This window comes from Rhizobium lusitanum, from assembly GCF_014189535.1.
Classification (GTDB): Bacteria; Pseudomonadota; Alphaproteobacteria; order Rhizobiales; family Rhizobiaceae; genus Rhizobium; species Rhizobium lusitanum_C.
The window spans coordinates 3,167,108-3,224,778 of record NZ_CP050308.1 but is presented as its reverse complement, the minus strand read 5'-3'; the positions used below and the strand labels follow the sequence as shown (position 1 = coordinate 3,224,778).

The following is a 57,671-nucleotide window of genomic DNA, read 5'->3' as shown; positions in this document are numbered from 1 at the left end:
AGAACAACGAGGCCAATCAGAGCGACCGCGATGGCAACACCGAGCGCCTTGTAGAACGCGCCCAACGTCGGGTTGGTCGAAAATGGCCGGTCGCCGTAACGCAGATTATCGAAAACGTATCGATAGAACCAGCGGGCAGCGATGGGTGCGAGAATCCCGACCGAGAAGATCGTGACGAGGCCGCCTAGAAAGATGGCCTTGAAAGCGCCGCCGTAGGTGCCGACGAAATCGAACCGGACGTTGCGATAGCTGGTCACGCGGGCATTGAAGCGCAGGCCGCGCATGAGGAACCACGGAAAAGCCAGGATCAGCAGCGGCGTAACGATTAGCGCCGCGAGCGGCGCGACGGTTGTGACGATCTGCGTGACGATCAGAAAACCGAAGACGATCAGGCGGCCAATGAAGATCTGCTTGCCCTTGGCGTGATATTCGAACGTATGTCCGAGCAGCGCCGTATTGCCATAGAAATAACGGTTGCGCCGAACCTTCGCCCAGGCCGAATAGACGCCCAAAGTGACGATCGTCAGCAGAACATTGACGATCCAGATACCGAAATATTCCTTGGCGTTGCCACCAAAGGACGCACACTGAAAAGACCGGTTCTCCCCGACCGGATAGCTTTTTTCGACGACTGCCATGCTGGAAACCCCTGCCCCCACTATTGCCGGGTCGCTTGCGCGACGCATCCGGACACGATTGCGCCATCACGACACAGCCGACACTTGCGCCGCCGAGTGTGTCTCGAAGCGTAAATTCGCTTCGGCGTTGTATTTGAGAGCAGGAAATTTAGCGGCAGGCAATGGAAAAAACAGGATGTCGAAATCAACAATGCTGGCTTGGCGCGACGAGGACCGGGACTGCGGCCACAAAGCCACACCCAAAGCCCGCCTCACAAGACTCACGGCACCGAAATCCACACCGCCATCTCGCAACCGCCCGGCTCGCGGAAATGAAACCGCCGGCCACCGGGGAAGTCGAAAGCGGGCCGCGTCACCACGCCGCCGGCGAATTCGACAGCACGCTGTGCCGCTTCGAGATCCGTCGTGCGCACGACCGGCAGCGGCGTGCCGGCAGCCTCCCCCGCATCGCCATCAATCCCGGCGTCGATCCCGGCAGCCTCAATGACATGATAGGTCGGTCCGTAGCTGACGAAGCTCCAATGAAAAGCTTCCTCGAAAAAGCGACGGGTTTTCAACGCATCGGTCGATGGGAATTCGAGATAGTCGATCTGATAGGTTGCGGGCATCGCAACATCCTCCAATTGTTCCTGTTTTGTTCTAGTGCAAAGCATAGGCTCCGGCAAGATGACGGCGCGGGAAATAACCGCAATAAAAAACCGCCGCCCAACTCAACATCGGGCGGCGGCGGATTTCAAGAGAGATCGACGACGATCACTTCATTGTCGGCATGACGAATTCAGCGCCGTCCTTGATGCCGGACGGCCAGCGGGCGGTGATCGTCTTGGTGCGGGTCCAGAACTTGATCGCGTCCGTGCCATGCTGGTTGAGGTCGCCGAAGCTCGATGCCTTCCATCCGCCGAAAGAGTGGTAGGCGAGCGGAACCGGGATCGGAACGTTGATGCCGATCATGCCGATGTTGATGCGCGAGGCGAAATCGCGGGCGGCATCGCCGTCACGGGTGTAGATGGCAACGCCGTTGCCATATTCATGCTTCATCGGCAGCTCGAGCGCGTCTTCATAATTCTTGGCGCGGACGACCGAGAGGACCGGTCCGAAAATCTCGGCCTTGTAGATATCCATGTCCGGCGTGACGTGATCGAACAGGCTGCCGCCGACGAAATAGCCGTCCTCGTAGCCCTGCAGCTTGAAGCCGCGACCGTCGACGAGGAGCTTGGCGCCCTCTTCGACACCGCGATCGATCAGGCCGTTGACACGGTTATAGGCATCCTTGGTGATGACCGGGCCCATGTCGGCCTTGTCATCGGTGTAAGGGCCGATGCGCAGCGACTCGATCTTCGGGATCAGCTTTTCGACCAGGCGGTTCGCTGTGTCTTCGCCGACGGGAACAGCGACGGAGATCGCCATGCAGCGCTCGCCGGCGGAACCATAGCCGGCACCCATCAGGGCGTTGACGGCCTGGTCGAGATCGGCATCCGGCATGATGATCATGTGGTTCTTGGCGCCGCCAAAGCACTGTGCGCGCTTGCCGTTCGCAGCCGCTGTTCCGTAGACGTAGCGGGCGATCGGCGTCGAGCCGACGAAGGAGATGGCGCCGATATCCGGGTCCGTCAGGATGGCGTCGACCGCAGCCTTGTCGCCATTGACAACGTTGAGGATGCCCGCCGGCAGACCAGCTTCGATCATCAGTTCGGCAAGGCGGATCGGCAGGGAAGGATCACGCTCGGAAGGCTTCAGGATGAAGGCGTTGCCGCAGGCGATTGCCGGCGCAAACATCCACATCGGGATCATGCCCGGGAAGTTGAACGGCGTGATGCCGGCGCCAATGCCGACCGGCTGGCGGATGGAATACATATCGATCGCCGGGCCGGCGCCTTCGGTGAACTCGCCCTTCTGCAGATGCGGAATGCCGCAGACGAATTCGCAGACTTCCAGGCCGCGAATAACATCGCCCTTGGCATCGTCGATCGTCTTGCCGTGCTCCTTGGAGAGCATGAGCGCCAGCTCATCCATATGCTTGTTCAGCAGCTCGACGAACTTGAAGAAGACGCGGGCGCGGCGCTGCGGATTGGTAGCACCCCATTTGGGCTGCGCTGCCTTGGCATTTTCGACGGCGGCGCGGATTTCCTCGACGCTGGCGAGCGCTACCGTCGACTGAACTTCGCCGGTTGCCGGATTATAGACGTTGGCTGTGCGTCCGCTGGTGCCGGCGACGTGCTTGCCGCCGATGAAATGACCGATCTCATGCATGGATGTGCCTCCTCGTTTTCTTTGATGGCTTTAGGATCGCACTTCAATTTGCACAAATCAATGAGCTGTTATAAGCAACCGTTGTGCAAAAATTGAAGTCCGAGATGTGCGCATATGGATTGGGATGACGTCCGCATGTTCCTCGCCGTGGCTCGCACGGGGCAGATTCTCGCGGCCTCGAAGCGGCTTGGGGTCAACCATGCGACGCTGTCGCGGCGGGTGACGACGCTGGAGGAGCGGCTGAAAACCCGGCTGCTGGTGCGCCGCACCAATGGCTGCGAGCTGACGGCCCAAGGCGAAATCTTCCTGCATGCGGCCGAGCGCATGGAAACCGAGATGCTGCGCGCCCAGGCGAGTGTCGGCCATCTCGACAGCGCCATTACCGGCACGGTGCGCATCGGCGCGCCCGACGGCTTCGGCGTTTCCTTCCTCGCACCGCGCCTGGGACGGCTGATCGCGCGCTATCCGGAGCTGCGCATCCAGCTCGTGCCCGTCCCCCGCTCGTTCTCGCTGTCGCAGCGCGAGGCTGATATCGCCATCACGCTGGAACGTCCGGAACAGGGGCGGCTGATATCGTCCAAGCTGACCGACTACACGCTCGGTCTCTATGCCTCGAAGGCCTATCTCGACAAGGCCGGCCTGCCCGACAGCATCGAGGCGCTGAAACTGCATCCGCGCATCGGCTATGTCGAAGACCTGCTTTTTACCGCCTCGCTGAACTTCTCCGGCGAGATCATGCGCAGCTGGGACGCCTCCTTCGAAATCTCCACCTCCATCGGCCAGACGGAAGCGGTGCGCTCCGGCGCCGGCATCGGCATCCTGCACGACTATATCGCCCGCCAATATCCGGAACTGACCCGCATCCTGCCCGATATCTCGATCAAGCGCGCCTACTGGACGACCTATCACGAAAGTGCCCGCGATCTGGTGCGGGTTCGCACCGTCGCGGATTTTCTGCAGGAACTGGTGAGCGAAGAGCGGCGGATGTTTTTGTGAGTGTTACACCCGACACAACGCATGCTTCGGCAGCTCCTCGTTCTCATCGGGATTGGGCATAGGAATTTCATCCGGCAACCTGTCGGGATCCGGCTCCTCTATCGGCGGTTTTGGTGCCCAACCTGGATCGGGCATCGGCGGCATCTCGGGTATGGGCTCGCGTGGCACGGACATGCCAGTTCCTTCCGTCTTGTTGCTGATATTGGCTAACGGTCGGGAACAGGCAGGGTTCCATGGGAAGCCGGCAGTATGTCCTCGCCTTTTGAGACTTCCGGTTTCATTTGCGCATACGACCAACTCGTGCATAAGTAGAGAGATGGACTTTCATTTCATCCGAGCAGATTCCGAGGGAGCGCTTGATGTTGAAAGGCGGGGCATTTTTCACGGCGCTTGCCGTTGGTCTCAGCGCATGCACGACTGTCGACTTTTCGCAGCTGGCTCCGGCGACGCTAACTGGCAGCCTGTTCGTGATGTGGGTTGGAGAGGGCAATTCCAGCGGAGATGGCAAGTTCGTCTTCGTTCCCGATCCCGCCGATCCCCTGACGTTCCGCCGAGCTGATCGCTCCCTGCCCGGCGCCAAAATCCAGCCCGGCCTGATGTACACCGACGGTGGTTCCATTCCGAAGATCGCGCAGATCTTCAAGGGACTGTCGCCGTGGGGTTATGCACCGGCCTATATGATCCACGACTGGATGTTCACGGCGCACCATTGCATTGTCGATGGCGAGAATGACAAAAGGTTCGACCAGGTTCGCAACGTGTCATTCGAGGATTCCGCCAAAATACTCGGCGAGGCCATCCAGGGAATGGTGAAAGCGAACAAGGTTCAGCGAAATGATGTGGCCGGGACGGCCATCACCGCGGCGGTCGGCAGTGGCATTGCCAAGAACCTCTGGAACAAACCGGGCGCCTGCTCCGCCTCCAAGGTTAGCCCACAAGATATTGCGGCAGTCGAAAGAGCCATCCCCGGCGCCGCACAGCTCGCGGCCAGAAAGACATTCAGAGTTCCCCCGAGACTCCCGCAATACCCCCTCGCGGCCGTGCGACGATCGTGTCACGGATTACATTCTAGGAACATCTCCCGGTGGGTGCCAAGACGCGTGCGCCCAGATGGGGTCATACTGGACAAGGGCAAACCATGGTCTAATTATCTAGGGAACAGCTTGGGGAGTAAGGATGATGGCTGAGAAAAAGAAAACGAAGCAGGCCGAGAAAGAGCACAAGGAGCAGGACGACTATCTCGAGGAGGCGCTCGAAGAGACCTTTCCCGCGAGCGATCCGATCTCGCCGGGACATGTCGTGAAGAAGCCCGAAGGCAAGAAATAGCTCGCGGCCGATACCGGGGAGCCATGATCTCTTATCCATCATAGGAAGAAATGGTACGGTTGGGGGGTCTCGAACCTCCGACCTCAGGTGCCACAAACCTGCGCTCTAACCAACTGAGCTACAACCGCACATGCTCGCGTCGCCGCGAACGGGGGTGACATACGAGGACTTTGAAATTATTTCAAGTCCTATCTACCCGCAATATGAAAAAGCTGGGCATGATACCCGACTCTTGGGACGTCGCGCCTTCGGGCGAAGGCAAAAAGGGCGCTATGTGCCCTGGAATCAGAAGCGTCCCGTCTTCACAGCTTTCACCTGAAAACGGGACGCCTTGGCCTTGGGAGGCTTTTGGGGAGATTAGGCTACCTTGAACGAGGACATGGCCTTTTCAGCCGCATCCTTGGCCGGCTTTGCCAGCTTTTCAGCAACCTGCTTGGTGGTGTCCTGAATGGACTTGGCCTGCTCGACAGTCACTTCAGCCTGCTTGCGGATGAAGGAGGTCTGCAGTTCGAAGAGTTCGGCGACAGACTTGACGCGAAGCAGGGCTTCCATGTGCGCCAGCGAGCTTTCGGCATTGATGCGCAGCGCGTCGATGGCCTTGAGGCCGATCTCGACAGAGCCAGCTTGAGCCGTCTGCACGGTGGCTTCAACGGTCTTGCCGGCTTCTTCGGCGGCGGTCTTCATCTTGGCGAAGGCTTCCTTGGACTGTGCCGCGCCCTTTTCCGCGAAATCGCGGAAGGATTCGGAGAGCTTGGAAGGGTCGAATGCAGCCGTTGAAAAAACGTCGTCTTTCTTTACAGTAGCCATGATAACGCTCCTAGTGTGGGCCCTCCTCCGAGCGCCCTTCGTGAATGTGAGTGAGCCTTATATAATATAATTTATTGTGCAGTGCAACATATTTGTGCGCCGCACAACGCGTTAACCCTGCCACCCGAAAAACGGGCCATCCGCTGGACCTGAAACCGGGGCAGCGGTATTAATAAAGCGTTAAAGCAAGAGAGGCGGTCACGCCCGCAAAGCAGGTTGGAACATGCCCGCAGTCCAGTATCCATTCATTGACATCGCCGTGCACCCCCGCGTTCGGGAACGTTTTGCGCGCGGCGAAGCCATGGTGATGTTTTCGGCAGGCATGGATCGGGTTCTCTGGGCCAACGGCGCCGGCGCCAATCTCTTCGGCTATGACATCATTTACGACTTCCTCGACCAGGGACCGAAAGCCGGCGACGTCTCCTTCCGCCAGATCGAAGCGACGGCACGCGGGCTTGGCGCCATTGGCGACCAGCGCACCTTCCTGATCCGCATGGCCTCCGGTTTCCAGCGTGCCGTCGTCAACGCCGCCGTCGAAGTCATTCGCGTCCAGGCGGGCGAAGAGGCGATCCTGTTTTCCTCTCCGGTCTCGACCAAGCCGCTGGCCGCAATGGAAAGCGCCCGACGGATGATCGACGGCTTCGATGATCCCGACACGCACATGGCCGTGATCGGCCGCGACGGCGACGTCATCGCCGCGTCCGCCGGCTTCGAGGCCCTTGGCGTGACGCCGCACACCGCGAAAATGTTGACGACCATGGCGGGGGCACTGCCGGAACGGCTGATCAAGCGGCCGATCCCGACCGGCCGTGGCTATCTGCCCGCCGCCGTCGGCAAGCTGTCGGAAATCCCCGCTTTGCATCTGCTCTTCGTCGTCGAAACCGTGCTCGGTCATCTCGATCCAACCGAAAGCCCTGACACATCCGCCGCGCCGGCCGCAATCGCCAAGGTCGAGCCGGAGGCGGAAGAGGCACGCAACGAGCTTGAGATCGCACCGGTCGAGCCGACATCCACTCCCGACACAGCCCCTGCCGCGAACGCCGCGTCTCCCTCTGCCGATGTTCTCGACGCCGTAGCGGATATCGAGGAAGTCGAAGACGCGCCGGAAGACGTCAATGTCGATGAGACGACGCCCGCGGAATCCGATGCCGCAAGCGAGGATCTCGGCCAGTTGGCAACAATGGACGGCGCGACGCTGGAGCAGATCGAAGCAGCTGCGCATGCCGACAAACTGACGGACGAAACCGATGACGTGGTTGCGCCGATTGTCGCCGAAAGCCCAGTGGAGCACGAGGAAGCGAGCGCCGAGCCGGCTGCTCCAGAAAACGATGCAGTCGCGGAGGGCCGGCCGGAGGAATTCGCCTTCAGGCGCAATGGCCGCGCCACCCGCTTCGTCTGGAAGATCGACGCCGAAGGTCGCTTCAGCGAGGTTTCGCGTGAATTCGCCGAAGCAGTCGGGCCGCATGCCGCCCAGGTGACGGGCATTGCCTTCACCGACGTCGCCGCGCATTTCAATCTCGATCCCGACGGCAAGATCGCCGAGCTTCTGGCACGACGCGACACATGGTCCGGCCGAACGATCTACTGGCCGGTGGAAAACACTAGCCTGATGGTGCCGGTCGATCTCGCCGCCTTGCCGACCTATACGCGCAACCGCGACTTCGACGGCTTCAGGGGCTTCGGCGTCGTCCGTCTCTCGGACGCCATCGAAGATCCGATGAAGCTCGGATTGACGCTGGGAGCGGAAGAAGATCAAGCCGCTCCGGCGCCGGACACTACGGAAGAACCTGAGACGGCTCCGGCAATTGCCGAAGAAGCGCTGCAGTCCGTAGCGGAAGAACATGCTGCCGAAGGAGAGGAAACCGCTCCCGAGGCAACAGAGGAATCCGCTCTCGCGAGTGAAGAGCCGCCGGCGCTGACGATTGCCGAGACGCCGAACCGCCGCGAAACCGACAAGATCATCCAGCTCCACGAGCGGCGTTCCTCGATGCCGGGCGGCCTGTCGCTGAGCGAACAGGCAGCCTTCCGCGAGATCGCCCGTCAGCTTGAGCCCTTTGGCAAGCGCACCGATCAACCCGAAGAGGGCGCACAGCCGGAAGAAACCGCCGAAGCCGCTCCAAAGCCGAACGTGGCGGACGAGATCCTGTCCGGTACGACCGACGACAACATCGCCGAAGACCAGCCGCAGGACAAAATCGCGCTAGAGACCGACGCCGTCGTGCAGTCCGAACCGGAGCCTCTGGTTGAAGCCGAAAAGCCGGCGGAAGAAACCGCTCCCGACGCAGAAGCATCCAAGCCGGAAGAGCATCTCGATCCGCTGGGCGTCCTGAACACCGCCATCCCGTCGCGCGTGAAAATGCGCAATGGCCTGTCGGACGAGATCGTCGATCAACTGCCGCTCGCCATTCTCATCCACGCCGGCGACAGGCTGATCCATGGCAATCCGGAATTCCTGCGGTTGACGGGCTATGAGAGCCTCACTGACCTCGACCATGTTGGCGGGCTGGATGCGCTGCTGCAGCGCCATGACCTCGAAGGCAAGACCGAGCAGCCAGGCACGATGATGGTGGTGCGCGCCGACGACACGCTGGTGCCGGTCACCGCGCGGCTGCAATCGATCCGCTGGGAAGACGGCACAGCCTTGATGCTGGCGCTGATGCCGCTCGAAAAGAATGACGTCTCCGCATCGGAGCCTGTGCCCGAAGAGGCGCGGCCGGAGCGCATGATCGAAAAGCTTGGCAAGTTGCAGGTCGAAATCGAGGAGCTGCAGTCGACGCTGGAAACGGCAACGGACGGCGTCGTCATCATCGGTCAGGACGGCGAGATCCGTTCGATGAACCGCTCGGCAAGCGCCCTCTTCAACTTCGACGACCAGGAAACCCGCGGCAAACCTTTCGTTATGCTGTTTGCGCATGAGAGCCAGAAGGCCGTGCTCGATTACCTCAGCGGGCTCTCAGGCCATGGCGTGGCGAGCGTGCTGAATGACGGCCGTGAGGTCATGGGCCGCGAGGCGTCGGGCGGCTTCGTGCCGCTGTTCATGACCATGGGACGGCTGAACTCCTCCAACGGCTATTGCGCCGTCATCCGTGACATCACGCAATGGAAGCGCACCGAGGAAGAGTTGCGCAACGCCAAGCGCGCGGCGGAAACCGCCAATGCCCACAAGACGGACTTCCTTGCCCGCGTCAGCCATGAAATCCGCACGCCGCTCAACGCCATCATCGGCTTTTCCGACATGATGTCCGGCGAGCGCTTCGGGCCGATCGGCCATTCCCGCTATGTCGAATATGCGACCGACATCGGCCGCTCCGGCCGGCATGTGCTCGATATCGTCAACGATCTCCTGGATATCTCCAAGATCGAAGCCGGCGAGATGGACCTGGAATTTGCCTCCGTCGGCCTCAACGAGGCGATCGCCGAAGCCGTGTCGCTGGTGCAGCCGCAGGCCAACAGCCAGCGCGTCATCATTCGCACCGCGCTGTCGCAAGCCGTGCCGAACGTCGTCGCCGACCTGCGCTCGATCAAGCAGATCGCGCTCAATATCCTGTCGAACGCCATCCGCTTCACCCCATCCGGCGGCCAGATCGTGGTTTCCACCTCCTATGAGGGCAATGGCAGCGTGGTCATGCGCATCCGCGATACCGGCGTCGGCATGACCCGCTCGGAGCTGGAACAGGCGATGAAGCCCTTCCGCCAGGTGTCCACCAATTCCCGCAAACGCGGCGATGGCACCGGCCTGGGCCTGCCGCTGACCAAAGCCATGGTCGACGCCAACCGCGCGACCTTCGCGATCAACTCCTCGCCGAACGAGGGGACATTGGTGGAAGTCACCTTCCCGTCGCCGCGCGTGCTGGCGAATTGATTTTTGGTCCGTCAAATTAGCTGACGGCTGCTGCAAATCCGGAGCTTTGTCTCGCCGTTGGCGGGCGAGAAAGCAATTTTACGGGTTTGGGAATTGCCGTCCTATTGGCAGCCACCGACAGCAATTGTCTGTCCAAAGGCGAACACTTCGACCATCTTGGCACGTAAAACGGCTTAAATGGGCTGGAGAAAGACAGTTTTCTTCTTATTTCATTCGGGAGGGAATGGGAACCAGGAGCAAAAGGAGGACTACGCAATGGCAAAGAACACGATATGCGTATGGTACGACAAAGACGCAGAGGCCGCTGCCCACTTCTATGCCAAGACCTTTCCTGACAGCGCAGTCGGCGCCGTCATTCGTGCCCCTGGAACCTATCCTGCGGGCAAGCAGGGAGACGTCCTGGTTGTTGAGTTCACCGTTGCGGGCATTGCTTGCATCGGCCTGAACGGCGGTCCCGCAATCAAGCACAACGAAGCCTTCTCATTTCAAATCGCAACTGACGACCAGGAAGAGACAGACCGCTACTGGAACGCCATTGTCGACAATGGCGGCCGGGAAAAGGATTGTGGCTGGTGCGAGGACAAGTGGGGCATCTCCTGGCAGATCACACCGCGCGTCATGACCGAAGCGCTTGCGGCAGGCGGTGATCAAGCAAAGCGAGCTTTCGATGCGATGCTGACCATGAAGAAAATCGATGTCGGGGTGATCGAAGCCGCGCGGCGCGGGTGAATTGGGTTCTGGCTGCGATAGAGGGCTTTCGAGACAAAATCCGGTTTCTCAATATGCCGAGCCTTCGTCACCCCCCCTCTGTCACTTCGTGACATCTCCCCCACAAGGGGGAGATCATTGGGAGGATGCCGCACCGCCTAACAAAGCAATCATGCTTAGGTCTCTGCAGATGCGATGTTTGCCTGTGGCAAGAAGACGCCACGAGTCACCAATCTCCCCCTTGTGGGGGAGATGTCAGCCTCGCTGACAGAGGGGGGTGCTGCACTCTCAGGCGAGTTCAGCAGTTGAAGCCTATTCGCCGCGAGCCTTCACGGCCTTGCGCTTAGCGAAATTCGGCTTACCGGCTGGCGGACCGGCATCGCTTTTGGCGAAATTCGGCTTGCCCGGCTTCTTCACCCAGGGCTTCTTGTCGGAAGCGCCCTCGCCTGCCTGTGCCCGTTCCGGCTTGCGGTCGGATTTCCATTTCGGCTTGCTGTCGTCGTGCGGGCGCGCAGCCTTGTCGGCGAAGGGCTTTTTACCGTAGCCTCCCTCGCGCTTGGTCTGCGAAAAATCCGGGATGCCGGCGAGCGGCTTGACGCGGATGCCGCGTTCCAGAGCCTTGTCCGGACCGATCGCCGCCAGGAAGCGTTCTGCGCCTTCGGCCGAGAACTCGACGAAGGTTTCTTCCGGCTGCATCTTGATTGCGCCGATATCGCGCTTGGTCAGGTTGCCGTTGCGGCAGAGCATCGGGATCAGCCAGCGCGGCTCGGCATTCTGCTTGCGGCCGACAGAGAGCGACACCCAGACACCATCGGTGAAATCATTGCGGCCAGCGCCGGCGGACGCTTCGTCATACTGCGTGACCGGAAAATCGTCGCGGCGAGGCTTCTTGCGTTCACCCTCGGCTGGTGTGTCCTGCAGGTCTTCCGGCGCGGAATGACCGGCACGGTATTGACGCAGGAATGCGGCGGCGACCTGTTCGGCACCATGGCTCTGCAACAACTGCTGCACCAGGGACTGTTCGTCGTCATGCAACGGCGCGGAGAAGATCGGATCGGCGAGAAGACGTTCGTCGTCGCGCTGGCTGACTTCATCGGCCGACGGCGGCTTTGCCCAGGTGGCGCGGATGCGGGCTGCTTCCAGCAGGCGTTCGGTGCGGCGACGACCGCTGAGCGGCACGATCAGGGCGCTGACGCCCTTGCGGCCGGCGCGGCCGGTGCGGCCGCTACGATGCAGCAGCGTTTCCGGATTGGTCGGTATGTCGGCGTGAATCACCAGATCGAGGCCCGGCAAGTCGATGCCGCGAGCGGCGACGTCGGTGGCGATGCAGACGCGGGCACGACCGTCGCGCATGGCCTGGAGCGCATGCGTGCGCTCGCTCTGGCTGAGCTCGCCGGAGAGGGCAACGACGGAGAAGCCGCGATTGTTGAAGCGTGCCGTCAGATGATTGACCGCTGCGCGCGTCGAGCAGAAGACGATGGCATTCTGCGCTTCGTAGTAGCGCAGGACGTTGATGATGGCATTTTCCCTGTCGCTCGGCACGACCGTCAGCGCGCGATAGTCGATATCGACATGCTGCTTGGCTTCCGTGGCGCTGGCAATGCGGACAGCATCACGCTGGTAGTTCTCGGCAAGCTTGGCGATCGAGCGCGGCACGGTCGCCGAGAACATCATCGTGCGCCGTTCGGCCGACGACGTTTCGAGGATGAATTCGAGGTCTTCCCGGAAACCGAGATCAAGCATCTCGTCGGCCTCGTCCAAGACGACGGCCTTCAGCTTGGAAATATCGAGCGAGTTGCGGCGGATATGGTCGCAAAGGCGGCCCGGCGTTCCCACGACGATATGAGCGCCACGCTCCAGTGCCCGCTTTTCGGTACGCATGTCCATGCCGCCGACGCAGGAGACGATGGTAGCGCCCGTCAGCTCATAGAGCCATTCCAGTTCGCGCTGGACCTGCAGTGCCAGTTCGCGGGTCGGCGCGATCACCAGAGCCAGCGGTGTGCCAGCGCGGCCGAAGCGCTCGGCGCCTTCCAGCAGGGTCGGGGCCAGCGCCAGGCCGAAGGCTACCGTCTTACCGGAGCCGGTCTGGGCCGAAACCAATGCGTCCTTGCCAGCAAGGTCGGGATCGAGCATCGACTTTTGTACCGGCGTCAGCGTTTCGTAACCACGCTTTGCCAAAGCCTGTGCGATCGCCGGAACGATGCCTTCGAATTCGGTCATATCTTGTCTTTCGGAATTCTTCGCGCGCCAGGAGGCACGGATCATCGTGGCCCGCACGTCGCAAGCCTCTTCTTCAAGCGTGCACATACTTGGTCGGCGGGAGAATGTACAGAGCGGGCGTGTATTTGTGCAGCGCGAACGAAAAAAAGGCAGCGAATCGGGCTGCATTTGGCACTATTGCTGCCGAATGATGGCTCAAGTCAATCAAGGTCGCGCTTCAGAGACCTTGCAGCCCCAACTTGGATTTGGGCTTTGACCACCCTCCTTTAATGCCGGGTGGACGTTCCAAAGCCATCCTTCGCCCTTCAATTTTGAGAGAAGGTCAGCTCTTCAGTTCCTCCAGCCCCGCGAACAGATCCAGCGCTTCCGGATTGGCGAGCGCTTCCTTGTTTTTCACCGCCCGGCCATGAACGACATCGCGGACGGCGAGTTCGACGATCTTGCCGGACTTGGTGCGCGGGATGTCCGCGACGGCGATGATCTTGGCCGGAACATGTCGCGGCGAGGCGCCGGTGCGGATGCGCGTCTTCATCGCCTTGACGAGATCCTCCGTCAGCGCGGCACCCGCCGCCAGGCGCACGAACAGCACAACGCGCACGTCGTCATCCCAGTCCTGGCCGATGCAAAGCGCTTCCAGCACTTCCGGCATCTGTTCGACCTGATTGTAGATCTCCGCCGTGCCGATACGCACGCCGCCGGGATTGAGTGTCGCATCCGAGCGGCCATGGATGATCAGGCCGCCATGCTCGGTCCATTCGGCGAAATCGCCGTGGCACCAGACATTGTCGAAACGCTCGAAATAGGCGGCGTGATATTTGGCGCGGTCGGGATCGTTCCAGAACATCACCGGCATCGAGGGAAACGCCTTGGCGCAGACCAGTTCACCCTTTTCGCCGCGCACCGGCTTGCCGTCTTCGTTCCAGACATCGACGGCAAGGCCGAGACCCGCGCCCTGGATCTCGCCGCGCCAGACCGGCTGCAAGGGATTGCCGAGCACGAAGCAGGAGACAATGTCGGTGCCGCCCGAGATCGAGGCGAGCTGGATATCGTCCTTGATGCCCTCATAGACGAAGGTGAAGCCTTCCGGAGACAGCGGCGAGCCCGTGGAGGTCATCAATCTCAGGCTGGACAGATCGTGCGAGGTCTTCGGTGTCAGGCCGCCCTTGCGCACTGCATCGATATATTTGGCCGAGGTGCCGAACACGGCAAAACCCTCCTCCTGCGCATAGTCAAAGAGGATATTGCCGTCAGGGGAGAATGGCGAACCGTCGTAGAGGCAGAGGGTGGCGCCGGCGGCAAGCCCGGTTACCAGCCAGTTCCACATCATCCAGCCGCAGGTGGTGAAATAGAAGACCTTTTCGCCGGGAACGACGCCGCAATGCAGGCGATGCTCCTTGATCAATTGCAGCAATGCGCCGCCGGTGGAATGGACGATGCACTTCGGCACGCCCGTCGTGCCCGAGGAAAACAGAATGAACAGCGGATGCGCAAACGGCAGGGGCACGAATTCGACGGCCTTCGCCTCGAAAGGCGCGATGAAGGCGGACAACGTCTTGGCACCAGGGGTCACCGCCGCGACCGCATCGGCATCGCCGGCATAGGGAGTGATGACCGTCGGCGCGCCAAGCTGCTCTGCGATGGCGCCGACCTTCGCCGTCACGTCCTGCAATTTGCCCCCATACCAATAGCCACTGCAGGCGATGAAGAGTTTCGGCTCGATCTGGCCGAAGCGGTCCAACACGCCCTGCTCACCGAAATCGGGAGAACAGGAGGACCAGATGGCGCCGATCGAGGCGGCGGCCAACATGCAGGCAATGGTTTCCGGCATGTTCGGCATCATCGCGGCGACACGGTCGCCCTTGCCGATGCCGAGCGCGCGATAGGCCTGTTGCAGGCGTGATACCGTGGCCGAGAGCCGATCCCAGGACCAGCGATCACGCACCTTGTCTTCCCCCCAGAAGACCAGCGCATCGCCCTCACCGCTTTTCGATAGCAGGTTCTCGGCGAAATTCAGCTCGGCATCGGGAAAGAAGCGCGCCTCCAGCATCAGGTCGCCATTGATCAGCGCCCTTTCGCCGCGTTTTCCCTTGATGCCACAGAAATCCCACACTGCCGTCCAGAAGCTTTCGCGCTCGGTGATCGACCAGCTGTGCAGGCTGGCGAAATCGGAAAGCGACAGGTCAAAACGCCGGTTGCACTCCTCCATGAAGGCAAACATCGGGCTGTGACGTCGAAACTCGTCCGATGGAGTCCAGAGTGGTTGATTGTCTTGCATATGATCTCCCCCTGCTTTCGGTTTATATATCATGCTGCAACGCATTATAAAGTCACTGAGTCGTCCGTCTTCCCGCTGTACAATGTTTGCATCCGCCGATCATTTCCTATATCCGGCAAACACAGGCATATCAGCGCTATGAGTATGAAAGTCCCCGTGAGATCATGAGCACGTCGAGGAATAGGAAGTGGCGATTGACGATGCGATCGGCCTCGCGCTGGCTGCCGACCGTCGCGCGCACCTCCGGCGTCGTGCTGCTGACTATCCTCATCGTCTTTGTCGTCTTCAGGGCAACCGCCCCGTTCCTCATTTCCAGCGGACTGGTGCGCTCCGGTATCGAGAAGGCACTGTCGGACTGGACGGGATATCGCGCCCAGATCGAGGGTGACCCGACCCTGGAATTCTGGCCGACGCCGCGCGTGACGCTCAATCAGGTCACCATCCGCGAGCCGACGAAAAACGGCAAGGTTCTCGGGCATGTCGATAGTCTTTCGGCCGACTTCTCGCTGCTTACGGCGCTGCGTGGACGCGCGCATTTCCATGAGTTCCATTTCCTGCGGCCGACGCTCTATATCCGCCGCGACGAGACCGGCCTGATCGACTGGACGAACGAAGGGTTGTTGTCCAAGGCGATCGAGCGGGTGGAAACATCCGCCAACCAGGACATGCCCATGCGGAGGGAGCAGGATGCGGACATCGGCACTCTGACCATCGAGGACGGCAGTGTCGAGATGGCCGATGAGCGCACCGGCAATATCTACAAGATGAACAGCATCAATGCCGACATCGCCTGGCCACGGCTGTCCCGGCCGATGACGGCTGTCATCCTGGCGCGGCTCAACGGCCAGGACGTCAAGATCGATTTCAATTCCACCCAACCGCTGCTGCTTTTTGCCGGCAAGAGCGTGGATGCAAAGACGAGCTTTTCCTCACCGCTGATCAACTGGACCTATACCGGTGTCACCAGTATCTCCGATTTCTCGACGCTTGCCGGAAATCTGGATCTGAGCGTGCCTAACGTGCCCACATTCCTTGCTTGGAGCGGACAGCATCTGCCAGCCGCCAATACGCTGCAGAACGTCTCACTCAACGCCGATATCGTCGCGATCCAGAATGGCCTGCGTTTCAACAACCTGAACTTCAAGGTTAACGATTCCGCCGCGTCCGGCGTCATGGACTTGAGTTATACGACAGCCGGCAAGCCGAAGATTTCCGGCACGCTCGCCTTCGACCAGATGAACCTCAATCCATTCCTGGCGGCATTCTCCATGCGGCTAGCCGCCGATACCGCCATCGACGCGCTGCTCAACGGCAATCCTTTGCAGCGCCTCGACATGGATTTGCGGATGTCATCGAACAAGGCCTGGCTCGGCCCCTTCCAGTTCGATAATATCGGCGCCAGCCTGCTGGTAGCCGGCGGCAAGGCGAAATTCGACATCGGCGACAGCGGCTTCGAGGGCGGGGATCTGACCGCGCATCTGGAGGTCACGCAAGGCGACTTCGATGGCGGCGGCAAATTGCAGATATCCATCCGCAACGCCGATTTCGGTGGACTTTTCACTCGTCTCAAGCTCGTTGGTCCGCTGCCGATGACGACGGGATCGCTAGATCTCGCGCTCAGCACCTCGAAGCCGATCTGGGCCGCCAATCTCGGCGATGTCGCCGGCAAGATGAGTTTCACCGCACAGGCGGGCTCCTTCCGGCAATTCAACATCTCCGCCTTCCGCGCGCTTGCCGCCGACAAGGCTTTCTTTCGGATGAGCGATATCGCCGACACGGCCTTCGATTTCGACAGCCTTAATGTCGATGCAAGCTTCGCCAAGGGATCGGCCGAGGTTCACAGCGCGAAGATCACAGGGCGCAACGAGACGGTGACGCTGAACGGCGTCGTTCCCTTCCGCAGCAACGGGCTGGCGCTCTCTGGCGCCATCGAAGCGAGCAACCCCGCCGACAGCTCGGACCTGCCGATGCTGCCCTTCTTCATCGGCGGCACCTGGCCGGACCCGGTGATCTCCCCGGTCACGACGCTGCTGCAGAAGCCCGATCAGCCGCAGCCGTAAAACCCTCAGCCAGCCGCCGCAGCGTGCTCATCCCTCTGGCGCTGCACTTCGTAGCGCTTGGTGGCGATGGAAGCGCAGATGACACCGATGGCGACAATACCGACCAGAATAGTGCAGATCGCGTTGATTTCCGGCGTCACGCCAAGCTTTACCTGACTGTAGATCAGCATTGGCAGCGTCTTGGCGCCGGCGCCTGAGGCAAAGGTGGCGATCACGAGATCGTCGAGCGACAGCGTCAGCGCCAATACCCAGCCGGAAAACACGGCCGGCGCGATGATCGGCAACGTGATCTCGAAGAAAGTACGCACCGGCGGTGCGCCGAGATCCAGCGCTGCCTCCTCGATAGAGCGGTCGAAGGTCAGAAGCCTGGACTGCACAACGACGGCAACGAAGCACATGGTCAGCGTCGTATGCGCCATGACGATCGTCCAGAAACCACGGTCGACACCGGCGGTGACGAAGAACAGCAACAGCGACAGGCCGGTGATGACATCCGGCATGACCAGCGGCGCGTAGATCATGCCCGAAAACAGGATGCGGCCACGGAAGCGCGTGTAGCGTACCAGTGTCAGAGCCGCCAGCGTGCCAAGCACCGTGGCGACCGTCGCCGACAGAAGCGCGATGCGCACCGTCAGCCAGGCTGCACTTAGCATGGTGTCGTTGCTGAACAGATGCACATACCATTGCGTCGAGAAGCCGCCCCAGACCGTGACCAGGCGCGAGGAGTTGAAGGAATAGATGACCAGCAGCAGGATCGGCAGGTATAGGAACGCCAGGCCGAGCGTGACCGAGACGATGTTGAAACGGGACCAGCGGCTCATGGTCTATCTCCCTCTCTCTTCGGCTTTCGCCTGGAAATGCTGGAAGAAGACGATGGGCACCACCAGCACCAGCAGCAGGATCGTCGCCACGGCGGAGGCCAGCGGCCAGTCGGTGTTGCCATAGAACTCTGTCCACAGCACCTTGCCGATCATCAGCGTTTCGGAACCGCCGAGCAGATCCGGGATCACGAATTCGCCGACAGCCGGGATGAAGACCAGCATGCAGCCCGCAATTACGCCGGGGAGCGACAGCGGGAACGTCACGCGCCAGAAAGCACCGATCGCCGTGCAGCCGAGATCCTGCGCCGCCTCGATCAGCGTGCCGTCCATCTTTTCCAGCGCGGAATAGAGCGGCAGCACCATGAACGGCAGGTAGGAATAGACCATGCCGATATAGACGGCGGCGTTGGTGTTGAGGATCACCAGTGGCTCGTGGATGATACCGAGCCCCATCAGCAGCTGGTTCAGGAGACCGGTGGTGCTGAGGATCGACATCCAGGAATAGACGCGGATCAGGAAGCTCGTCCAGAACGGCAGGATCACCAGCATCAGCAGCGTCGGGCGGATGGTGCGCGGCGCCTGCGCCATGCCATAGGCGATGGGATAGGCGATGAGCAGCGTCAGGAGCGTCGAGATGCCGGCGATCTTGAGGCTGCCGAGATAGGCGTTCATGTAGAGCGGATCGCCGGCCAACCATGTGTAGTTGTCGAACGACATGGTCTGCAGCTTGTCCCACCAGTCGCTGAAACTATCCGACCAGTTGAAGGACGGATCATAGGGCGGGATGGACAGCGCCTTTGTCGACAGCGAGATGCGGAAGACGATCAGGAACGGCACGAGGAAGAAGAGCAGCAGCCAGACATAGGGGATGATGATGACGAGGCGCTGGTAGAGGGAGGAACCGAGCGATTTCATGATCAATCCTTCAGCAGCACGCCAGCGTTTTCATCGAAGGAGACCCAGACATTCTGGTCGTAGGCGAAGGGCTCTTCCACCGCGCGGACCGCATTCAGCGATGAGGCCTTGACCACCTGGCCGTTCTTCAGCTTGACGTGAAAGACCGTCATGTCGCCGAGATAGGCGATGTCCCAGATCTCGCCTTCGGCGGCGTTAACCGAGGCGTTGGCGGGCGGGCGCGGCGTGATCCTGAGTTTCTCCGGTCGAATGGCGAGACTGGCGCGACTTCCCTCCGCCGGCGTGTCACCGGATGCGATGCGCAGCACGATGGAGGGATCGACCGCGATCTCGATGATCCCCGAACGGGCCGAGGTCACATTACCCTCGAGAATATTCACATCGCCGATAAAGTCGGCGACGAAGCGCGAGTTGGGAGCCTCGTAAATCTCCGCAGGCGTCGCTATCTGCGCCACCTTGCCATGGCTCATGACAGCGATGCGGTCGGCCATGGTCATCGCCTCCTCCTGGTCGTGGGTGACGACGACGAAGGTGAGGCCGAGGCTCTGCTGCAGGTCCATCAACTCGAACTGGGTCTCCTCGCGCAGCTTCTTGTCGAGTGCGCCGAGCGGCTCGTCGAGCAGCAGCACCTTCGGGCGCTTGGCAAGCGAGCGGGCAAGCGCCACGCGCTGACGCTGACCACCGGAAAGCTGATGCGGCTTGCGCTTGGCGAATTGCTCCAGCTTGACCAGCTTCAGCATCTGCGCGACGCGCTCATCAATCTCCGCCTTCGGCATGCCGTCCTGGCGCAGCCCGAAGGCGATGTTCTTTTCCACCGTCATATGCGGGAAGAGAGCATAGGACTGGAACATCATGTTGACGGGGCGGCGATAGGGCGGCGTACCGGCAAGGCTCTGGCCGTCGAGGATGATCTCGCCCGTCGTCGGTTGCTCGAAGCCCGCCAGCATGCGCAGCAGCGTGGACTTGCCGCAGCCGGAAGCACCGAGCAGGGCGAAGAATTCGCGGTTGTAGATATCCAGCGAAAGATTGTCGACGGCGACGAAATCGCCGAACTTCTTCGTGACGTTCTTGAAGGAAATATAAGGCTTTGCCGATGGGTCGGTCCACGGAGCAAAGGAACGTCGGATATTACCGAGAGATTTCATTATCTATCCCCAAATGAACGGATGTTGCGCCAGCTCTTCCCCACCCGGCGCGGTCCTGATCTTTACGCTATGCCGCCAAAAAAAAGACCCGGACTTTGCCGTCCGGGCCTGCTTTGAAATTATTGGCCAGTGGTGACTTTCGTCCACAGGCGCGTCGCCACACGCTGCGCTTTCGGATCCCATGGCTTCAGGGTGTAAAGGTTTTTCGTGACCTCTTCCGTCGGATAGACGGACGGATCCTCCAGCACTTCCTTGCTCACGAATTGCTGGGACGCCTTGTTGCCATTCGCGTAAGCCGTGAAGTTGCTGGCCTTGGCGATGACTTCCGGCTTCATCATGTAGTTGATGAACGCGTGCGCTTCGGCGACATGCGGCGCATCGGCCGGGATCGCCATCACGTCGAACCACATCTGCGCACCCTTTTTCGGGATCGAATAGCTGATATTGATGCCATTCTTGGCCTCGGCTGCGCGGTTGCGCGCCTGCAGCACGTCACCGGAATAACCGAAGGCAAGGCAGATATCGCCGTTTGCCAGCGCGTTGATATATTCCGACGAATGGAATTTGCGGACATTGGGGCGAACCGCCGTCAGCAGGTCCTCGGCCTTCTTCAGGTCGTCGGCCTTGGTCGAATTCGGATCGAGGCCGAGATAGCGCAGCGCCGCCGGGATGACGTCCGTTGGAGAGTCCAGCATGTAGATGCCGCAATCCTTGAACTTGGCAGCCAGCGCCGGATCGAAGATCACGTTGATATCAGGCGCCTCGTCCGTGCCGAGGATCTGCTTCACCTTGTCGACATTATAGCCGACGCCGCTGGTGCCCCACATGTAGTCGACGGCATATTGGTTGCCGGGATCGTAGGCCGCGATCCGCTGCTGCACGGTGTCCCACATGTTGGAAATATTCGGCAGTTTCGACTTGTCGAGCTTCTGGAAGACGCCGGCTTTGATCTGGCGCTGCAGGAAGTAGGCGGTCGGCACGACGACGTCATAGCCGGTCTTGCCCGCAAGCAGCTTGGTTTCCAGCGTTTCGTTGGCATCGAAGGTGTCGTAGACGACCTTGATGCCGGTTTCCTTGGTGAAATCGGCCAGGATCGAATCATCGATGTAATCCGACCAGTTGTAGACGTTGACAACCTTGTCTTCCGCCTGGGCAGCCGTCACCAGCGAAACAGCCGCAAAAGCAGTTGCCGCGAGCCGTGCGAACATGGACTTCATGGTCTCTCCTGTTTTGTTCAAGGGCATCCTGACGACACCCAACCCTCTGTTTTTCCCGCCAGACTAGAAAGGAATTCCAAAGGCCACAAGGGGGAAAAGTAAGCCCCTATGAGCTTTCACGGATTTAGGCGGGAACGGGGGGGGCGGCACGACCAACCGACTGGAGGCGGGCCTTGCCGTCCCCGACTTCCGGTTTTCAAACATAGGTCGGACGATTGCCCGCGAAGAGATCGGCATGGCTCTTCAGCAGCCGGGTCATGCGGTCGACCACGGTGCGTATCTCACGGCGATGGCGGTCGGTATCGTTCATGACGATCCATTGCCCGTGACGCAAGGCGGCGACCTCCTCGCCGACCCGCTCCAGCCGAGGCTCCAGATCGCCGACGAAACAGGGAAGAACGGCGATGCCCGCTCCCGCAAGGACAAGGTCGTGCAGCGAGCGCGGCCGGCTGACCGTCACCGCGATCGCCTCGCGCTCATTCTGATGCGGCCAGCGCAAATAGGCGGAAATCGCCTCTTCTTCCGCAACAGCGATCCAGCGCCTAGGCCCGGCGAAACGCATATTGCGCGCCTGATAGGCGGCATAGGCGACATCGCCGGTCTTGATCGCCGCAAGATTGGCCTCCTCCGGCTCGAAGGCGCGGATACCGATATCGCTTTCGCGGTGGGTGAGGCTGGCGCGGCGTTCGGCGATTTGCAGATCGACGCGGAAGCCGTCCCGTTCCGAACAGATCGACGGCATGTTCTGGCTGAGCACCCAGGCGACCCAGGTGCCCGCCGTAATCCGGACGACGGCCGCGCCCTGCGCGTCGCGCTGCCAGCTATCCACCTTGCGGGCGGCCGCCTCCATGTCGAGCAGCTGATCGAACAATTCCTGGCCGTCGCCGGTCAGCGCATATCCGGTCTGGCTGCGCTGAAAGAGCGGGCGACCAACCTGGCTCTCCAGCTCCAGCATGCGCCGGCCGATCGTCGCCGGGCTTAATCCGCTCGACGAAACGGCACCCGTCAGCCCGCCGCCGCGGGCGACATCGAGGAAAAGCTGATAGGCATCCCAAGTCGAATTTTTCATAATTGAAAAAGATAAGGCAGAAGTGGCTGTATATAAAGCAATTTTTTATGTGTAATTGAAGGGATGCCTTTCAACGTGGAGACTTCCCATGCTCGACAGCATCATTATTGCCAACGCCATCCAACTTCGGGACCAATACCGTCTTGGACGATCGAGCCTCAGCGAGGACGAATTCTATCAGGTGCACGGTCACAACTCCTATGTTGTGTTCGCCTGGTTCGGAAATATCCTCGATCGCACCTACGCATGGCTCAAAACAAAAAAGGCGGACCGGCTCAATGTCAGCCGATCCGCCTGTGATAGCGACGCTTACTGCGGTCAGGCAGCGTCTGCCCGCTGATAGCTCATGCCTTGACTGCTTTCGATCTTGAACTGCTGGATGAGGTAGAGCAGCGCGTCCGCCTCGGAGGCCAGTTCCCGGCTGGCCGCCGTGGTCTCCTCGACCATCCCAGCGTTCTTCTGCGTCATCTGGTCCATATGGTTGACGGAGGCATTGACCTCCTGCAGGGCGCTTGCCTGATCGTGGCTGGCGCGGGCGATCATCTCCACATGCTGGCTGATGGTGACGATCTGACCGCTGATCTGCGCCAGCACCGAGCCGGCCTGCTGCACGAATTGCGAGCCGGAATTGACCTCCTGGGTCGATTTGTTGATCAGCCCTTTGATCTCCTTCGCGGCGGCGGCGGAGCGCTGGGCCAGTTCGCGCACTTCCATGGCAACGACCGCAAAGCCCTTGCCGGCGTCACCGGCGCGAGCGGCCTCGATGCCGGCGTTCAACGCCAGAAGGTTGGTCTGGAAGGCGATCTCGTCGATGACGCCGATGATCTGCTCGATCTTGCGAGACGCATCCTCGATACGCGTCATGGCGTCGATGGCGTTGCCGACGACGACGGAGCTGTCATCGGCGCTGCGCTTGGCTTCGCGCACAATCGCATCCGCATCCTTGGCCCGCTCGGCGGACGAGCGGACGGTGACGGTGATCTCGTCGACGGCGGCAGCGGTCTGCTCCAAGGAGGCCGCCTGCTGTTCCGTGCGTTTCGACAGGTCCTCGGCGGAGGCAGCCATCTGGTTGCCGTTGGTCTGGATCATCTCGACATTGTCGCGCACCTGGCTGATCGTCTGCTGCAGGCGCGACAGCGAACTGTTGAAATCCTGGCGGAGCTGTTCGAGACGACCGATGAAAGGCGTCTCGATGGTCGAGGAAATATCGCCCTGCGCCAGACGTTCGAGGCCGGCGGCAAGCTCGCTGACGGCGTAATCGATCTGGCGATCGAGCTCGCGCTTTTCGGCATCGTTGCGCTGGCGTTCGTGGTCGGCGGCAGCGCGCTCCTCGTCGCTCTGCTCCTCGATACGGATTTTCGAGATCGCATTTTCCTTGAAGATGCCGAGCGCGCGGGCCATGTCGCCGATTTCGTCATGGCGCTTTTCGCCGGAGATCGTGGTCTCCAGCATGCCATCGGCAATACGGCGCATGGCGGCGGTGATCTGGCCGATCGGGCGCTGCAAGGTCAGCACCAGCGCAATGCCGCCGGCAACCGAGAGGATGATGCCAAGCGTGGTGGCGAGGATCGAGATATAATTTGCCTGCTCACGCTCGGTTCCGGCGCTCTGCTTTTGTGTTTCGGCAAAGGCGGTGAGCTGGCCCCAGACCTGATCGAGCTGCTGGCGCGCGACGGCATATTCCGCGACGCGCTGGGTCGACGTATTGACCAGTTGGTCGCCACCATCCTCGATCGCCTTGAGGGCGGGGCGGATGGCCGCATCGATACCATCGATGAAATCCATGCCCTTGGCGCTTTGCTTCATCGTGTCCATGGCACCGCGGAGCTTGAAGACCTCCTGCCGCAGACGACCCAGATTATCCTTGCTGGTATTGGCCAGGAACTCGCCAAGCACGAGCTGCAGCGAATAGATCGAGCCCTGGAGACGGCGGGTATCCTGAAGAACCGAGTTGGTCTGAACAACCTTGGCGTCCATATCCACGAAGGTCGTTGTCGCCTGGCGCATCATCTGCGTCGCAGCCAACTGTGTATAGGTCGAGGTCTGGCGGAAGCGGGAGAGAAGCCGGGTGATACTGGCAATCGTGTCGTCGGTCGGGACATCCGCGCTTTCGGTGAAGGCGGTCAGGTCCTTGATCGTGCCGATGACAGATTGCACCACGCTCTTCTGGTTCTGCGGAAGAGCAAGATTGATCGAGCGTTGCGCCTTGTTCAGATCAGGCAACCGGTCCTTGAGCAACTTGACCTTGTCGGCAGGTGTTGCGGCCTTGTTGAAATCCTCGGCAACGGCAACGAGCTGATCGCCACCCTTCAGCAGGCGATCGGCCGACCGCAGCGTCGTGGTCGCGGCTGCCTGATCTTGGCGCATCTGGTCTTCGAGCTGCTGCCCGTTGAAATCGACGTTGAAACGGGCCTTGATCAGCGCTCTCTGGGCATCATCGATCACCTTGCGGAAATCGACCTCCTGTTCGTGCAGCGTCCAGAGCTTGGCGACCTCATTCGCCATGGCGGCGGTCTTGGTCGTCGCGTCCGTCAGATTGTCGCGGCCATCCGCATTTTCGGCGAGCTGGCCGAGCGTCGAATCGAGAACGCCCTTCTGTGATTTGATATCCTCATACAGCTTGTCACGCTGCTGTTCGTTGGTGATGCGCAGGAAGTCATCCATCGAGCCGTAGAGATTCTTGAAGCCCGTCAGCGATTGCAGCACGCTGTTGGAGATTTCCATGCGTCCCTGCAGCAGGCCGGAAGCATAGAGCCCGGTGAGGCCGACGGCGGAAATGCTGATGACAAACGGCAGAACGAAGATCAGAACCTTCGTCTTGATCTTGAAACGGGACAGTATCTTGTCAATGAACATCGTGGCTCTGGCCTCTCACACACCGCTCCCCCCTGCCCGCGCCTGCACAGCGCTGACCGGATGCATAGTCTTCAATCTTGAGATGTTCGCAGACGGGGTCCTGAACGACGTCAGGAGGCAATCATTGCTTCTGCTTCACGTTGTGGAAGCGGCCCCAGAAAATCTGCGCAGATTGTGAGTTTGATAGATTAATTTTCGGATAAGGAGAGATAGCGAGCCCTTGCACGAGGGTGGGCACAAGAAAACGGCTGATGCGATAGGTCAGCCGAAACAAGGCGTGGCGCATTTGCGCAAGTCGTTCGCCGGGGAAACGGCGAAATCAGTCGATCATGCCGACGATATCAGAAGCCGCGCATCGCCAGGTATGCGAGGCAGGCCGCCGTGGCACCGGTTGCGAGCATCAGCAGCCTGACGGCTACCAGCTTGGCATTGTCACGGGTTTGAGCAATTGCAATGGCGCGAGCGCGACGTTGTGTTCTGTTCATGAGCCGATATCCCATTTTCGCACTGACACGATAACCGGCAACAGGCCGTTCCGGCAACAGGCAATCTAGAAAATAAAGATGTAGGAAATGAAAACGCCAAAACCAGAGGTTAGCCAAAATTGCCGCACCTTCGGACTTTTGCTCAAAAGTGCGGAACCCGGTGGGTCTATTTCTACTTCAGCAACTCGGCAATCGCCGGGTCGGTCGCCATTTCAGCGGCGGTCTTGCCGGAAGACGACTTGATGCTCTTGTCGGCTCCATCCTTCAACAGCGCCTTGACGATGGCCGGATCCTCTTGTTGCGCCGCCATGTGCAACGGTGTCCAGCCATCATAATCACCGCGCGCATTGACGTCGGCGCCCTTGGAAACCAGGAGATCGACCATGCCGGCCGGGCCGTAATAGGCGGCGGTGTGCAGCGGGTACCAGCCTTCGGTAGTCTTCATGTCCAGCTTGGCGCCGCAGGCGAGCATCTTCTTGACGACATCGCCCTTCTTGTCGCGGATCGCCAGCGCGAAATTGGTGTCGCCGCCCACATCCTGACCGTTCGGATCCAGCTTCTTGCATGCCGCAGATACAGCATTGGCGTCCGATGCCGTGGCAGCAAACATGCCAAGGGACACGATCAAGGCTGCCGCCATGCCAGGAAGAGTTGCCGATCGAAATGTCCGGGTCTTGAACGTCATCATCGCCTCCATCGAATAGTGTCGTCGTTGGAGATGCTCCTTGCCTGCTTCGCGATCTATTGGCAAGGCCGCCTCAAGCCGCCTCACCGGCGACATGGCCGGAGGCCCAGGCCCACTGGAAATTATAGCCGCCAAGCCAGCCGGTGACGTCGACGCATTCGCCAATGAAGAAGAGGCCGGGGATGGTTTTCACCTGCATCGTCTTGGAATCGAGACAGGTGGTGTCGACGCCGCCAAGCGTGACTTCCGCCGTTCTATAGCCTTCCGAGCCCGATGGCTTGACCGGCCAGGCCTGGACGGCGGCGGCAAGCTGCTGCAATCGTTTGTCGCCCTGGTCAGCCATGTTGCCCGACATGCCCTCGCCCTCGGCGAAATGCTGCGCCAGCCGTTTCGGCAGGATTTCCGCCAAAGCCGTCTGCGCCGATTGCCGTCCGTTGGCCTGGCGCGCCGCCTTCAACATGATGAAGACATCCACATCGGGCTCGATCGCCACCGTGATCTCGTCCCCTTCCCGCCAATAGGACGAAATCTGCAGGATCGCCGGGCCGCTCAGGCCCCGATGGGTAAAGAGCAGGGCTTCGCGGAACGCCGTCTTGCCATGGCGAATTTCGACCGGCGCGGCGATGCCGGAAAGCGGCGCCAGACGTTGCAGCAATTGCGGATCGAGAGTCAGCGGCACCAGACCAGGACGCGTCTCGATGAGCGGCAGGCCGAATTGCTCCGCGATGCGATAGGCAAAGCCGGTGGCACCCATCTTCGGGATCGACTTGCCACCGGTGGCAACGACCAGCGAGGCCGCCTCGAAGGTGCCGCCCGAGGTGGTGATGCGGTAGCCGCCACCGGCGATAGGCTCGATCGCGTTGATTTCCGTGCGCAGCCGCAAATCCACGCCGGCTGACCGCATCTCGTCGGTCAGCATGCGGATGATATCTTTGGCGCTGTCGTCGCAGAAGAGCTGGCCGAGCGTCTTTTCATGCCAGGCGATGCCGTGGCTCTCGACCATCGCGAGAAAATCCTTGGGGCTGAAGCGCGCCAGGGCCGACTTGGCGAAATGCGGATTGGCGGAAAGGAAATTCTTCGGGCCGGCATGGATATTGGTGAAATTGCAGCGCCCGCCGCCGGAAATGCGGATCTTATCGCCCGGTGCGGCGGCATGATCGAGCACGAGGACGGAGCGCCCGCGCCGGCCGGCGCGAATGGCGCACATCATGCCCGCAGCACCCGCGCCGAGAACAATCACATCATATTTGCCGGCCACATCTCATTCCTTCATCTATTATCGCACTAAGTGACTATTTTTCCATCATATGGCGAAAGTCGGAGCGCCTCCCCCTCGCCAATTGGCAAACTGCCGTTATGATGCAATCTCCGATCCACGCAAATACGGTGTTTTATGCCTTCGAAAAAGACCCCGCTGAAAGCTTCCAAGCCGGTCTCGAAAGTTGCTACAGTTCCCCGCAGTCTACGATCGGCACGCGGTGTAGCAAATTGGAAGGAAGCAGCCCAGTGGTTGCGGGCGCGCGGTATCGAAGACATTGAATGCATCACACCGGACCTTGCGGGCGTACCGCGCGGCAAGATGATGCCGACCTCGAAATTCACGTCCAACACCTCGCTCGCCCTGCCCTCGGCGATCTACCGACATACGATCTCAGGCGAATATCCTGAAGAGACCGAAAACTTCCGCTACGAGCCGCGCGACAGCGACCTGAAGCTGGTGCCGGATCTTTCGACGCTCTCCGTCGTGCCCTGGGAAACCGATCCGACGGCGCAGGTGATCTGCGACATCGTCAATTCCGAAGGTGAAGCGGTGTCCTATACGCCGCGCAACCTACTGAAGCAGATCATGAATCTCTATAAGGAGCGCGGCTGGAAAGCGGTCGTGGCGCCGGAGATTGAATTCTATCTCGTCGCCAAGAATGACGACCCGGACTATCCGCTGCATCCGCCGAAGGGGCGTTCCGGCCGGTCGATCCTCGGTGGTCAGGGCTATTCCATCGCCGGCATCAACGAGTTCGATGAGCTGATCGACGATATCTATCACTTCTCGGAAAAGCAGGGTCTGGAGATCGATACGCTGATCCATGAAGAGGGTCCGGCGCAGCTCGAAATCAACCTGCGCCATGGCGATCCGATCGAGCTTGCCGACCAGGTCTTCATGTTCAAGCGCACCATCCGTGAAGCGGCGCTGAAGCACGGCATCTATGCCACCTTCATGGCCAAGCCGATGCAGAGCCAGGCGGGCTCGGCGATGCATATCCACCAGTCGGTGGTCAACATTGAGACCGGCAAGAATGTTTTCACCAATCCGGACGGCAGTCCCTCGCCCGAGTTCTTCCACTTCATCGGCGGCATGCAGCGCTACGTGCCGAATGCACTTGCGATGCTCGCGCCCTACGTGAATTCCTATCGTCGGCTGGCGCCGAACATGTCCTGCCCGGTCAACAATGCCTGGGGCTACGACAACCGCACCACGGCCTTCCGCGTGCCGGTCTCCGATCCGCAAGCCCGCCGCGTCGAGAACCGGCTGCCGAGCTCGGACGCCAATCCTTATCTGGCGCTCTCCGCCTCGCTCGCCTCCGGCCTGCTCGGCATCATGAAGAAGGTTGAACCGACGGCACCGACCGAGGATTCGGCCAATGAAGGCTCGATCGACCTCCCCCGTGGCCTTCTCGAAGCCATCGCGCTCCTGGAGGGCGAGCCGGCCTTTTATGAAGTTCTCGGCAAGGAGTTCATCGACATCTACGCCGGCGTCAAACGCGGCGAGTTCGAGACCTTCATGCAGGTGATCAGCCCCTGGGAGCGGGAATTCCTTCTGCTCAACGTGTGAGGAAGGGCCATCCATGACATCGCAAGACGCGTGGCAGAGCCCGATCGCGCCGGGACTTTCCTGGTATCAGGCAACCCTCGGGCCTCGCCCGACCTATCCGAAGCTCGACGGCTCGCGCCGCGCCGACGTCGCCATTATCGGCGGCGGCTATACCGGCCTGCAAGCCGCCTATAATCTCGCCAAGGGCGGTGTCGATGTCGTGCTGATCGACGCCAACCGCTTCGGCGACGGCGCCTCCGGGCGCAATGGCGGCCAGCTCGGCACCGGCCAGCGCTGGTGGCCGGAGGAACTGGAAGAAAAGATCGGCTATGAGCGCTCGAAGGCGCTGTTCGATCTTGCCGAGGATGCCAAGCGGCATCTGCTCGATTTCGCCGCCGAACACGGCATCGACATCGACTTCATGCCCGGCCAGATGAATGTCACGCATAAGCCGAGCTACAAGCGCGCCTATATGGAAAACGCCGAGATCGCCGCGACGCGCTACGGCTATCCGCATGTGAGCTTCATGGACACGGCCGAGACCCAGGAGCGGCTGGGCTCGAAGCGCTATCTCTATGGCGTGAGAGACATCGGCACCGGCCATATCCACCCGCTGAAGCTGCTCATTGGCCTCGCGCGAGTAGCTGCTGCGGCCGGCGCTTCGCTGTTCGAAATGACGCCGGCAAAGGCTCTGCGTCAATCCGGCGGCAGGACGCTGATCGAGACCGAGAGCGGCGTGATCACCGCCGATCGCGTGCTGATCGCCTGCAACGGCTATATCGGCAATCTGGAGCCGGTGACGGCAAGCCACGTCATGCCGATCCGCTCCTTCATTGGCGCCACCGAACCGCTCGACAAATTTCCCGATGTGTTGGCCGGTGGCGAGGCGGTGGCGGATTCGCGGTTTGTGGTGCGTTATTTCCGCAAGTCGAAGGACGGACGGCTGCTGTTCGGCGGTCGCGAGGCCTATACGGCCGACAACCCGCGCGACATAACGGAGCATATCCGCCGTCAGATCGCCGAAATCTATCCGGCGCTCGACAAGATCGACATCACCCATGCCTGGGGCGGATCGGTCGGCATCACCATGCCGCGCCAGCCTTTCGTGCGCGACGTGATGCCGGGCGTGACCTCCATCGGCGGCTATTCCGGACATGGCGTCATGCTGTCAAACTATTGCGGTAAACTCTATGCGAAAACGGTCCTCGGGAACGCTGACGATCTGGCGCTTTTCAGGGCGCTGAACATCCCGCCGTTTCCCGGTGGTGCCCGTATGCGGGCGCCTCTGCTGTTCCTGGCGCTCTCGTGGTTTGCGTTGCGCGACAGGTTTTAGATACGGAATGGATTTCCTCTTTCGGCAATCCGCTCTAAAAACCGAGTCTGAATTTTGCGATGCACACTGGCCTTTTTAAATCGATTAGATTAAAAGGGGCCTCAACCAAGACCGATTGAGAGATACCTCATGAGCAGCCAAATCATTCCCGTTGAACCTTTTGACTATGTCGTTTTCGGCGGCAGCGGCGACCTTGCCGAGCGCAAGCTCCTGCCCGCTCTTTATCATCGCCAGATCGAAGGCCAGTTCACCGAACCGACCCGTATTATCGGCGCATCGCGTAGCGCGCTCTCGCACGAAGAATACCGCAAATTCGCCGACGCCGCCCTTAAGGAACACCTGAAGAAGGGCGAATATGACGAGGCTGAGGTCAAGAAGTTCCTCGCCCGCCTGTTCTATGTTCCGGTCGATGCCCGCAGCGATGCCGGCTGGGATCAGCTGAAGAAGATCCTCGACGAGGGCAAGGACCGCGTGCGCGCCTTCTATCTCGCCGTCGCTCCCGGCATTTTCGGCGACATCTCGCAGAAGATCCACGACCACAAGCTGATCACCAAGTCGACCCGCATTGTCGTCGAAAAGCCGATCGGTCGCGATCTCGCTTCGGCCCTGCAGCTCAACGACACGATCGGCAAGGTCTTCAAGGAAGAACAGATCTTCCGCATCGACCACTATCTCGGCAAGGAGACGGTGCAGAACCTGATGGCGCTGCGCTTCGCCAATGCCCTCTACGAGCCGCTGTGGAACGCCAATCACATCGACCACGTCCAGATCACGGTTGCGGAATCGGTCGGCCTGGAAGGCCGTGCCGGTTACTACGACACCGCTGGCGCGCTGCGCGACATGGTACAGAACCACATCCTGCAGCTCCTTTGCCTGACCGCGATGGAAATCCCCTCCTCGATGGATTCCGAAGCCGTTCGCGACGAGAAGCTGAAGGTGCTGCGCGCGCTAAAGCCGATCAACGCCTCTAACGTCGAGCAGGCGACGGTTCGCGGCCAGTACCGTGCCGGCGCATCCGCGGGTGGCCCGGTCAAGGGATACCTCGATGAACTCGAAGGCGGCGTTTCCAACATCGAAACCTTCGTCGCCATCAAGGCCGAGATCGGCAATTGGCGCTGGGCTGGCGTTCCCTTCTACATCCGCACCGGCAAGCGTCTTGCCGGCCGCATGTCGGAGATCGTCATCACCTTCAAGCCGATCCCGCACAATATTTTCGATCAGGCCGCCGGCCGCACCGTCGCCAACCAGCTGATCATCCGCCTGCAGCCGGACGAAGGCGTCAAGCAGTCGCTGATGATCAAGGATCCGGGTCCGGGCGGAATGCGCCTGCGCAACGTCTCGCTCGACATGAGCTTCGCCTCTGCCTTCAACGTCCGCAATCCGGACGCCTATGAACGCCTGCTGATGGACGTCATCCGCTCGAACCAGACGCTGTTCATGCGCCGCGACGAAGTCGAAGCCGCATGGGATTGGGTCGACCCGATCCTCAAGGGTTGGGAAGAAGCCGGCCAGCAGGTGCAGGGCTATACCGCGGGCACCTGGGGGGCCGAGCCAGGCCATCGCCCTGATCGAGCGCGACGGCCGCACCTGGCATGACGATATCTAGGACGGTGACGATGACAGCGAATATGCATGCTTTCGCCAATGGCGCCGAACTCGCCGGCAAGCTCGCGGACAAGGTGGTCGAGGTTCTCTCGGCCGCCATTACCGCCCGCGGCTCCGCAAGCATCGCGGTCTCCGGCGGCTCGACGCCGAAGGCCTTCTTCCAGACGCTGTCATCGCGTCCGCTCGACTGGGGCAAGGTAACGATCACCCTCGTCGATGAACGGTTCGTGCCATCGGACAATCCACGCTCGAACCACTTGCTCGTCCAGGAAAACCTGCTGAAGGACAAGGCCGCCTCTGCGCAGTTCCTTCCGCTCTACCAGGCCGCGGCTTCCGCTGAGGAAGCCGCCGTCATCGCTACGCAAGAGACCAAGGCGGTCGGCCATCCCTTCGATGTCGCCATCCTCGGCATGGGCAATGACGGCCACACGGCCTCGTTCTTTCCAGGCGGCAGCAATCTTGCGACGGCGCTTGATCCGAAGACCCCGCGCGGCATCATCACGATGGAAGCCGAGGGGGCCGGCGAACCCCGGCTGACCTTTACCTTCTCCAGCCTTCAGGATGCCCGATTGCTGGTGCTCCATATCGAGGGAGAGGGCAAGAAGGACGTTCTCGCCAAGGCCGAGGCACCGGGAGAAGAGACCGAAATGCCGATCCGCGCCATATTGCGCCGGGCTGCTTCTCCGGTCGAGATTTACTGGGCTCCCTGACACGGCCGAACGGTCGTCATCGGACCCTGAAAGACACAGCAACGGCTGCTGCGCCACGCGCCCGAAAGGGCGTGCCGGCATAGCAGTGACATTTCAAGCCTGCGCCTGATCCTTTCCTAGACAAGATCGACGGTGATCTTTCGGGACCAAGCGCAAGAACAGCCGGAGGCAGATCGACCATGGCCGCTGACGCCCGCATATCCGCGATTACCGCACGTATCGTCGAACGTTCGAAACCAACGCGCGAGCTCTATCTGGCTCGCCTGCGCAACGCCGCGACCAAGGGCGCGCAACGCTCCATTCTCGGCTGCGCCAACCTTGCCCATGGCTTCGCCGTCTGTTCCCCCTCCGAGAAGGATGCGCTGGCGGGCGACCGCGTGCCCAATCTCGGGATCATCACCTCCTATAACGACATGCTCTCGGCGCATCAGCCCTTCGAGACCTATCCCGCGATCATCCGCGAGGCCGCTGCGCAAGCCGGTGGCATCGCCCAGGTCGCTGGCGGCGTGCCGGCCATGTGCGATGGCGTCACCCAGGGTCAGCCGGGCATGGAGCTGTCGCTATTCTCGCGCGATCTTATCGCCATGTCTGCCGGTGTCGGCCTGTCGCACAATATGTTCGACGCGGCCGTCTTCCTCGGCGTCTGCGACAAGATCGTGCCGGGCCTTTTCATCGCCGCCCTCTCCTTCGGCCATCTGCCGGCCGTCTTCATTCCGGCGGGACCGATGACCACGGGCCTGCCAAACGACGAGAAGTCGCGCGTGCGCCAGCTCTTCGCCGAGGGCAAGGTCGGCCGCGCCGAGCTGCTGGAAGCGGAATCGAAGTCCTATCACGGCCCCGGTACCTGTACCTTCTACGGCACGGCCAATTCCAACCAGATGCTGATGGAGATCATGGGCTTCCATATGCCCGGTGCCTCCTTCGTCAATCCCGGCACCCCACTGCGCGAAGCACTGACCCGCGAGGCCACGAAGCGGGCGCTTGCCATCACCGCCATGGGCAACGAATACACGCCCGCCGGCGAGATGATCGACGAGCGCTCGATCGTCAACGGCGTCGTCGGCCTGCATGCGACCGGCGGCTCGACCAACCACACGATGCACCTCGTCGCCATGGCGCGCGCAGCCGGCATCGCCCTTACCTGGCAGGATATTTCCGAGCTGTCGGATATCATTCCGCTGCTGGCCCGCGTCTATCCGAACGGTCTTGCTGACGTGAACCATTTCCATGCCGCCGGCGGCATGGGCTTCCTGATCAAGGAGCTTCTGAAAAAGGGGATGCTGCACGACGACGTTCGCACCGTCGCCGGCCAGGGGCTTGCCGCCTATTCGATCGAGGTGAAGATCGGCGCCGATGGCAGCGTTGTCCGCGAACCGGCACCTGAAAAAAGCGGCGACCCGAAGGTGCTTTCGACCATCGACGCGCCGTTCCAGAGCAATGGCGGGTTGAAGATGCTGCGCGGCAATATCGGCAAGGCGGTCATCAAGATCTCCGCCGTCAAGCAGGAGCGCCATATCGTCGAAGCCCCGGCCGTCATCTTCCATGACCAGCTGGAAATGCAGCAGGCATTCAAGGACGGTAAACTCAACCGCGATTTCGTCGCCGTCGTTCGTTTCCAGGGACCGAAGGCGAACGGCATGCCGGAGCTGCACAAGCTGACCCCGGCGCTCGGCGTGCTGCAGGATCGCGGCTTCCGCGTGGCGCTTCTGACCGACGGACGGATGTCCGGCGCCTCGGGCAAGGTTCCGGCCGCGATCCACGTCACCCCGGAAGCCATCGACGGCGGCCCGATCGCCCGCATCATGGAGGGTGACATCATCCGGATCGACGCGATTGCCGGCACGCTGGAAGTGCTGGTCGACGCCGCCACAATGGCCGAACGCCAACCTGTTGTCGCTGATCTCTCCGAGAACGAGTTCGGCATGGGCCGCGAGCTCTTCGCCCCCTTCCGCCGCGCCGCCGGCCCGGCCGATCAGGGCGCCAGCGTGCTGTTCCATCACTAAAGCATCCCGCTTTCAAGCGAAATCGCCTGAGAGCGGGTAAGACACTTACAGGGCGTTCGGCGCGGTTTTGTCGGTCCATTTGGGTGGAAGTCCCATACGCTCTCCGATGAAACCGACAACGCCCGGCGATTTGCCATAGGCTTTGCAGGCTTCGTATTTCGGCCCGCGTCCGACGAGAGCGTTCCATTTCGCCTTGGACGGAAGGGGAGGGCATCGTTCCGAACGGTGTTTTGCCCTTGACGAGCAGCCTGCTGAAATCGCTGCCGAACTTCACAGCAAGACTATAGGCATCTCCCTCCTTGGCGACCGTCCCGGAGTCGAGGAAAGCACTCGCGCCGCGCGCCCAGATCATCACCGCCTTCTGCGTACCCTGACCGTCGATCGCCTCGGCCTCGAGAGACAGGCTGCCCATTCCGATCGGGATGCGTGGAACAGGCACGGGGATACCCGGCAGCAGTACGCTTTTGGCCACCGACGCGACTTTTGACGCCCCGACCGCCGTCGTGTTTGTGGGCTTGACCTGCGTGACCACCGCGCGAACGGTCAAATCCGCCGGTTCCGACAGGCCGACGATGACGAAGCGCTCGCTCAGCCCCGAGCAAAGCGTTCTATCAACGGCATTGGTAACGAGGTTTCGCTGCGCAGGCGTGAACGTGGCACTTTCGGCCCGCATCGAAAAAGCGGTCGGAATGATCTTCACGGTCTTCGCCGCAAGAACATCATCCTTGTTCACCTTGAGAAGAGAGCGGGTCACCATCCCGTCCGACTGTTTCAGTCCATCATAGGATCGCAGGGATCCCGCACGATCCAAAGGTGCCGACGCACAGCCGGCGACCAGCAGGCTGAAAGATGCAACTGTCGGCCAGACAGCAAGCTGACCCGCTCGTCGTGCCTTGGAGCGGATGGGACCATGCACTGCGGTCGTATCGCAATTGGAAATCGGGCTGACTGGCATGGCGTACCGGTTCTCCTCTGCCCGCTTCGGGCATCTCGAGTTAACATTAATTATTACACTAAGTGTAAAAATTAATGTTGGCGACTTTGCGGCAACCATCGAGCGAGACAGACGAATTCTTTCACCGGGAATGGAGGTGGCAAAAAGCCGGGAGCAATTCCTGGCAGGTTTGTGTGTTGCGGCAACTTATGACAAAATATTTCAATGCATGACGCCCCCTCAAAACCGGAAGGCCTGCGCGAGCAAAAACGGCGATTGACGTTTCAACGCATCGCGGACGCCGGATTGAAATCCTTTCTTGCAAAAGGCTATCAGGAGACAACGCTCGACGAGATCGCGGCTGCGGCCGGCATTTCCCGGCGAACCTTCTTTTACTATTTCAAAAGCAAGGACGAGATTCTTCTCGCGCATCAGCGCGGCTATATAGAGGCCTTCAAGACCTCGATCCTGGAAAGTGCATCGGCCGGGCAACCGCTGGAGATCGTGCATCAGGCACTGCGGAAGTTGGTCGCACGCGTCCAGACACCCCAGCTCCTCGCAACCGCACGGCTGCTGCGACAAAGCGATGCGTTGCGTGCCCGCACGCGTGGCAACTATCTGGGACTTGAACAGGCCGTCTATGAGAGCCTATGCGAGCTGTTTCCAGCCAAGGACCGCGACGAATTGCGGCTAGTTTCCATGATATCGGTGAGCCCCCTTCGCCTTGCCGTCGACAAATGGCTTCAGGAAGATGGCCAACACGCGCTGATGGGCTATATCGAGGACGCGCTCAGGAAATTCCGGGCGGCGATCTGACCAACAGAATGCCGCTCGGACGCCTCTGGCTGACTTTGCTCAGGCGCGGATATCGAGCACGCGGTCGCGATGCGCCGGATGAGTGCTGTAGACGAAGATCTTGTTCATTTCCTTCTCCGACAGCAGCCGCAGGAAGCGGACTTCCACCGTGTTGTTGGAAAAGATCTTCATTAGCACGCAGCCAATCTTGCTGAGGCGGGCATCGGGTATGTCGAGATAGAATTGCTTCGGCAGATTGAACTGCGTGAGGATCGCCAGCACCGCGCTGGTCTGCGAGATGCGAATGATGTCGCAGCGGCGTGAGGCCAGATTCATGACACCTTTTTGGGTGTATTCGATCCGCGCCGCGTTCATCGTGTCCTGCATCCTGTACCGCACCTCGCGGTCGTACATGAAGGACTCTTCCTTGTTGAGAAAATGCTGGCCTGAATTCGCTGCGCCGCGAGCTGCCATTGCCGTAAATCCCTAGAGTATCTTACGGATCACACGCTATCAGCCGGTATTTAACAGAAGGTTTGGAAGCGCTAGCCCAAGTTGCATTTTTTTATGTGTTTGATCGGGCTAGCGCACTCGTATCCTTGGCCAGGTGCCTTATCGCTTACTATAGGTATGGCCTTCGGCATCGAAGAGATGCAGCTTCTGCCGGTCGGCCGCAAAGCGCATTCTCTGCCCGCGCTTGACGTCCGCAATGCCGGGGATCTTGACGATGATCGGCTCGCCATCCACCAGGCCCTCGATATAGAGCTGGGTGACTTCGCCGAGCGCTTCAACGATCGAGACCTCGCCCTCGAAGAGGTAGTTCTCGTCGGCGGCGACCCGCAGGTCTTCCGGGCGAACACCGAAGCTCGCAGTCTTGCCGCGCTCGGAGGCCGCGCTCGGGATGTCGAGGATCACTGACTTGCCACCCGTCAGCGTCACCGTCGTCTTTTCTCCAGTATCGGTCACCGTCGCCGGAATGATGTTCATGGCCGGAGAGCCGATGAACTTCGCAACAAAGAGATTGGCTGGATGCTCATAGAGCTCGAGCGGTGCGCCGACCTGCTCGACGCGGCCAGCCGACAGCACGACAATGCGGTCGGCGAGCGTCATGGCTTCGACCTGGTCGTGGGTGACGTAGATCATCGTCGTCTCGGGCATGGATTCGTTGAGCCTGGCGATCTCGATGCGGGTCGCGACGCGCAATGCCGCGTCGAGGTTGGACAACGGCTCGTCGAAGAGGAAGACCTTCGGGTTGCGGCAGATGGCGCGACCGATAGCAACGCGCTGGCGCTGGCCGCCCGAAAGCGCCTTTGGAAGGCGCTCGAGATATTGCGTGAGCTGGAGGCTCGCCGCAGCAGCACGAACACGGCGGTCGATCTCCTTCTTGTTCTCCTTGGCAATCCGCATGCCGAAGGCCATGTTGTCGTAGACCGTCATATGCGGATAGAGGGCATAGGACTGGAAGACCATGGCGATGCCACGCCGGGAGGGCGGCACTTCGTTGACCTTCTGTCCCGCGATGAGCATGTCACCGGCGGTGATGCTTTCCAGCCCGGCGATCATGCGCAGCAACGTGGATTTGCCACATCCGGACGGTCCAACGAAGACGATGAACTCGCCTTGCTGGATCTCCAGATCGATGCCGTGCAGGACATGCACGCTTCCGTATGATTTACGGATGTTGTTTAGAACAAGTCCCGTCATCTCTGCCCTCCTCCCAGGTACTCAGGCCAGACGCGCGAAATAAGCGCCCCAGGCCGGAATATCGATCTTGTTGCCGTAGTTGTTGCTTGTAAAACCGTGACCGGTCAGAGCCTGCCAGTTCCCCTCGGGCAGGGTCGCGACTGCCTCCGTCGCGCTCATGTTGAAGACGCAGAGAATGGTCTCGTCGTCATGGCGGCGCGTATAGATCAGCACGTCGTCCTGCGGCTCGGTGAAAGCGATCTCACCCTTGGCGAAGGCCGGATACTGCTTACGGAAGGCGAGGAAGCGGCGGTACTGCTCCAGCACCGAACTCTCGTCGCCCTGCTGTACGCTGACGGCGTGCAAAATGTGTTCCACCGGTACAGGCAGCCAGGGCTTCACCGTCGAGAAGCCGCCCTGGGCCATCTGGCTGTCCCAGACCATCGGCGTGCGGCAGCCATCACGACCCTTGAATTCCGGCCAGAACTGGATGCCGTAGGGATCCTGCAGATCCTGATAGGAGAGCTCCGCTTCCGTCAAGCCAAGCTCCTCACCCTGATAGATACAGACCGAGCCACGCAACGTCAAAAGCAGGGCCGCATATTGCTTGGCGAAGGCCTCGCGATCGGCGACCAAGTTGCCCCAGCGGCTGACATGGCGGACTACGTCATGGTTCGAGAATGCCCAGCATGCCCAACCGTCCGGCGCAGCCGCACCGAAATCGTCCATGACCTCTTCGACGCGGTCCGGCGACAATGCATCCGGCGACAGGAATTCGAAGGCGTAGCACATATGCATCTTGTCATCGCCGGCCGTATATTCACCGACGATCTCGAGACCGCGCTGGCTGTCTCCGACTTCACCGACGGCGGCAATCGCCGGATATTCGTCGAGAACGGCGCGGAAGCGCTTCAGGAACGCCAGGTTCTCCGGACGGTTCTTGTCGTAGAGATGCTCCTGGAAATTATAGGGATTGACCGCCGGTGCGGTCGAGGCATTGCGGCGCGACGGCTCCAAAGCCGGATTGTCGCGCAGTTCCCTGTCGTGGAAATAGAAGTTGATGGTGTCAAGGCGGAAACCGTCGACGCCGCGATCCAGCCAGAAGCGCACGACATTGAGCAGACGATCCTGCACTTCAGGATTATGCAGGTTCATGTCCGGCTGCGAGGTCAGGAAGTTGTGCAGGTAGTACTGCATGCGGGTCGGATCCCAGGCCCAGGCCGAGCCGCCGAAGATCGACAGCCAGTTGTTGGGCGGGGTGCCGTCCGGCTTGGCATCGGTCCAGACGTACCAGTCGGCCTTGGGATTATTCTTGCTCGAGCGGCTTTCGGCAAACCAGGGATGACGATCGGAGCTGTGCGACAGCACCAGATCGATCATCACCTTGATGCCGAGACGATGGGCCTCGCTCGTCATCACATCGAAATCGGCGAGCGTGCCGAAGATTGGATCGACATCTTCGTAATCGGAGACGTCATAGCCAAAATCGCGCATCGGCGAGGTGAAGAACGGCGAAATCCAGATTGCGTCGACGCCGAGGGCGGCAACATGCGGCAGACGGGCGGCAATGCCTTTGAGGTCGCCGATGCCATCGCCATTGGAGTCCTGATAGGAGCGCGGATAGATCTGATAGATCACGGCTCCCCGCCACCAGTCCTTGTCCACGGTCGCAATCGATTGAGAGGCAATGCTCATTCTGTGTAGGTCCTGTATGAATACTTAAGCTGAGGTCTTTGATCAGCCCCCCTTCACCGACCCGGAGAGCAGACCACGCACGAGGTAGCGCTGCAGACCGAAGAAGACGAGGAGCGGGATGAGAATGGTAACGAAGGCCGAGGCCGTGAGGATTTCCCAGTTGCCACCGCGCGAGCCGAGCAGCGCGTTGAGCGCTGCCGTCAGGACCAGGCGATCCTTGTCGGTGCCGAGGAAGACCATGGCGATCAGAAGGTCGTTCCAGACCCAGAGGAACTGGAAGATCGCGAAGGAGGCGAGCGCCGGGAAGGACAATGGCAGGATGATCTTGACGAAGATGTCGAAGTCGCTGGCGCCATCGACGCGGGCGGATTCGATGATCTCCTTGGGCAGGCCGGCAATGTAGTTGCGCAACAGGTAGATGGCGAGCGGCAGGCCAAAGGCGGTATGCGCCATCCAGATGCCGGGATAGGTTTTCGACGACACCCCAAACATCTGGCCGATCTCGTTATAGATGCGCAGCAGCGGGATCAGCGACATCTGCAACGGCACGACGATGAGACCGACCACAAGCGCGATCAGCACCGCACGGCCGGGAAACTCCATCCAGGCCAGCGCGTAGGCCGCGAAAGCCGCGATCAGGATCGGGATGACCGTCGCCGGAATGGTGACCGTCAGCGAGTTGATGAAGGACTGACCGATGCCCTCGCCCGTCAGGACGTTGCGATAGTTGTCCAGGGTGAATTGCGGTGGGGTTGCGATCGTCAGATAGATGCGCTTGCTGCGCGCATCCGCCTCGAAGGGTGCATTCTTCTGATAGCGATAGCTGCCATCGGCATTGACGGTAAGCGTCTCACCGTTGCCGAGATCGGCGGATGAACCGACCTTGTATGCCGCCGGCTCCTGTACGCGCATACCGAAGGATTCGATCTTGCCGTTACCGCTGTTGCCTTCACCGGCAACGGTGCCGGCGATGACATAATTGGGACCGTCCTGCACTGCCTTGTCGGGGCCAGCCAGGCGTACGGCCGCCGTCTGTGATGAGCCGGAGAAAGCCGTCCACCAGCCGGAAACGACGATCTGATCCTTGTCACGGAGTGCGGTGACGAAGATGCCGAGCGTCGGCAACAGCCAGAGGATGACGATGAGCAGAACAGCGAAGTGAACGAAGAGACGGGCGGGGCCGATACGACGGAGGGTTCCCAGCATGTCAGCGCCCCTTCGTTTCTGCGTTTGCACGACGGATGTTCCAGATCATGATCGGCGTCACGGCAGCCATGATGACGAGTGCGATGACGGCACTTCGGCCGGAATCGCCGCCTCCACGGAACATCCAGTTGAACATCAGATTTGCCAGGACCATCGAGTTCCACTGGCCGTTGGTCATGGTCAGCACGATGTCGAACACCTTGAGGACGAGAATGGTGATGGTGGTCCAGACCGTGGCGATCGTGCCCCAGACCTGCGGCACCATGATCTTCCAGAAGATCTGCCAGCCATTGGCGCCGTCGATGACGGCCGCTTCGATGGTTTCCTCCGAAATGCCACGAAGGGCGGCCGACAGGATGACCATGGCGAAACCGGTCTGAATCCAGATCAGCATGACCATCAGGAAGAAATTGTTCCAGAAGGGGATGGTGATCCATACTTCCGGCGTGCCGCCGAAAAGCTGCACGACCGCGTTCAAGAGGCCGATCTGCGTGTCGCTACCGCCGCGATATTCGTAGATGAATTTCCAGATGACGGATGCGCCGACGAAGGAGATCGCCATCGGCATGAAGATGACCGCCTTGGCGATGTTCCCCCACCAGATGCGGTCGGTCATGACGGCGATCACCAGACCGAAGAAGGTGCAGGCAGCCGGCACGACGGCAAGCCAGAGGATATTGTTGAAGATCGACTGGCGGAATTCGGTATCGTTGAAGGCCCAGACATAGTTGGCGCCACCAACGAATTTACTGCCGTCCGGACCGTAGAAAGATAGGATAAGCGTCGCGACCACCGGATAGACCAGGTAGACGGCAAGCAGGAAGAGTGCAGGCCCGAGGAAAAGCCAGGGACGGATCAACCCACGGCGACGCAGATTGACGGCGACCCGGTGAACGTCGCCCCCCTCTTTCGCCGGGAAAATCGCGTCCAGCAACTTGTTGGAAAACAGAAAATAGGCGGCACAAACGGCAACGCCGAATATCATGGCTCCGACCGCCGACAGGATCTGCGAAATCATCTTTCCCTCCCGATTTTTTCTTGTTCGAAGCCACCCGTCCGACATCGGCGGCACTCCCCAAGGCACCAACCGCGGCAGAACAGATCGGCGTCGCCGGAAGATACCGGCGACGCCTTTCCGCAATGTCAGATTACTTGATGCCGTCCCAAGCCTTCTGGATCGCATCGGCCGAGTCCTGCGCCGACTTGCCGCCGACGAAGTCCACCATGCCAGTCCAGAATGCGCCCGCACCGATCTTGCCCGGCATCAGGTCGGAACCGTCGAAGCGGAAGGTCGTGGCGGTCGTCAGCAGCTCGCCTTCCTTCTTCATCGTATCGTTGGCGTAGGTCGCCGTGTTGACGCCCTTATAAGGGGTCAGGAAGCCGGACTGCGCCATCCAGACTTCCTGGGCGATCGGCGTCTGCAGGAACTGGATGAAGGCACGGGCGGCCTTCGAGTCCTTGGTGATCGCCGCCAGTGTACCGGCGCCGAGAACCGGCTTGCCGAGTTCGGGATGCGCTGCATAGGGCGGGAAGTAGAAGAAGTCCGCATCCTGGCCGAGCTTCGTACCCTCCGGGAAGAAGGACGGGATGAAGGAGGCCTGCTTGTGCAGATAGCACTTCGGCGGAACCGCAAAGAGGCCCTTCGGGCTGTCGCGGAAGTCGGTTGAAGCGACAGCAGCGACGCCACCGCTCACATATTTGGCATTCTTGGCGAACTTGCCGAATTCGTCGATAGCATTGACGACCTTTGGATCGTTGAACTTCAGGCTGTTGTCGACCCAGCCGTCATAATCCGTCGGCGATACGGTGCGCAGCATCAGGTCTTCGACCCAGTCGGTCGCCGGCCAGCCGGTGGCGCCACCCGAACCAAGACCGATGCACCAGGGGGTGCCGCCGTCCTTGACGATCTGGTCGGAGAGCTTGAACAGGTCTTCCATGGTGGTGGGGACCTTGTAGCCGGCTTCCTCGAAGTTTTCCGGCACGTACCAGACGAGCGACTTCAGGTCGGCCTTGTACGGGAAGGCGTAGAAGGCGTCCTTGCCGTCCTTGCCCTTGTAGGTGCCGTAACCGACCCAGCTGTCGCCGGCGCCGTAGTTCGTCTTGACCCAGGAGGCAAGATCATCGCCGAGCGGCGCGAGATAGCCTTTGCTGGCGAGATTGGCGAGCAGGCCTGGCTGCGGCAGGATCGCGACATTCGGCGGCGAACCGGCCTGGGTGTCGATGACGATCTGCTGCTCATAGTTTTCCGAGGACGAGTATTTGACATTCGCGCCAGTCGCCTCGGTGAAGTAATTCAGGACACTGGTGAAGAGCGCCTCGTCCTCGCCGCGCCACGGACCAAAGATGGTCAGCGTCTCGCCCTTCAGATCCGCATGGGCGGACTTGAAGTCGTCATAGCTCTTCCAGTTGAACTTCGCATCCTGGCCAGGCTGGAATTTCAGATCGGCCGACATCGCCGTTCCGGCTGCCAGCGCGGCAACGGCAACGGTCATCAAAAACAACTTCTTCATGTGGTTGTCCTCCCAAATACAAATCTTGCGAGCCGAGCACATCCCGCGTGCTATGCGCCCATTTCCTCAAAGCGCTTTGGCTATGCATTCATCCCATTGAGGGTGCTTCGGAGTCAAGCGATTTTGCGGAAATGGCCGCAATGCACAGCATATCTCGCGCTGCAGCATGAAATGGGCGGCAATATTTCGCTATTAGTCTTGTTTCAAATGCTTGTCTTGCTACATAGTTAAAAGCGCTTTGGAAGCCGGTCGCCTGGCGGGAGGGATTTGGGCGTCATCGCGGCAGGGGAGACGGAGGAGCCAAATCAAGTGAATCTGAAGCAGCTATCGCAAATGCTAGGCTTGTCGCAGACCACGGTCAGCCGCGCACTGAACGGTTATCCGGAAGTCAACCGCGAGACGCGTGAGCGCGTGCTCAAGGCGGTTCAGGAAACGGGCTATCGGCCCAACAAGGCGGCGCAACGGCTTGCGACCGGCAAGGCCGGCTCGATCGGCCTGGTCATGCCGACCGCACCCGGCAACCCCACAGACCTGCATTTTGGCGAGTTCCTGACCGGGCTTGGCGAAGAAGCGCTGCGGCACGATTTCCATTTCGTCGTGACGCCCGCCGATCCGAACGACGAGGTCGGCGCATTGAAGCGGCTTGCCGTCAGCGGCAATGTCGATGCCCTGTTCGTCAACTATATGCGCGGCCACGATCCCCGTCTCGACATGCTGAAATCGCTATCCGTGCCCTTCCTCGTGCATGGACGGTCCATCGGCTCGGAACCGGACTACCCCTTTCTCGATATCGATAACGAGGCGGCCTTCTACGACGCCACCAAACTGCTGCTGCAGCTTGGCCACAGGCGTTTCGCGCTGTTGAATGGTCCGATGTATCTCGATTTTGCAATCCGGCGGAAAAATGGCGTGGACGCCGCCCTGGCCGAGCGCGGGCTGGCGCTGGACGAAGCCTGCGTCAGCCATACGGCAATGACCGATGAGCAAGGTCTGCTCATCATGGAACGCATTCTGCAACTCGACGAGCGCCCGACCGCCATTCTTTGCTCCAGCACCGTGCTGGCGCTGGGCGCGGTGCGCGCCATCAACCAGGCTGGTCTGAAACTCGGCGAGGATGTCTCGCTGATTGCCCATGACGACGTGCTGACGCTTCTGAAGCCGGAGAATTTTACCGTACCGCTAACCACCACGCGCTCGTCGCTACGCGCCGCCGGCATGCGCATCGCCGAACGGCTGATTGCCGGGATCAAGCATACGGAGACATTCCCCGAACAGGAGCTTTGGAAGACCGAGCTGATCGTTCGCGCCTCGACCGGCGTCGCGCCGGCCGAATAATACATTAGGCTGGCATGATCTTATCCGAAAACCGCTTCACACTTTTCGGGATCATGCTTCAAATTCAAAACTTCGGCGCCGTCTTACCCGCGGCACGATGAGCAGCAATGACGGTATTGGCCATCAGCATGGCGATGGTCATCGGCCCAACACCGCCGGGAACCGGCGTGATCACAGCGGCGACATCGGAAGCCTCAGTAAAGGCGACATCGCCGACCAGACGTGTCCGGCCCTCGCCGCGCTCAGGTGCCGCAATGCGGTTGACACCGACATCGATGACGGTGGCACCCGGCTTGATCCAGTCGGCCTTCACCATCTGCGGCTGGCCAACGGCGGCCACCAGAATATCGGCCGTGCGAGCAACACTTGGTAGGTCCTTCGTCCTCGAATGCGCCGTCGTCACCGTCGCATTGGCGTTGAGTAAAAGCTGCGCCATCGGCTTGCCGAACAGGTTGGACCGGCCGATGACGACCGCATTCAGACCCGACAGGTCCTCGCCGTGGATGCGGCGCACCAGCAACAGGGCGCCAGCCGGGGTGCAGGAGATGAGACCGGTTGCGAGGTCGCCCGTGGCGAGCTTGCCGGCATTGACCACATGCAGACCGTCGACATCCTTCTCCGGTCGGATCGACTGGATGATCGGTTCCGAGTTCAGGTGCTTCGGCAGAGGCAATTGCACCAGGATGCCGTGGATGGAGGCGTCTTCATTCAGCGACTGCACCAGCTTTGCCAGCTCTTCCTGCGTCGTCTCGGCCGGCAGCGTGTGCTGGATGGACTTGAAGCCGCACTCCTTGGCCATCTTGCTCTTGGAGGTCACATAGCTGTGGCTGGCCGGATCATCACCGACGATCACCACCGCAAGACCGGCCTTCACGCCCGTCTCCGTCTCCAGAGCAGACGTTGCCGTCTTCACCGCCTCGATCACCGAAGCCGCCACCTGCTTGCCGTCGATCACAGTCGTCACGCGTCTCTCCCGATATGGTTCGGCGGCAATCTACAAGCCGTCGGCTCGGCGGATTTGCCTACGAACGCCCTATGATATCTGAAAGCGGTAATTGCAAGGAGAAATCAGCCGCGCCCGGTCCGCCGGTATGCGGCGTAGGTCTCCAGCTTGGCGCGCAATAGCGCCAATTCCCGCTGGATCTGCGTCAATTCGTCCGTGACGGCGGGATGATCGTCGGCAACGGATATGACATCGTCGACGTGCCGTTGCGGGAGGTCTGACATCGGCTGTTGCGGCGATGAAACCGGCTCGGCTTCTGGATCAAAAAGCGGTTCCGGCGTGGCGATCGATCCGACCACCGGGTCCTGCGAAACCCGCACGCTTCCAATCCATTTTCTGAGGAAGACCAGGCAAAGTGCTGCGCCAAGACCGATCAGGAAACCCGCAATCTGGCGGCCTGCGAGATCGTCGTCGAGCGGCGCCTTTGCGGCTGTGGCCGGGGCAAGGACGGTGATCGGCGGCGCGACCTCGGGTGGAACGGTATCGACGTTTTGCAGGTCGGCGTCATAACGGCCTTGTGCTACCGCAACATCGTCCTGCAGCCGGGCTAGGCGCGCCATGTCGACATCGACGGCCCGCTGACCGAGGGCGGTCATTTGGGCGGCAAGTGCGGCCTGATCCTCAAGCGCCGCCTTGAGCGCTGCATCGCTGCTGGCGATCAGGCGCTGCAATTGATTGCGGATATCGCCGGCAAGGCCATCGACGGTCGCCTGCTGTGCCAGCAATCGTGGATGGCGCGGACCGAGTTGCGTGGAAAGCTGGGAGAGGACCATCTTCGCGGCGCTGTAGCGGCTGCGCAGATCATCGAGACCGACGGACGACAGATCGCCCGGCAGCGCGCCGCTCATGACCGTGGCGGGGGTCGCGGATTTGGCGACCGACGCACGGGCTCTTGCGCTCAACACCGCCGCCTCTGAGGCTTTGATCTCGCTGTCCAGCCGTTGCCGCTGCGCTTGCAGGTCCAGTGCCGCCGCGATCTTATCGTCGCCGTATTGCGCCTTGAAATCGACCAGCGCCGCCTTCGCCTGCTCAAGGTTTTTGAGGCTCCGGTCCGCAGGGGCACTGTTTTTGCCGGTGAGCCCCGCACCTTGCGCAACCATGGCGTCATAGACCGTCGCATCGGCGAGGCGGTTGGCGATCTCAGCCGATCTCATTGGATTGCCGGTGGTGACCGTGAGATGCAAGGTGCCGCTGCGCGCATCGGCGGTGACGGCAATATCCTGTCGAAGAGCGGCCTGCGCGCGCGATGGCGCATCGGACGCATTGCCATTGCCAGACAGCAGGTCCATGGCAACGCCGAAGGCACCGGTCCGGCCACCGGTAAATTCCGGATCACGATCGAGCTTCAATCTGGCGACGAGGTCGGAGAGCAGGGACGGAGCGACGACGCGTTTGGTGGCGACGTCCAGAAGCCCCTGCCCCTCCACCCGCAGGACGGCCTGAGACACATAGCGTGGCGGCGAGGCCAGCATCGTCGGAGCGAAAGCCCCTGCCAGCGAGCAGGCGACGACAAAAGCGATGGAACCAAGCCCAAATGCCCAGCGGCGCTGTGGCGCAGGCGCAACTGCCGGAATGGCCATCGGAGAAGACAGAGGAACGGCTGCGTCGTCCACATAGACGGCAACAGGATGCTCATAGGTCGTCTGCGCCGGCTCGCCATCCGCGATTGCTTCATTGACGGCGGGACGGTTTCTCAGGATGTCGCGAATGCGGTCGGGCAGCGGCAGCGGCTCAGCGGCTTCCACACTCAGGGATTTGGCTTGCCCCGAGACCGGATAGGGGGCGCCGTCCAGCATCTTCTGGATAATCGCCAGCAATTGCGCATCGCTTACCGCATGGCGATCGACGGGCTGGAGATTGGCTGCAATGAGATAGCCGTCCTCGCCACGGTCCAGATAGGCATGACGGACCGGACCGCCGGAAACCTCCAGGGCTTCCGTCTCGACAGGATGAGGTCTGGTCCTGGCCTTGTTTTCGAACATGGCGGGTTATCTCTCGCGCACGGTCAGTGACCGATGCAGATGGTTAACCCATTCTAAATTTTCATAGCGAAGAAAAGGTTAACGCCCGCCACGACAGCGGGTCAACCAGCCAGCCTGTCGCGCGACGGAAGCTGCGGCAGGGGCGCGGACTGCGGCTCACCGGTACGCAGGATGCGCTGCTTGCGGCCGAACTGGTGCCGGACAACCTGATAAAGGAAGAGGGGCACACCGAGCATATAGCGCCGCCACAGCCGGCCCGGCTCCTGTGCCAGACGATAGGCCCATTCGAAGCGCGTCGCACGCACGAGAGCAGGTGCGCGCGGCACGGTGCCGGAGACGAAATCGAACAGGGCGCCGACCGTCATCACCAACCGCGCATGTTGCGGCTTGATGTGTTCGGCAACCCATTTTTCCTGTAGCGGCGTTCCCATGCCGACGATCAGCACGTCGATATCTAGGCGGCCGATCTCCGCCGTCACCAGATCGCTTCTCGCCTCGCCGAAAAAGCCGTCGGCGATGACCATGAATTCATGCCAGGGCGCATGCTTGCGGAAATTTTCCGCGGCCTTCTCGATGACATCCCGACGGCCACCGACGAGGCCGATGCGCTTCGGCCGTTCCATGAAGGTCAACAGCGCCGGCACAAAATCGGTGCCGTTCAGATTGGCGGGAAAACGATCGCCATGGGCGATCCGCGAGGCGATATCCAGGCCGACGCCATCGGGCAGAACGAGGTTTTGTGCCAGGACATCACGATAGTCGTCGTCACGCAGCATCATCAGCATATTGTGAGCATTGACGAAGGAAATGACGGTCTGGCCAGTAGGATGGGAGGCGAGCTCGTTGATGAAGGCCAACGTCTCTTCCCAACCGAGATCGCAGACCGGCAGGTCGAAAATCATTCGACGCGAGGCGTGCACGGCAAAATTTGCGACCAGATTCACCCAGGACCTCCTGCCTCGAACGCTGGATGGACCCGGCGCCGGCAAAATTTGCGACGCAGATCTCACCCACCTGCCGGTTCGAAGACATCGGAAACGTCGCTGGGGAGAGCTTATAACAAGGCCGCCCCAAGCTTCCGTTAGAAAAATCGATTGCAATTGCGGAGGAAAAGCAGGGGTTCGTTAATTCTGTTTCGGCCTATCGGCGAACACGGCCGTCCCTTGATCGGCGCGGCCGGATCCATCGGCGCGAACAAAACTTAATGCGCCGGCTTCGGCGATGCGGCCGATGGTGAATCGCTCTGGACGATCTTCACGGGCTTGGCTGTTCTCTTGCCGGAACCCTCACCGCTGCCGATCTCGTTCTTGGAGAGATAATCGAGCTGTTCGACCAGCACATCGCCGACATAATCGCCACCGAGCCGCTCGTTCATGTTCTTTTTGATCTCGTCGCGAAAGGCGGCGACATTGAAGGTCTCGACATGGGCGATGTCGATCGCCTTGTTGCCCACCAGCAACGAGTAGAGCTCGTCGGTCGTCAGGGCCGCCAGCGGCGGCTGCAGCGCGCTCGCCTTACCCTTGTCCATCATGAAGGAGATGCGGGTGAGGAAATAGCCGGTCACCTGGCCGTTGGCGATGACGGGCACGTTGATCGCCTCGCCCTTGACGAATTCCTGCTGCGCCTTCTTGGCGTCGTCAGGACTGGTCGCGGGCGCCGTCGCCGTCTGCACCGAGAAATAGACCGAAGCCAATGTCACGACGCAGACCCACAGGCCGGTGAGGACGAGCTTGATCATCCGGCCTCGCGGACACGAAATTGCTCCTGCGAATAGGTGCCGTCCGCATCGGCGTTCTGCACCGCATTCTTCAGGATATCGGCAACGGCGCGCACGGCCTCGAGATGGGCTTCAACGCGGCGCGCGTTCAAGGTCAGCTTCTTCTTCAACCCATGCAGCTGCTCGATATGGGTGACGGCAAGCTCCGCCGGATTGGTGTCGCGAAACAGCATCGTCAGTTCGTAAAGGCAGCGGCTCTTGTGAGCGTTCGAGACCTTGAGATCGAATTCGGCGTCGCTGCCGATCCGGTTGTTCTCATTGTCGATGATCATTTCCAGGCGGCCGAGGACCGACTTGATCCGGTAGTCGTTCGAAATTACTTCCATGTCTTCCCCCAACTCATGCTTTCTTGGATGTCAACGCGTCTTGATTGGTGACCGTGGTATCGCCGTCACCGTTGGTTTCGGACGCGGCGAGCGTCTTGCGCTGAAAATCGGCAACGGCGCTCAGCGCCATCTTCTTGTCATTCTCGTTGGTCGCCGAGTTGATGGCGCCGGTGTTGCGCATCTTGGAGACCTCATCCTGATACATTTTCTCGGCGATGCCGACGCCGCCGTTCTTGGCGAGCGTATTGCCCATCTGCTCGGCCATCATGCCCTTCCAGATTTCGCCGGCGGAACCCTTGCCGTAGAGCGTTTCGCTGTTCGGCAGCATGTTCTTCACGAAGTTCTGCAACACCATGGCCTCGAACTTGCGATAGACCTGAGGCACTTTCGTCACCCCGCCATGGGTATTGGCATTGGCGAGGCCGGCCTGCGTCGCGGCGCTGTTGAGCGCGTCCACGGTCGAGCCGAAGCCGTTGCCGTTTTCCGCCAGGCTGGTGGCGGCGAAGGCAGCCTTGTTGGCCGCAAGCTTCTCCTGAGCCGCCTGAACGTCGGTCGGACTGGCGGCCTGGACGACATCCAGCACCAAATCACTCGGAGGCGAAATAGCCACGTCACGTTTCCTTTCACTGTCGCATGATCCCTGGACGCGCGAAGCAGCCTTCAAGCGGGGTCACGCCGAATCGAACGGTTGGAGGAGCCTGGCGATTCGACGACGCGCCATTTCCTCCAAAATCCTGATGATTATGGTTTTTGAACCTTGCTGGAGGCTGGCGTGATATCCGCGAAGCGCTGATCGATGATGTCGTAGACGGCATTGTCGTCCGTCTCGCGCGTTTCCAGTTCGCGGGCGTCCTTCATATGCTCCTCCAGCCGCTCCGCCTTGGTGCGCTCCTGCAGGACCTTCATTTCGATCAACTCCTGGATGCCCTCAAGCTGCTGGTCCCTGTGCGTCAGGCGACCATAACGCTGGGCATATTGCATCGAAAATATCGCGTGGACCGGGTCGGCCGAGCTGATCGCACCGATCACCCTTTCCATCGCATCGCTGACCTCGGCGCGCTGGCGGGTGGTGTCGGCGAGTTCGTTTTCGGCGATCCGCTCCAGATGGCGCTGCACAGCGACGAGGCGCTTCAGTTTTTCGGATCGGCTCTTCTCCGCCATGGTCGCTAATGCCCGTTGAAGACGCTGAGGAAAGCGCCTGAGAACTGGCTGATTATCGCCGCTATACTGAGATAGAGCATGAACAGCCCTCCCATCAGCAGATAGGGCGTAGAGATGAAGTAGATCGGGATCTGCGGCGCGAGCTTGTTGATGAAGCCAATCGATATCTGGAACATCAGGCCATAGAGCAGGAACGGGCTCGCCAGCCGCAGCATGATGAAGGTGGTGGTCGAGAGCGTGTCCGTTACCGAAATCAGCGAGGCGCGCACATCGACATGGCCGCCGAAGGGAATGACTGAATAGGACTCGACCAGCGCCTGCAGCACATAATGATGGAAATCCAGGACGAACAATATCATCAACCCGCAGAAGCTGATCAGGCTGGTGAGCGACGTTTCGTTCGAATCCTCGATGACGTCCATGCCCCCCGGCGCGTTGAAGCCGATCAGCATCGAGATGATCGTGCCGGCGAATTGCAGCCCCAGCGTATAGAGCCGCGCCATCATGCCGTACATCAGGCCGATCACCGTCTCGGTGAAGATCAGGCTGATATAGGTGGCGCTGCTCTTGGATACCTCAGGATAGATCGTGTTCCAGAGCAGCGGCAGGATCGCCATCGACAGTGCCGCCGAAAGCAACAGCCGGATCTGCGGCGGCACGCGGCCAGACGAGAACCCCGGAAGCACCATCATGCAGCCGCCTATGCGGCAGAAGGCGAGAAACAACGCCAGAATGGTGCCCTGGGGGTCGGATATCATGAAATGGAACCTAGAATCTTGATCTCGATCCCCTTGGCCAATTCCACATGCGACAGAACCGGAAGGGTCGCGAACAGGCGTTCGATGATCATGCGCACATAGGAGCGTGTTTCCGGCGACGTGACAAGGACGAAGGGCATGCCGCGGTCCATGTATTCACGGATAACTTTGCCCGCCTGCTCGCTGAATTCCTCCAGGCTGCGCGGATCGATGTCGAACTCGACGATCTCGCCCTTCTGGTCGCGCTTCAGTGCCTGATGGAAGATCAGGTCCCATTTGCTGCCGAGGCGCAGCACGCGCAGCACGCCGTTGTCCGCCAGGTCGCCGCAGAGCTGCTGCGACATGCGTATGCGTACATGCTCGACAATCTGCTCGGTCTTGCGCACATGCGGCGCAAGCTCGGCCACGGCTTCCAGGATGAGATGCAGGTTGCGGATCGAGACCCGCTCGGCGAGCAAGAGCTTGAGCACCGCCTGCAGGCCGGAATAGGACATGTGCGACGAGCAGATCTCGTCGGCGAGCTTCTTGTATTCCGGGTCGAGGCGATCGATCAGGATCTTCACGTCCTTGTAGGAGAGAAGTGCGGGCAGGTTGTTGCGGATGACCTCGCTCATATGGGTCAGCACGACGGAGACATTGTCGATCGGCTGGAATCCCTCGCGCTTCAGATCGTCGGTGAAGGCTTCGAGAACGGAGACAGCAGGCATGCCGAAGGCGGGCTCGCGGATCTCATCGCCGGGAACGGTCGGCTTGCGGCCCGAACCGGTGACGACAAGCACTTCGCCGACGCGCAGAGTGTTGGAAGCGATCGTCGTGCCATGGATGCGGATCTGGTAGGATTTATCGGCAATGGCGATGTCGTCCGTCACCTTGATTTCCGGCACGACGAAACCGTATTGCGTCGCAAATTTCTTGCGCATCTTGCCGACGCGGAAAGCCAGTTCCTGGTGCGCGCCGAGCAGACGGGTGGAGACGATCTTGCCGAGCGCCAGTTCGATTTCCGAGGTCTTCAGAACCGACTTGACCGAGTCCTTCTCCATCTCCTTCGTCTGCATCACCTTCTTTTCTTCCGCGTCACGGAGAAGCTTGTTTTCAGCCGCAACCTGCCGTGGAATGGCCCATGCGCCGGCCGCCAGCAGGCAGCAAAGAGCCATGAAGGGGAAAAACGGCATGCCCGGCATGACGGCCAGGATGCCCATCAGGACCGCCGACACGGCGAGCGCGCGCGGATAGCCGCTCAGCTGATCGAGGACTGCCTGATCGGTGGAACCGGAGGTGCCGCCGCGCGAGACGAGGAGGCCTGCGGCGAGCGAGACGATCAGCGCAGGCATCTGCGACACCAGACCATCGCCGACGGAGAGCTTGACGAAGACATCCGCCGCCTGGCCGATCTGCATGCCGTGGCGGAAATAACCGATGATGATGCCGCCGAAAATGTTGATGCAGGTGATGAGCAGGCCGGCGACAGCATCACCACGCACGAATTTCGAGGCACCGTCCATGGCGCCGAAGAAGGAGCTTTCCTCCTCCAGCTCCTTGCGCCGCCGCTGCGCCTCCTTCTCGTCGATCAGGCCGGCCGACAGATCGGCATCGATCGCCATCTGCTTGCCGGGAATGGCATCCAGGGTGAAGCGCGCGCCGACTTCGGCGATACGCGTCGCGCCCTTGGTGATGACGATGAAATTGATGGTGATCAGGATCAGGAAGACGATCAGACCAATGACGAAATCGCCGGACATGACCAGGCTGGCGAAGCCCGCAATGACCCCGCCCGCCGCATCGTGACCTTCATAGCCATGCGAAAGGATGACGCGCGTCGTCGCGATGTTCAGCGACAGACGGATCATGGTGGCGATCAGCAGGATGGTCGGGAAGGACGAGAATTCCAGCGGTTTCTTGATCCACAGCGCCACCATCAGGATCAGCACCGAGAGCGCGATCGAAAAAGCCAGGCCTATGTCGATGAGGAACGGCGGGATCGGCAGGAACAGCACGCACAGGATGCCCATGATACCGAGGGCAAACCCGATATCACGGACGCTGGGATTCACTTTGGGAAGCGCTAATGCGGGTGGTTGTGCCATCGACCGGTTCCGTCTCTTCATGAGAGGAGGCAAACGGCTGAACCGTCTGCCCTATTCGAACCGATCAGTAGAAGGCGAAGCTTGCGCGAGAATGGCCTTTGTCCACGCCAGCTGGAATCCGGAAGCCGTTTCAGACTTTCGGATCGGCCCTAAAATCCCGACTGGATGCGGGAGAAGACCAGATTGGTGAAGATCGAGATCTGCGAGCCGACGAAAGGCGCGCTAATCCCGACCGTCACCATCACGGCGACGATCTTCGGCACGAAGGTCAACGTGGCCTCCTGCACCTGGGTCAGCGCCTGGATCAGGGCGATCACCAGGCCGACGACCATGGCGGCGAGAACGGCCGGGCCGGAGGCGACAAGCACCGTCCAGATGGCTGCCTGGAAGATATCCAATGCATCGGCTTCGTTCATGGCCTCGTTGTCCTTTAGTTCAGCCAGCTCCTCATGAGCTGGTGTCCGACGAATCACTGGTGGTAGTATCGCTTGTCGTCGTCGGCGCGACAATCGTCGTTCCGGCCGGTGCGACGGTAACGCCAGACTGCAATAGAACCTTGTCGCCGGCTTCGGTTTGCGCGATGATACCGTCTGAATAGACGGTTACCTCCTTGATGGTGCCGGTGACCGTACCGTCGGCACTCATGATCTCCTTGCCGATATAGTCCGACGCCTGCGAAATCCACTGGTTCTGCAACACTGTTTCCAGGTGCGAATTCGTCTGGATCTGCTGCTCGACCTGCGAGAAGCTGGCGAGCTGTGAAATCTGCTGGGTCGCATCCATCGGATCCGTCGGATCCTGCGTCTTCATCTGTGCGATGAGAAGCTTCAGAAAATCGTTGTAGTTCAGGCTGGCGCTCGTCGCCGCCGCCGCCGCGGTGCTTGAAGCGGTGCTGGCACTGGTGCTGCTGGTAACTCCGTCAACTAGCGCCATGGTGCGATCTCCCGACGAATATGCTCGATCGTTGCTGCCGGCATTTCCTGGTTGTTCAGGATAGTGTCCTCGATCGCATAGAGCCCGCGGATCGCCTTCAGCGCGTCGAAGGCGCGGCCGGTGGCGACGAGACCGTCGATGCGCTTCAGCTCGGCGAGCACTTCCTCGTGACGGAAGCACGAGAGCAGCATGACGACGGACTTGCGGAACATCGTCGTCGATTGTTCCTTGCCTTCCGGATTGATGAGGATCATCTGCGCGATGAAATAGAGCTGGCGCAGCGGCGTCGTCGCCTCTTCCGGCTGGAGAACATGGTTCTCGAGCAGGAAGGTCACATCATTCAGGAATTCCAGGGCAACCTTGCGGTCAACGCGCAACACGGCCCCGTTGATGAAGATCTTTTCCCCGGCTTTAAGCGATATGCGAAGCGTACTTTTCATTTAAGTCCATCCCTGATGATGGTGGTGACATCTATGATGCCTTGATAATTCTCCGACTGGCGCCTCCGGATCCTGTCGCATTCCTTCAGGATCCAAAGTGCGATGGAGATGAGATTAGCGCGCAGTTCGACGTTAAGCTGGTTGTCCGGACTTTTCAGATCCTCGATGAAGCTGACCCAGACGCGTCTTGTGTAAAACAGTGCCTCGATCGCCTCACGGCCGTATTTCTCCTTGTCACGAGCCGCGGCGAGAAGAGTAATCGACCGGTCCAGAACCTGACGTTCCCGCTCTTTGGCGTCGGCCACTGCATCCTGCATGACTTCCGCATATGAGAACTGATACATTCATGCATCCTTCTTGGTCATGCCATCCCTTTGATCATCAAAGGTAATTTACAAGACTTAGCTGCTGGATCTTCGAGACGATGGTGTAGGCGGTCTCAAGCTGCGTCTGGAGACTATTGACCTTGGTCGACGCCTCGTAAGGATCGACCCCCGTCAGATCACCGATATTGGTGTTGATAATGGTCTTCTGCGCGTTCAGCGATGTGTTGGCATCGGTCAGACGCGCCTGCGACAGGCCAAGCTGGCTTGCCTGGTTGTTAAGCCCGTCGATCGCCTGACGCGCATAGCTGGTCGCCTGATCGGTGACCGCGTTCAGTGCGTCCTGGCTCAAGCCCTGCCCCATCAACGCGTTGGCGACGGTGGAGGAAAGTGCCAGATAACGCATGCCGGTCGCATTGGCATTGGTCGAGGATTCGATGACCTCGGAATTGCTGATGCGGCTAGACATGTTCTGATCCGACGCACTCGACCAGTCCGACCAGCTGCTGTCCGAGGTGACGAGCGGCTCGGCGACGGTCGTGATGAAATCCTTCATCTGATCGCCTGTCAGGTCGCTGATTGCGACCCCTTGCGCAGTCGCATAGTCACTCAAGGCACTCTGGATAGCCGTGGTCGCCGCCGTGGAATTGTCGGTCATCGGCTGCACGTCGGTGTTGGTGCCGGCGAAGAGATATTCGCCGTTGACCATGGTGTTGGCATCGGCGACGAAGCTCGAAAGCGTCGCGGTCGCCGTCTGCTGGGTCAGCTTTATGCTGCTGCCGTCACTATTGCCACGCAGCGCCACCAGCTGGTCCATGAACTTCTGGGCCTGGGAGGACATATCGCTCAGCGCCGTCTGCGACGAGGTCATCCGCTGGTTGACGACCGAATTGCTGCTGAGGATGGAATCGATGCGCGTTACGTCCCGCGTGAGATTGACGCTGCTTGCGGTATTGCTGCCGAGCGAGACGCCGATGTCGGCATAGACGCCGGTCGTCGCTTCGGTTGAGGCATTCGTCATTTCATTCTGCGCCTGACGGATCGTCTGGCGCATCGAATTCTGAATGGCTGTGCTCGAAATGAAGGAGAGTTTCATGGCTTAGCTCGCAATATCCAGTACCGATTGAAGCATCTCGTTGACGGCATTCAATATTTTTGTTCCCGCCTTGTAGGACTGCTCGATATCCATCATCAGCGTCAGCTCCTCGTCGAGGTTGACGCCAGTCTCGTTCGAGTAGGCGGTCGAGGAGCGCGAAAGCGCCGCCGAGGTGTTTTCCGCCGCTGTCGTTGCCGTGCTGCGTTGGCCTTCAAGCCAGCCGATGGAAGAAGACGCATAATCCATGAGGCTGGCGCTGGTGTCGGAACCGGCGGTCGGATCGAAATCCATCTTTGCACTCATGCCGGTGATGTAGCTGTCAAGCAGATCGGAATAACCGCTGCCGCCCGTGGCATTGACCACATAGTCGGCACCGTTGATGCCCCCATCGCGCAGGAGCGACGGGTCGCCGGTCTGTGTCGCGGTGGTCAGCAGAGCCGGATTGACCGCAATCGAACCGGCCATGCCGGTAACGACGGCAGCAGTGTCCGGAACGGTGCCGTCGCTCCAGGTAAACAAGCCCGGCGCCTTGGTGGAGTCGGTCTGGTTGGTCTCCGCAAACGTCGTCACCAGGCCGCGCGCGATTTCATCGAGCTGCTTCTGGTAGGTCGTAGCGACGTCGTCGCGAATCTGCAATCCCGCCTGGAGGCTGCCCTGCGCCGTTGTGCTCGCACCCTGCCCCGCCGACAGCGCCACACCGTCTATATAGACGTTGTTGCCGGTTGTGCCGGCCGTATAGGACGTCGTCGGGGTGAAGGTCACCGAGCGCGGGATCGTCTCGAACAACGTCGCACCGCCGGCGGTGTAAAGCGCCATGTCGTTGTTGTCTCGGGTC

General features: G+C 60.5%; 50 protein-coding genes, 1 tRNA gene and 2 pseudogenes (2 of these 53 running past the window's edge). 15 read left to right on the top strand and 38 right to left on the bottom strand.

Annotated elements, in window-relative coordinates; translation table 11 throughout:
* From HB780_RS29255 to HB780_RS29245, 3 genes are all read right to left on the bottom strand, one after another.
* Window positions 1-638: the 5' portion of a YjgN family protein gene (locus HB780_RS29255; RefSeq protein WP_183691469.1), read on the bottom strand. 433 nt of this gene lie to the left of the window's left edge; only the first 638 of its 1,071 coding nucleotides appear in the window; its start codon is at window positions 636-638; the stop codon falls past the left edge of the window.
* 260 nt (window positions 639-898) lie between these two features.
* Window positions 899-1,246, bottom strand: a complete 348-nt coding sequence (locus tag HB780_RS29250) for a VOC family protein (protein ID WP_183691467.1) — start codon at window positions 1,244-1,246, stop codon at window positions 899-901.
* Window positions 1,247-1,391: 145 nt separating this feature from the next.
* The gene (locus HB780_RS29245; RefSeq protein ID WP_183691465.1) at window positions 1,392-2,888 is read right to left on the bottom strand and encodes a CoA-acylating methylmalonate-semialdehyde dehydrogenase; all 1,497 of its coding nucleotides are present in this window, start codon (window positions 2,886-2,888) and stop codon (window positions 1,392-1,394) included.
* Between the two features lie 114 nt (window positions 2,889-3,002).
* Between HB780_RS29245 and HB780_RS29240 the strand changes: the two genes are divergently transcribed.
* The 3 genes from HB780_RS29240 to HB780_RS29230 all read left to right on the top strand — a co-directional run bounded on the left by HB780_RS29240 (window position 3,003) and on the right by HB780_RS29230 (window position 5,210).
* A complete protein-coding gene (locus HB780_RS29240) occupies window positions 3,003-3,884 on the top strand; it encodes a LysR family transcriptional regulator (RefSeq protein WP_183691463.1) in 882 nt (293 codons plus the stop codon).
* A gap of 359 nt (window positions 3,885-4,243) precedes the next feature.
* Window positions 4,244-5,071 carry a hypothetical protein gene (locus HB780_RS29235; RefSeq protein WP_183691462.1) on the top strand — a complete coding sequence of 276 codons (828 nt, stop codon included), beginning with the start codon at window positions 4,244-4,246 and terminating at the stop codon, window positions 5,069-5,071.
* Entirely contained in the window at window positions 5,061-5,210 is a 150-nt protein-coding gene (locus HB780_RS29230; protein ID WP_183691460.1) for a hypothetical protein, read from the top strand. The genes HB780_RS29235 and HB780_RS29230 overlap by 11 nt, the downstream gene beginning before the upstream one ends.
* Window positions 5,211-5,261: 51 nt before the next feature.
* Here the strand turns inward: HB780_RS29230 and HB780_RS29225 are convergent.
* Both HB780_RS29225 and HB780_RS29220 read right to left on the bottom strand, forming a co-directional pair.
* A tRNA-His gene (locus HB780_RS29225) sits at window positions 5,262-5,338 on the bottom strand.
* 229 nt (window positions 5,339-5,567) lie between these two features.
* A complete protein-coding gene (locus HB780_RS29220) occupies window positions 5,568-6,017 on the bottom strand; it encodes a phasin (protein WP_183691458.1) in 450 nt (149 codons plus the stop codon).
* Between the two features lie 223 nt (window positions 6,018-6,240).
* On the opposite strand from HB780_RS29220, the gene HB780_RS29215 reads away from it, so the two are divergent.
* Together HB780_RS29215 and HB780_RS29210 are read left to right on the top strand one after the other, a co-directional pair.
* Window positions 6,241-9,879 (top strand): ATP-binding protein, encoded by a 3,639-nt coding sequence (locus HB780_RS29215; RefSeq protein ID WP_183691456.1) that lies wholly within the window; start codon window positions 6,241-6,243, stop codon window positions 9,877-9,879.
* A gap of 255 nt (window positions 9,880-10,134) precedes the next feature.
* Entirely contained in the window at window positions 10,135-10,608 is a 474-nt protein-coding gene (locus tag HB780_RS29210) for a VOC family protein (protein WP_183697595.1), read from the top strand.
* Window positions 10,609-10,899: 291 nt separating this feature from the next.
* On the opposite strand, the gene HB780_RS29205 is transcribed toward HB780_RS29210, so the two are convergent.
* Window positions 10,900-12,807 (bottom strand): DEAD/DEAH box helicase, encoded by a 1,908-nt coding sequence (locus HB780_RS29205; protein ID WP_183691454.1) that lies wholly within the window; start codon window positions 12,805-12,807, stop codon window positions 10,900-10,902.
* Window positions 12,808-13,129: 322 nt separating this feature from the next.
* Entirely contained in the window at window positions 13,130-15,082 is a 1,953-nt protein-coding gene (locus HB780_RS29200; RefSeq protein ID WP_183691452.1) for an acetoacetate--CoA ligase, read from the bottom strand.
* Window positions 15,083-15,246: 164 nt separating this feature from the next.
* On the opposite strand from HB780_RS29200, the gene HB780_RS29195 reads away from it, so the two are divergent.
* Window positions 15,247-17,142 (top strand): AsmA family protein, encoded by a 1,896-nt coding sequence (locus HB780_RS29195; RefSeq protein WP_183691450.1) that lies wholly within the window; start codon window positions 15,247-15,249, stop codon window positions 17,140-17,142.
* Between the two features lie 5 nt (window positions 17,143-17,147).
* Here HB780_RS29195 and HB780_RS29190 read toward each other — a convergent pair whose 3' ends face one another.
* The 5 genes from HB780_RS29190 to HB780_RS29170 form a co-directional block, all read right to left on the bottom strand.
* A complete protein-coding gene (locus HB780_RS29190; protein ID WP_183691448.1) occupies window positions 17,148-17,963 on the bottom strand; it encodes an ABC transporter permease subunit in 816 nt (271 codons plus the stop codon).
* Window positions 17,964-17,966: 3 nt separating this feature from the next.
* Complete coding sequence (locus HB780_RS29185; protein WP_183691446.1) at window positions 17,967-18,878, bottom strand: ABC transporter permease subunit; 912 nt, start codon at window positions 18,876-18,878, stop codon at window positions 17,967-17,969.
* A gap of 2 nt (window positions 18,879-18,880) precedes the next feature.
* Window positions 18,881-20,023, bottom strand: coding sequence for an ABC transporter ATP-binding protein (locus HB780_RS29180; protein ID WP_183691444.1), 1,143 nt, complete (start codon window positions 20,021-20,023; stop codon window positions 18,881-18,883).
* A 119-nt stretch (window positions 20,024-20,142) separates the two neighbouring features.
* Window positions 20,143-21,231, bottom strand: coding sequence for a polyamine ABC transporter substrate-binding protein (locus HB780_RS29175; protein WP_286203197.1), 1,089 nt, complete (start codon window positions 21,229-21,231; stop codon window positions 20,143-20,145).
* 205 nt (window positions 21,232-21,436) lie between these two features.
* A complete protein-coding gene (locus HB780_RS29170; protein ID WP_183691439.1) occupies window positions 21,437-22,309 on the bottom strand; it encodes a LysR family transcriptional regulator in 873 nt (290 codons plus the stop codon).
* Window positions 22,310-22,397: 88 nt separating this feature from the next.
* Here HB780_RS29170 and HB780_RS29165 point away from each other — a divergent pair, with 88 nt between their 5' ends.
* Window positions 22,398-22,649, top strand: a complete 252-nt coding sequence (locus HB780_RS29165; RefSeq protein WP_183691437.1) for a hypothetical protein — start codon at window positions 22,398-22,400, stop codon at window positions 22,647-22,649.
* Here HB780_RS29165 and HB780_RS29160 read toward each other — a convergent pair.
* The 4 genes from HB780_RS29160 to HB780_RS29145 all read right to left on the bottom strand — a co-directional run bounded on the left by HB780_RS29160 (window position 22,628) and on the right by HB780_RS29145 (window position 27,545).
* Window positions 22,628-25,165 carry a methyl-accepting chemotaxis protein gene (locus HB780_RS29160; RefSeq protein ID WP_183691435.1) on the bottom strand — a complete coding sequence of 846 codons (2,538 nt, stop codon included), beginning with the start codon at window positions 25,163-25,165 and terminating at the stop codon, window positions 22,628-22,630. The genes HB780_RS29165 and HB780_RS29160 overlap by 22 nt on opposite strands.
* 341 nt (window positions 25,166-25,506) lie before the next feature.
* Window positions 25,507-25,650, bottom strand: coding sequence for a hypothetical protein (locus tag HB780_RS29155; RefSeq protein WP_183691433.1), 144 nt, complete (start codon window positions 25,648-25,650; stop codon window positions 25,507-25,509).
* A 172-nt stretch (window positions 25,651-25,822) separates the two neighbouring features.
* On the bottom strand, window positions 25,823-26,335 hold the full coding sequence (locus HB780_RS29150; protein ID WP_183691431.1) for an ankyrin repeat domain-containing protein: 513 nt from the start codon (window positions 26,333-26,335) through the stop codon (window positions 25,823-25,825).
* Window positions 26,336-26,408: 73 nt separating this feature from the next.
* On the bottom strand, window positions 26,409-27,545 hold the full coding sequence (locus HB780_RS29145; RefSeq protein WP_286203196.1) for a BaiN/RdsA family NAD(P)/FAD-dependent oxidoreductase: 1,137 nt from the start codon (window positions 27,543-27,545) through the stop codon (window positions 26,409-26,411).
* Window positions 27,546-27,728: 183 nt separating this feature from the next.
* Here HB780_RS29145 and HB780_RS29140 point away from each other — a divergent pair, with 183 nt between their 5' ends.
* The 5 genes and pseudogenes from HB780_RS29140 to edd all read left to right on the top strand — a co-directional run bounded on the left by HB780_RS29140 (window position 27,729) and on the right by edd (window position 34,795).
* On the top strand, window positions 27,729-29,165 hold the full coding sequence (locus HB780_RS29140) for a glutamine synthetase family protein (protein ID WP_183691427.1): 1,437 nt from the start codon (window positions 27,729-27,731) through the stop codon (window positions 29,163-29,165).
* 13 nt (window positions 29,166-29,178) lie between these two features.
* Window positions 29,179-30,477 (top strand): NAD(P)/FAD-dependent oxidoreductase, encoded by a 1,299-nt coding sequence (locus tag HB780_RS29135; RefSeq protein ID WP_183691425.1) that lies wholly within the window; start codon window positions 29,179-29,181, stop codon window positions 30,475-30,477.
* A gap of 129 nt (window positions 30,478-30,606) precedes the next feature.
* Window positions 30,607-32,083, top strand: a pseudogene (gene zwf / locus HB780_RS29130) (glucose-6-phosphate dehydrogenase).
* Window positions 32,084-32,093: 10 nt separating this feature from the next.
* Window positions 32,094-32,792 carry a 6-phosphogluconolactonase gene (gene pgl, locus HB780_RS29125; protein ID WP_183691422.1) on the top strand — a complete coding sequence of 233 codons (699 nt, stop codon included), beginning with the start codon at window positions 32,094-32,096 and terminating at the stop codon, window positions 32,790-32,792.
* 179 nt (window positions 32,793-32,971) lie between these two features.
* Entirely contained in the window at window positions 32,972-34,795 is a 1,824-nt protein-coding gene (gene edd / locus HB780_RS29120; RefSeq protein ID WP_183691421.1) for a phosphogluconate dehydratase, read from the top strand.
* Between the two features lie 316 nt (window positions 34,796-35,111).
* On the opposite strand, the pseudogene HB780_RS33265 reads toward edd, so the two are convergent.
* A pseudogene (locus HB780_RS33265) lies at window positions 35,112-35,552 on the bottom strand (DUF3313 domain-containing protein); the annotation flags it as partial.
* Between the two features lie 196 nt (window positions 35,553-35,748).
* Here HB780_RS33265 and HB780_RS29110 point away from each other — a divergent pair.
* Window positions 35,749-36,009 carry a hypothetical protein gene (locus HB780_RS29110; RefSeq protein ID WP_183697693.1) on the top strand — a complete coding sequence of 87 codons (261 nt, stop codon included), beginning with the start codon at window positions 35,749-35,751 and terminating at the stop codon, window positions 36,007-36,009.
* A 26-nt stretch (window positions 36,010-36,035) separates the two neighbouring features.
* Entirely contained in the window at window positions 36,036-36,545 is a 510-nt protein-coding gene (locus HB780_RS29105; protein WP_286203086.1) for a TetR/AcrR family transcriptional regulator, read from the top strand.
* A 39-nt stretch (window positions 36,546-36,584) separates the two neighbouring features.
* Here HB780_RS29105 and HB780_RS29100 read toward each other — a convergent pair whose 3' ends face one another.
* From HB780_RS29100 to HB780_RS29075, 6 genes are all read right to left on the bottom strand, one after another.
* On the bottom strand, window positions 36,585-36,938 hold the full coding sequence (locus tag HB780_RS29100) for a hypothetical protein (protein WP_183697592.1): 354 nt from the start codon (window positions 36,936-36,938) through the stop codon (window positions 36,585-36,587).
* A gap of 198 nt (window positions 36,939-37,136) precedes the next feature.
* The gene (locus HB780_RS29095) at window positions 37,137-38,228 is read right to left on the bottom strand and encodes an ABC transporter ATP-binding protein (protein ID WP_183691417.1); all 1,092 of its coding nucleotides are present in this window, start codon (window positions 38,226-38,228) and stop codon (window positions 37,137-37,139) included.
* Between the two features lie 21 nt (window positions 38,229-38,249).
* Window positions 38,250-39,902 (bottom strand): beta-galactosidase BglA, encoded by a 1,653-nt coding sequence (locus HB780_RS29090; protein ID WP_183691415.1) that lies wholly within the window; start codon window positions 39,900-39,902, stop codon window positions 38,250-38,252.
* A gap of 42 nt (window positions 39,903-39,944) precedes the next feature.
* Window positions 39,945-41,108 carry a carbohydrate ABC transporter permease gene (locus HB780_RS29085; RefSeq protein WP_183691413.1) on the bottom strand — a complete coding sequence of 388 codons (1,164 nt, stop codon included), beginning with the start codon at window positions 41,106-41,108 and terminating at the stop codon, window positions 39,945-39,947.
* A gap of 1 nt (window position 41,109) precedes the next feature.
* Entirely contained in the window at window positions 41,110-42,126 is a 1,017-nt protein-coding gene (locus tag HB780_RS29080) for a carbohydrate ABC transporter permease (RefSeq protein ID WP_183691411.1), read from the bottom strand.
* Window positions 42,127-42,256: 130 nt separating this feature from the next.
* Window positions 42,257-43,618, bottom strand: a complete 1,362-nt coding sequence (locus HB780_RS29075) for an ABC transporter substrate-binding protein (protein WP_183691409.1) — start codon at window positions 43,616-43,618, stop codon at window positions 42,257-42,259.
* A 309-nt stretch (window positions 43,619-43,927) separates the two neighbouring features.
* Here HB780_RS29075 and HB780_RS29070 point away from each other — a divergent pair, with 309 nt between their 5' ends.
* Window positions 43,928-44,953 carry a LacI family DNA-binding transcriptional regulator gene (locus HB780_RS29070; RefSeq protein ID WP_183691407.1) on the top strand — a complete coding sequence of 342 codons (1,026 nt, stop codon included), beginning with the start codon at window positions 43,928-43,930 and terminating at the stop codon, window positions 44,951-44,953.
* Window positions 44,954-45,017: 64 nt separating this feature from the next.
* Here HB780_RS29070 and folD read toward each other — a convergent pair whose 3' ends face one another.
* The 15 genes from folD to flgK all read right to left on the bottom strand — a co-directional run.
* Window positions 45,018-45,917, bottom strand: a complete 900-nt coding sequence (gene folD / locus HB780_RS29065; RefSeq protein WP_183691405.1) for a bifunctional methylenetetrahydrofolate dehydrogenase/methenyltetrahydrofolate cyclohydrolase FolD — start codon at window positions 45,915-45,917, stop codon at window positions 45,018-45,020.
* A 104-nt stretch (window positions 45,918-46,021) separates the two neighbouring features.
* Window positions 46,022-47,938, bottom strand: coding sequence for a GumC domain-containing protein (locus tag HB780_RS29060; RefSeq protein WP_183691403.1), 1,917 nt, complete (start codon window positions 47,936-47,938; stop codon window positions 46,022-46,024).
* A gap of 101 nt (window positions 47,939-48,039) precedes the next feature.
* Window positions 48,040-48,882, bottom strand: coding sequence for a WecB/TagA/CpsF family glycosyltransferase (locus HB780_RS29055; protein WP_183691401.1), 843 nt, complete (start codon window positions 48,880-48,882; stop codon window positions 48,040-48,042).
* A 257-nt stretch (window positions 48,883-49,139) separates the two neighbouring features.
* On the bottom strand, window positions 49,140-49,676 hold the full coding sequence (locus HB780_RS29050) for a hypothetical protein (protein WP_183691399.1): 537 nt from the start codon (window positions 49,674-49,676) through the stop codon (window positions 49,140-49,142).
* On the bottom strand, window positions 49,673-50,041 hold the full coding sequence (locus tag HB780_RS29045) for a hypothetical protein (RefSeq protein ID WP_183691397.1): 369 nt from the start codon (window positions 50,039-50,041) through the stop codon (window positions 49,673-49,675). The genes HB780_RS29050 and HB780_RS29045 overlap by 4 nt, the downstream gene beginning before the upstream one ends.
* Window positions 50,042-50,054: 13 nt before the next feature.
* Window positions 50,055-50,651: a rod-binding protein gene (locus HB780_RS29040; protein WP_183691394.1), complete on the bottom strand. Its 597-nt coding sequence runs from the start codon at window positions 50,649-50,651 to the stop codon at window positions 50,055-50,057.
* Window positions 50,652-50,782: 131 nt separating this feature from the next.
* The gene (locus HB780_RS29035) at window positions 50,783-51,202 is read right to left on the bottom strand and encodes a hypothetical protein (protein WP_183691392.1); all 420 of its coding nucleotides are present in this window, start codon (window positions 51,200-51,202) and stop codon (window positions 50,783-50,785) included.
* A gap of 5 nt (window positions 51,203-51,207) precedes the next feature.
* On the bottom strand, window positions 51,208-51,960 hold the full coding sequence (gene fliR, locus HB780_RS29030) for a flagellar biosynthetic protein FliR (protein ID WP_183691390.1): 753 nt from the start codon (window positions 51,958-51,960) through the stop codon (window positions 51,208-51,210).
* A complete protein-coding gene (gene flhA, locus HB780_RS29025; RefSeq protein ID WP_183691388.1) occupies window positions 51,957-54,044 on the bottom strand; it encodes a flagellar biosynthesis protein FlhA in 2,088 nt (695 codons plus the stop codon). Before flhA ends, fliR begins: the two co-directional genes overlap by 4 nt.
* A 149-nt stretch (window positions 54,045-54,193) precedes the next feature.
* A complete protein-coding gene (gene fliQ, locus HB780_RS29020) occupies window positions 54,194-54,460 on the bottom strand; it encodes a flagellar biosynthesis protein FliQ (RefSeq protein WP_007700174.1) in 267 nt (88 codons plus the stop codon).
* A gap of 31 nt (window positions 54,461-54,491) precedes the next feature.
* On the bottom strand, window positions 54,492-54,977 hold the full coding sequence (flgD, locus tag HB780_RS29015; RefSeq protein ID WP_183691386.1) for a flagellar hook assembly protein FlgD: 486 nt from the start codon (window positions 54,975-54,977) through the stop codon (window positions 54,492-54,494).
* On the bottom strand, window positions 54,968-55,417 hold the full coding sequence (gene flbT / locus HB780_RS29010; RefSeq protein WP_183691384.1) for a flagellar biosynthesis repressor FlbT: 450 nt from the start codon (window positions 55,415-55,417) through the stop codon (window positions 54,968-54,970). The genes flgD and flbT overlap by 10 nt, the downstream gene beginning before the upstream one ends.
* On the bottom strand, window positions 55,414-55,761 hold the full coding sequence (gene flaF, locus HB780_RS29005; protein WP_007700180.1) for a flagellar biosynthesis regulator FlaF: 348 nt from the start codon (window positions 55,759-55,761) through the stop codon (window positions 55,414-55,416). Before flaF ends, flbT begins: the two co-directional genes overlap by 4 nt.
* Before the next feature lie 37 nt (window positions 55,762-55,798).
* Window positions 55,799-56,836, bottom strand: a complete 1,038-nt coding sequence (locus HB780_RS29000; RefSeq protein ID WP_183691382.1) for a flagellar hook-associated family protein — start codon at window positions 56,834-56,836, stop codon at window positions 55,799-55,801.
* 3 nt (window positions 56,837-56,839) lie between these two features.
* On the bottom strand, window positions 56,840-57,671 hold the 3' portion of the coding sequence (flgK, locus tag HB780_RS28995) for a flagellar hook-associated protein FlgK (RefSeq protein WP_183691380.1). The gene runs 644 nt beyond the window's last position; the window shows 832 of its 1,476 coding nt (coding positions 645-1,476); its start codon lies off the right edge, out of view; the stop codon is at window positions 56,840-56,842.

Excerpts from the sequence above, each read along its gene's own strand:
- HB780_RS29250 (WP_183691467.1), bottom strand. The coding sequence starts at position 1,246 with ATGCCCGCAACCTATCAGATCGACTATCTCGAATTCCCATCGACCGAT.
- HB780_RS29245 (WP_183691465.1), bottom strand. The coding sequence starts at position 2,888 with ATGCATGAGATCGGTCATTTCATCGGCGGCAAGCACGTCGCCGGCACC.
- HB780_RS29240 (WP_183691463.1), top strand. The coding sequence starts at position 3,003 with ATGGATTGGGATGACGTCCGCATGTTCCTCGCCGTGGCTCGCACGGGG.
- HB780_RS29235 (WP_183691462.1), top strand. The coding sequence starts at position 4,244 with ATGTTGAAAGGCGGGGCATTTTTCACGGCGCTTGCCGTTGGTCTCAGC.
- HB780_RS29230 (WP_183691460.1), top strand. The coding sequence starts at position 5,061 with ATGATGGCTGAGAAAAAGAAAACGAAGCAGGCCGAGAAAGAGCACAAG.
- HB780_RS29220 (WP_183691458.1), bottom strand. The coding sequence starts at position 6,017 with ATGGCTACTGTAAAGAAAGACGACGTTTTTTCAACGGCTGCATTCGAC.
- HB780_RS29215 (WP_183691456.1), top strand. The coding sequence starts at position 6,241 with ATGCCCGCAGTCCAGTATCCATTCATTGACATCGCCGTGCACCCCCGC.
- HB780_RS29210 (WP_183697595.1), top strand. The coding sequence starts at position 10,135 with ATGGCAAAGAACACGATATGCGTATGGTACGACAAAGACGCAGAGGCC.
- HB780_RS29205 (WP_183691454.1), bottom strand. The coding sequence starts at position 12,807 with ATGACCGAATTCGAAGGCATCGTTCCGGCGATCGCACAGGCTTTGGCA.
- HB780_RS29200 (WP_183691452.1), bottom strand. The coding sequence starts at position 15,082 with ATGCAAGACAATCAACCACTCTGGACTCCATCGGACGAGTTTCGACGT.
- HB780_RS29195 (WP_183691450.1), top strand. The coding sequence starts at position 15,247 with ATGAGCACGTCGAGGAATAGGAAGTGGCGATTGACGATGCGATCGGCC.
- HB780_RS29190 (WP_183691448.1), bottom strand. The coding sequence starts at position 17,963 with ATGAGCCGCTGGTCCCGTTTCAACATCGTCTCGGTCACGCTCGGCCTG.
- HB780_RS29185 (WP_183691446.1), bottom strand. The coding sequence starts at position 18,878 with ATGAAATCGCTCGGTTCCTCCCTCTACCAGCGCCTCGTCATCATCATC.
- HB780_RS29180 (WP_183691444.1), bottom strand. The coding sequence starts at position 20,023 with ATGAAATCTCTCGGTAATATCCGACGTTCCTTTGCTCCGTGGACCGAC.
- HB780_RS29175 (WP_286203197.1), bottom strand. The coding sequence starts at position 21,231 with ATGTTCGCACGGCTCGCGGCAACTGCTTTTGCGGCTGTTTCGCTGGTG.
- HB780_RS29170 (WP_183691439.1), bottom strand. The coding sequence starts at position 22,309 with ATGAAAAATTCGACTTGGGATGCCTATCAGCTTTTCCTCGATGTCGCC.
- HB780_RS29165 (WP_183691437.1), top strand. The coding sequence starts at position 22,398 with ATGCTCGACAGCATCATTATTGCCAACGCCATCCAACTTCGGGACCAA.
- HB780_RS29160 (WP_183691435.1), bottom strand. The coding sequence starts at position 25,165 with ATGTTCATTGACAAGATACTGTCCCGTTTCAAGATCAAGACGAAGGTT.
- HB780_RS29155 (WP_183691433.1), bottom strand. The coding sequence starts at position 25,650 with ATGAACAGAACACAACGTCGCGCTCGCGCCATTGCAATTGCTCAAACC.
- HB780_RS29150 (WP_183691431.1), bottom strand. The coding sequence starts at position 26,335 with ATGACGTTCAAGACCCGGACATTTCGATCGGCAACTCTTCCTGGCATG.
- HB780_RS29145 (WP_286203196.1), bottom strand. The coding sequence starts at position 27,545 with ATGATGTGCGCCATTCGCGCCGGCCGGCGCGGGCGCTCCGTCCTCGTG.
- HB780_RS29140 (WP_183691427.1), top strand. The coding sequence starts at position 27,729 with ATGCCTTCGAAAAAGACCCCGCTGAAAGCTTCCAAGCCGGTCTCGAAA.
- HB780_RS29135 (WP_183691425.1), top strand. The coding sequence starts at position 29,179 with ATGACATCGCAAGACGCGTGGCAGAGCCCGATCGCGCCGGGACTTTCC.
- pgl (WP_183691422.1), top strand. The coding sequence starts at position 32,094 with ATGACAGCGAATATGCATGCTTTCGCCAATGGCGCCGAACTCGCCGGC.
- edd (WP_183691421.1), top strand. The coding sequence starts at position 32,972 with ATGGCCGCTGACGCCCGCATATCCGCGATTACCGCACGTATCGTCGAA.
- HB780_RS29110 (WP_183697693.1), top strand. The coding sequence starts at position 35,749 with ATGGCGTACCGGTTCTCCTCTGCCCGCTTCGGGCATCTCGAGTTAACA.
- HB780_RS29100 (WP_183697592.1), bottom strand. The coding sequence starts at position 36,938 with ATGTACGACCGCGAGGTGCGGTACAGGATGCAGGACACGATGAACGCG.
- HB780_RS29095 (WP_183691417.1), bottom strand. The coding sequence starts at position 38,228 with ATGACGGGACTTGTTCTAAACAACATCCGTAAATCATACGGAAGCGTG.
- HB780_RS29090 (WP_183691415.1), bottom strand. The coding sequence starts at position 39,902 with ATGAGCATTGCCTCTCAATCGATTGCGACCGTGGACAAGGACTGGTGG.
- HB780_RS29085 (WP_183691413.1), bottom strand. The coding sequence starts at position 41,108 with ATGCTGGGAACCCTCCGTCGTATCGGCCCCGCCCGTCTCTTCGTTCAC.
- HB780_RS29080 (WP_183691411.1), bottom strand. The coding sequence starts at position 42,126 with ATGATTTCGCAGATCCTGTCGGCGGTCGGAGCCATGATATTCGGCGTT.
- HB780_RS29075 (WP_183691409.1), bottom strand. The coding sequence starts at position 43,618 with ATGAAGAAGTTGTTTTTGATGACCGTTGCCGTTGCCGCGCTGGCAGCC.
- HB780_RS29060 (WP_183691403.1), bottom strand. The coding sequence starts at position 47,938 with ATGTTCGAAAACAAGGCCAGGACCAGACCTCATCCTGTCGAGACGGAA.
- HB780_RS29050 (WP_183691399.1), bottom strand. The coding sequence starts at position 49,676 with ATGATCAAGCTCGTCCTCACCGGCCTGTGGGTCTGCGTCGTGACATTG.
- HB780_RS29045 (WP_183691397.1), bottom strand. The coding sequence starts at position 50,041 with ATGGAAGTAATTTCGAACGACTACCGGATCAAGTCGGTCCTCGGCCGC.
- HB780_RS29035 (WP_183691392.1), bottom strand. The coding sequence starts at position 51,202 with ATGGCGGAGAAGAGCCGATCCGAAAAACTGAAGCGCCTCGTCGCTGTG.
- fliR (WP_183691390.1), bottom strand. The coding sequence starts at position 51,960 with ATGATATCCGACCCCCAGGGCACCATTCTGGCGTTGTTTCTCGCCTTC.
- flhA (WP_183691388.1), bottom strand. The coding sequence starts at position 54,044 with ATGGCACAACCACCCGCATTAGCGCTTCCCAAAGTGAATCCCAGCGTC.
- fliQ (WP_007700174.1), bottom strand. The coding sequence starts at position 54,460 with ATGAACGAAGCCGATGCATTGGATATCTTCCAGGCAGCCATCTGGACG.
- flgD (WP_183691386.1), bottom strand. The coding sequence starts at position 54,977 with ATGGCGCTAGTTGACGGAGTTACCAGCAGCACCAGTGCCAGCACCGCT.
- flbT (WP_183691384.1), bottom strand. The coding sequence starts at position 55,417 with ATGAAAAGTACGCTTCGCATATCGCTTAAAGCCGGGGAAAAGATCTTC.
- flaF (WP_007700180.1), bottom strand. The coding sequence starts at position 55,761 with ATGTATCAGTTCTCATATGCGGAAGTCATGCAGGATGCAGTGGCCGAC.
- HB780_RS29000 (WP_183691382.1), bottom strand. The coding sequence starts at position 56,836 with ATGAAACTCTCCTTCATTTCGAGCACAGCCATTCAGAATTCGATGCGC.